This is a genomic window from Brachybacterium sp. NBEC-018, assembly GCF_024860185.1.
Lineage (GTDB): Bacteria > Actinomycetota > Actinomycetes > Actinomycetales > Dermabacteraceae > Brachybacterium > Brachybacterium rhamnosum.
Genome location: NZ_CP100650.1, coordinates 3,548,078 through 3,603,811, shown reverse-complemented (window position 1 = coordinate 3,603,811; position 55,734 = coordinate 3,548,078). Strand labels below are relative to the sequence as shown.

The 55,734-nt window shown below is 73.6% G+C and carries 50 protein-coding genes and 1 tRNA gene (2 of these 51 only partly in view); 21 read left to right on the top strand and 30 right to left on the bottom strand.

The features are described 5' to 3' along the window. On the top strand, positions 1-1,601 hold the 3' portion of the coding sequence (gene groL / locus NLU66_RS16385; protein WP_259360664.1) for a chaperonin GroEL. Its footprint begins 37 nt before the window's first position; 1,601 of the gene's 1,638 nt are visible here — the last part of the coding sequence; the start codon falls outside the window, past its left edge; the stop codon is at positions 1,599-1,601. 96 nt (positions 1,602-1,697) lie between these two features. Here groL and NLU66_RS16380 read toward each other — a convergent pair whose 3' ends face one another. Beyond that, on the bottom strand, positions 1,698-2,219 hold the full coding sequence (locus NLU66_RS16380) for a DUF1990 domain-containing protein (protein ID WP_259360663.1): 522 nt from the start codon (positions 2,217-2,219) through the stop codon (positions 1,698-1,700). Between the two features lie 48 nt (positions 2,220-2,267). Here NLU66_RS16380 and NLU66_RS16375 point away from each other — a divergent pair, with 48 nt between their 5' ends. After that, a complete protein-coding gene (locus NLU66_RS16375) occupies positions 2,268-2,726 on the top strand; it encodes an SRPBCC family protein (protein ID WP_259360662.1) in 459 nt (152 codons plus the stop codon). Between the two features lie 21 nt (positions 2,727-2,747). On the opposite strand, the gene NLU66_RS16370 is transcribed toward NLU66_RS16375, so the two are convergent. The 5 genes from NLU66_RS16370 to NLU66_RS16350 all read right to left on the bottom strand — a co-directional run bounded on the left by NLU66_RS16370 (position 2,748) and on the right by NLU66_RS16350 (position 7,897). Continuing rightward, positions 2,748-3,578 (bottom strand): energy-coupling factor transporter transmembrane component T family protein, encoded by an 831-nt coding sequence (locus NLU66_RS16370; RefSeq protein ID WP_259360661.1) that lies wholly within the window; start codon positions 3,576-3,578, stop codon positions 2,748-2,750. Then, the gene (locus NLU66_RS16365; protein WP_259360660.1) at positions 3,575-5,365 is read right to left on the bottom strand and encodes an ABC transporter ATP-binding protein; all 1,791 of its coding nucleotides are present in this window, start codon (positions 5,363-5,365) and stop codon (positions 3,575-3,577) included. Before NLU66_RS16365 ends, NLU66_RS16370 begins: the two co-directional genes overlap by 4 nt. Continuing rightward, the gene (locus NLU66_RS16360) at positions 5,362-5,925 is read right to left on the bottom strand and encodes an ECF-type riboflavin transporter substrate-binding protein (protein WP_259360659.1); all 564 of its coding nucleotides are present in this window, start codon (positions 5,923-5,925) and stop codon (positions 5,362-5,364) included. Before NLU66_RS16360 ends, NLU66_RS16365 begins: the two co-directional genes overlap by 4 nt. Before the next feature lie 28 nt (positions 5,926-5,953). Further along, the gene (locus NLU66_RS16355; protein ID WP_259360658.1) at positions 5,954-6,793 is read right to left on the bottom strand and encodes an SAM hydrolase/SAM-dependent halogenase family protein; all 840 of its coding nucleotides are present in this window, start codon (positions 6,791-6,793) and stop codon (positions 5,954-5,956) included. Positions 6,794-6,889: 96 nt separating this feature from the next. Continuing rightward, the gene (locus NLU66_RS16350; protein WP_259360657.1) at positions 6,890-7,897 is read right to left on the bottom strand and encodes an LLM class flavin-dependent oxidoreductase; all 1,008 of its coding nucleotides are present in this window, start codon (positions 7,895-7,897) and stop codon (positions 6,890-6,892) included. 117 nt (positions 7,898-8,014) lie between these two features. Here NLU66_RS16350 and NLU66_RS16345 point away from each other — a divergent pair, with 117 nt between their 5' ends. Together NLU66_RS16345 and NLU66_RS16340 are read left to right on the top strand one after the other, a co-directional pair. Continuing rightward, complete coding sequence (locus NLU66_RS16345; protein WP_259360656.1) at positions 8,015-8,983, top strand: MsnO8 family LLM class oxidoreductase; 969 nt, start codon at positions 8,015-8,017, stop codon at positions 8,981-8,983. A gap of 322 nt (positions 8,984-9,305) precedes the next feature. After that, positions 9,306-9,950 (top strand): hypothetical protein, encoded by a 645-nt coding sequence (locus NLU66_RS16340; protein ID WP_259360655.1) that lies wholly within the window; start codon positions 9,306-9,308, stop codon positions 9,948-9,950. On the opposite strand, the gene NLU66_RS16335 is transcribed toward NLU66_RS16340, so the two are convergent. From NLU66_RS16335 to NLU66_RS16305, 7 genes are read right to left on the bottom strand one after another with little or no spacing between them, the layout of a single operon-like run. Further along, positions 9,916-10,422: a GNAT family N-acetyltransferase gene (locus tag NLU66_RS16335; RefSeq protein WP_259360654.1), complete on the bottom strand. Its 507-nt coding sequence runs from the start codon at positions 10,420-10,422 to the stop codon at positions 9,916-9,918. The genes NLU66_RS16340 and NLU66_RS16335 overlap by 35 nt on opposite strands. Beyond that, positions 10,419-12,116 carry a dipeptide ABC transporter ATP-binding protein gene (locus NLU66_RS16330; protein ID WP_259360653.1) on the bottom strand — a complete coding sequence of 566 codons (1,698 nt, stop codon included), beginning with the start codon at positions 12,114-12,116 and terminating at the stop codon, positions 10,419-10,421. The genes NLU66_RS16335 and NLU66_RS16330 overlap by 4 nt, the downstream gene beginning before the upstream one ends. Next, the gene (locus NLU66_RS16325; RefSeq protein WP_259360652.1) at positions 12,113-12,973 is read right to left on the bottom strand and encodes an ABC transporter permease; all 861 of its coding nucleotides are present in this window, start codon (positions 12,971-12,973) and stop codon (positions 12,113-12,115) included. Before NLU66_RS16325 ends, NLU66_RS16330 begins: the two co-directional genes overlap by 4 nt. Then, a complete protein-coding gene (locus NLU66_RS16320; RefSeq protein ID WP_259360651.1) occupies positions 12,970-13,983 on the bottom strand; it encodes an ABC transporter permease in 1,014 nt (337 codons plus the stop codon). The genes NLU66_RS16325 and NLU66_RS16320 overlap by 4 nt, the downstream gene beginning before the upstream one ends. Then, the gene (locus tag NLU66_RS16315) at positions 13,980-15,626 is read right to left on the bottom strand and encodes an ABC transporter substrate-binding protein (protein ID WP_259360650.1); all 1,647 of its coding nucleotides are present in this window, start codon (positions 15,624-15,626) and stop codon (positions 13,980-13,982) included. Before NLU66_RS16315 ends, NLU66_RS16320 begins: the two co-directional genes overlap by 4 nt. After that, positions 15,623-16,879, bottom strand: coding sequence for a PLP-dependent aminotransferase family protein (locus NLU66_RS16310; protein ID WP_259360649.1), 1,257 nt, complete (start codon positions 16,877-16,879; stop codon positions 15,623-15,625). The genes NLU66_RS16315 and NLU66_RS16310 overlap by 4 nt, the downstream gene beginning before the upstream one ends. Then, positions 16,879-18,279, bottom strand: coding sequence for an FAD-binding oxidoreductase (locus NLU66_RS16305; RefSeq protein ID WP_259360648.1), 1,401 nt, complete (start codon positions 18,277-18,279; stop codon positions 16,879-16,881). The genes NLU66_RS16310 and NLU66_RS16305 overlap by 1 nt, the downstream gene beginning before the upstream one ends. An 890-nt stretch (positions 18,280-19,169) precedes the next feature. Here NLU66_RS16305 and NLU66_RS16300 point away from each other — a divergent pair. Then, the gene (locus NLU66_RS16300) at positions 19,170-20,609 is read left to right on the top strand and encodes an HNH endonuclease signature motif containing protein (protein WP_259360647.1); all 1,440 of its coding nucleotides are present in this window, start codon (positions 19,170-19,172) and stop codon (positions 20,607-20,609) included. Positions 20,610-20,641: 32 nt separating this feature from the next. Here the strand turns inward: NLU66_RS16300 and NLU66_RS16295 are convergent, their stop codons facing one another. The 3 genes from NLU66_RS16295 to NLU66_RS16285 all read right to left on the bottom strand — a co-directional run bounded on the left by NLU66_RS16295 (position 20,642) and on the right by NLU66_RS16285 (position 22,603). Next, the gene (locus NLU66_RS16295) at positions 20,642-21,166 is read right to left on the bottom strand and encodes a hypothetical protein (RefSeq protein WP_259360646.1); all 525 of its coding nucleotides are present in this window, start codon (positions 21,164-21,166) and stop codon (positions 20,642-20,644) included. A 73-nt stretch (positions 21,167-21,239) separates the two neighbouring features. Beyond that, positions 21,240-22,211: a cation diffusion facilitator family transporter gene (locus NLU66_RS16290; protein ID WP_259360645.1), complete on the bottom strand. Its 972-nt coding sequence runs from the start codon at positions 22,209-22,211 to the stop codon at positions 21,240-21,242. Next, positions 22,208-22,603: an ArsR/SmtB family transcription factor gene (locus NLU66_RS16285; RefSeq protein WP_416232169.1), complete on the bottom strand. Its 396-nt coding sequence runs from the start codon at positions 22,601-22,603 to the stop codon at positions 22,208-22,210. The genes NLU66_RS16290 and NLU66_RS16285 overlap by 4 nt, the downstream gene beginning before the upstream one ends. Positions 22,604-22,728: 125 nt before the next feature. Here NLU66_RS16285 and NLU66_RS16280 point away from each other — a divergent pair, with 125 nt between their 5' ends. Then, a complete protein-coding gene (locus NLU66_RS16280) occupies positions 22,729-24,300 on the top strand; it encodes a long-chain-fatty-acid--CoA ligase (RefSeq protein ID WP_259360643.1) in 1,572 nt (523 codons plus the stop codon). Between the two features lie 19 nt (positions 24,301-24,319). On the opposite strand, the gene NLU66_RS16275 is transcribed toward NLU66_RS16280, so the two are convergent. Together NLU66_RS16275 and NLU66_RS16270 are read right to left on the bottom strand one after the other, a co-directional pair. Further along, the gene (locus tag NLU66_RS16275; protein WP_259360642.1) at positions 24,320-24,736 is read right to left on the bottom strand and encodes a rhodanese-like domain-containing protein; all 417 of its coding nucleotides are present in this window, start codon (positions 24,734-24,736) and stop codon (positions 24,320-24,322) included. Positions 24,737-24,813: 77 nt separating this feature from the next. Then, on the bottom strand, positions 24,814-26,379 hold the full coding sequence (locus tag NLU66_RS16270) for a DEAD/DEAH box helicase (RefSeq protein ID WP_259360641.1): 1,566 nt from the start codon (positions 26,377-26,379) through the stop codon (positions 24,814-24,816). Positions 26,380-26,640: 261 nt separating this feature from the next. On the opposite strand from NLU66_RS16270, the gene NLU66_RS16265 reads away from it, so the two are divergent. The 5 genes from NLU66_RS16265 to NLU66_RS16245 all read left to right on the top strand — a co-directional run bounded on the left by NLU66_RS16265 (position 26,641) and on the right by NLU66_RS16245 (position 32,156). Beyond that, positions 26,641-27,645: a LacI family DNA-binding transcriptional regulator gene (locus NLU66_RS16265; RefSeq protein ID WP_259360640.1), complete on the top strand. Its 1,005-nt coding sequence runs from the start codon at positions 26,641-26,643 to the stop codon at positions 27,643-27,645. 140 nt (positions 27,646-27,785) lie between these two features. After that, positions 27,786-29,738, top strand: coding sequence for a glycoside hydrolase family 2 protein (locus NLU66_RS16260; protein ID WP_416232168.1), 1,953 nt, complete (start codon positions 27,786-27,788; stop codon positions 29,736-29,738). Positions 29,739-29,824: 86 nt separating this feature from the next. Then, the gene (locus tag NLU66_RS16255; protein WP_259360638.1) at positions 29,825-30,319 is read left to right on the top strand and encodes a hypothetical protein; all 495 of its coding nucleotides are present in this window, start codon (positions 29,825-29,827) and stop codon (positions 30,317-30,319) included. 75 nt (positions 30,320-30,394) lie between these two features. Beyond that, complete coding sequence (locus tag NLU66_RS16250; RefSeq protein WP_259360637.1) at positions 30,395-31,162, top strand: class I SAM-dependent DNA methyltransferase; 768 nt, start codon at positions 30,395-30,397, stop codon at positions 31,160-31,162. A gap of 4 nt (positions 31,163-31,166) precedes the next feature. Further along, positions 31,167-32,156 carry a GNAT family N-acetyltransferase gene (locus NLU66_RS16245; protein WP_259360636.1) on the top strand — a complete coding sequence of 330 codons (990 nt, stop codon included), beginning with the start codon at positions 31,167-31,169 and terminating at the stop codon, positions 32,154-32,156. Between the two features lie 3 nt (positions 32,157-32,159). On the opposite strand, the gene NLU66_RS16240 is transcribed toward NLU66_RS16245, so the two are convergent. Next, complete coding sequence (locus NLU66_RS16240; protein WP_259360635.1) at positions 32,160-32,816, bottom strand: DUF1345 domain-containing protein; 657 nt, start codon at positions 32,814-32,816, stop codon at positions 32,160-32,162. A gap of 37 nt (positions 32,817-32,853) precedes the next feature. Here NLU66_RS16240 and NLU66_RS16235 point away from each other — a divergent pair, with 37 nt between their 5' ends. The 3 genes from NLU66_RS16235 to NLU66_RS16225 are packed head-to-tail and all read left to right on the top strand — an operon-like array spanning position 32,854 to position 35,665. Then, complete coding sequence (locus tag NLU66_RS16235; RefSeq protein ID WP_259360634.1) at positions 32,854-33,855, top strand: ribonuclease HI family protein; 1,002 nt, start codon at positions 32,854-32,856, stop codon at positions 33,853-33,855. Next, a complete protein-coding gene (locus NLU66_RS16230; RefSeq protein ID WP_259360633.1) occupies positions 33,852-35,069 on the top strand; it encodes a DUF418 domain-containing protein in 1,218 nt (405 codons plus the stop codon). Before NLU66_RS16235 ends, NLU66_RS16230 begins: the two co-directional genes overlap by 4 nt. Next, the gene (locus NLU66_RS16225; protein ID WP_259360632.1) at positions 35,066-35,665 is read left to right on the top strand and encodes a DUF4031 domain-containing protein; all 600 of its coding nucleotides are present in this window, start codon (positions 35,066-35,068) and stop codon (positions 35,663-35,665) included. The genes NLU66_RS16230 and NLU66_RS16225 overlap by 4 nt, the downstream gene beginning before the upstream one ends. Here the strand turns inward: NLU66_RS16225 and NLU66_RS16220 are convergent. The 5 genes from NLU66_RS16220 to NLU66_RS16200 all read right to left on the bottom strand — a co-directional run bounded on the left by NLU66_RS16220 (position 35,617) and on the right by NLU66_RS16200 (position 41,085). After that, positions 35,617-37,149 (bottom strand): sensor histidine kinase, encoded by a 1,533-nt coding sequence (locus NLU66_RS16220; protein WP_259360631.1) that lies wholly within the window; start codon positions 37,147-37,149, stop codon positions 35,617-35,619. The genes NLU66_RS16225 and NLU66_RS16220 overlap by 49 nt on opposite strands. 52 nt (positions 37,150-37,201) lie before the next feature. Beyond that, a complete protein-coding gene (locus NLU66_RS16215; RefSeq protein ID WP_137771473.1) occupies positions 37,202-37,918 on the bottom strand; it encodes a response regulator transcription factor in 717 nt (238 codons plus the stop codon). Between the two features lie 54 nt (positions 37,919-37,972). After that, complete coding sequence (locus NLU66_RS16210; protein WP_259360630.1) at positions 37,973-38,440, bottom strand: LapA family protein; 468 nt, start codon at positions 38,438-38,440, stop codon at positions 37,973-37,975. 118 nt (positions 38,441-38,558) lie between these two features. Beyond that, entirely contained in the window at positions 38,559-40,223 is a 1,665-nt protein-coding gene (locus tag NLU66_RS16205; protein ID WP_259360629.1) for a DNA repair helicase XPB, read from the bottom strand. 100 nt (positions 40,224-40,323) lie between these two features. Continuing rightward, positions 40,324-41,085: a hypothetical protein gene (locus NLU66_RS16200; protein WP_259360628.1), complete on the bottom strand. Its 762-nt coding sequence runs from the start codon at positions 41,083-41,085 to the stop codon at positions 40,324-40,326. 255 nt (positions 41,086-41,340) lie between these two features. On the opposite strand from NLU66_RS16200, the gene gndA reads away from it, so the two are divergent. Continuing rightward, a complete protein-coding gene (gene gndA / locus NLU66_RS16195) occupies positions 41,341-42,801 on the top strand; it encodes an NADP-dependent phosphogluconate dehydrogenase (RefSeq protein WP_259360627.1) in 1,461 nt (486 codons plus the stop codon). A gap of 99 nt (positions 42,802-42,900) precedes the next feature. Here the strand turns inward: gndA and NLU66_RS16190 are convergent, their stop codons facing one another. After that, positions 42,901-43,194, bottom strand: a complete 294-nt coding sequence (locus tag NLU66_RS16190; RefSeq protein WP_259360626.1) for a hypothetical protein — start codon at positions 43,192-43,194, stop codon at positions 42,901-42,903. 209 nt (positions 43,195-43,403) lie between these two features. After that, on the bottom strand, positions 43,404-45,569 hold the full coding sequence (locus NLU66_RS16185) for a helicase-associated domain-containing protein (RefSeq protein ID WP_259360625.1): 2,166 nt from the start codon (positions 45,567-45,569) through the stop codon (positions 43,404-43,406). A gap of 27 nt (positions 45,570-45,596) precedes the next feature. On the opposite strand from NLU66_RS16185, the gene NLU66_RS16180 reads away from it, so the two are divergent. Both NLU66_RS16180 and NLU66_RS16175 read left to right on the top strand, forming a co-directional pair. Further along, positions 45,597-45,670, top strand: a tRNA-Leu gene (locus NLU66_RS16180). 44 nt (positions 45,671-45,714) lie between these two features. Continuing rightward, on the top strand, positions 45,715-46,446 hold the full coding sequence (locus tag NLU66_RS16175; protein WP_259360624.1) for a YggS family pyridoxal phosphate-dependent enzyme: 732 nt from the start codon (positions 45,715-45,717) through the stop codon (positions 46,444-46,446). Between the two features lie 27 nt (positions 46,447-46,473). Here NLU66_RS16175 and NLU66_RS16170 read toward each other — a convergent pair whose 3' ends face one another. Beyond that, entirely contained in the window at positions 46,474-47,565 is a 1,092-nt protein-coding gene (locus NLU66_RS16170; RefSeq protein WP_259360623.1) for an ROK family transcriptional regulator, read from the bottom strand. A 152-nt stretch (positions 47,566-47,717) separates the two neighbouring features. Here NLU66_RS16170 and NLU66_RS16165 point away from each other — a divergent pair, with 152 nt between their 5' ends. The 3 genes from NLU66_RS16165 to cls all read left to right on the top strand — a co-directional run bounded on the left by NLU66_RS16165 (position 47,718) and on the right by cls (position 51,716). Continuing rightward, on the top strand, positions 47,718-49,067 hold the full coding sequence (locus tag NLU66_RS16165; protein ID WP_259360622.1) for an MFS transporter: 1,350 nt from the start codon (positions 47,718-47,720) through the stop codon (positions 49,065-49,067). A 156-nt stretch (positions 49,068-49,223) separates the two neighbouring features. Then, the gene (locus NLU66_RS16160) at positions 49,224-50,153 is read left to right on the top strand and encodes a Bax inhibitor-1/YccA family protein (protein ID WP_259360621.1); all 930 of its coding nucleotides are present in this window, start codon (positions 49,224-49,226) and stop codon (positions 50,151-50,153) included. A gap of 75 nt (positions 50,154-50,228) precedes the next feature. Further along, positions 50,229-51,716, top strand: a complete 1,488-nt coding sequence (gene cls / locus NLU66_RS16155) for a cardiolipin synthase (RefSeq protein ID WP_259360620.1) — start codon at positions 50,229-50,231, stop codon at positions 51,714-51,716. Position 51,717: 1 nt separating this feature from the next. Here the strand turns inward: cls and NLU66_RS16150 are convergent, their stop codons facing one another. Both NLU66_RS16150 and NLU66_RS16145 read right to left on the bottom strand, forming a co-directional pair. Beyond that, entirely contained in the window at positions 51,718-52,524 is an 807-nt protein-coding gene (locus NLU66_RS16150; RefSeq protein ID WP_259360619.1) for a hypothetical protein, read from the bottom strand. Between the two features lie 36 nt (positions 52,525-52,560). Next, a complete protein-coding gene (locus NLU66_RS16145; RefSeq protein ID WP_259360618.1) occupies positions 52,561-53,481 on the bottom strand; it encodes a hypothetical protein in 921 nt (306 codons plus the stop codon). A 152-nt stretch (positions 53,482-53,633) separates the two neighbouring features. Between NLU66_RS16145 and thiD the strand changes: the two genes are divergently transcribed. Continuing rightward, positions 53,634-54,512 (top strand): bifunctional hydroxymethylpyrimidine kinase/phosphomethylpyrimidine kinase, encoded by an 879-nt coding sequence (thiD, locus tag NLU66_RS16140; RefSeq protein WP_259360617.1) that lies wholly within the window; start codon positions 53,634-53,636, stop codon positions 54,510-54,512. 23 nt (positions 54,513-54,535) lie between these two features. On the opposite strand, the gene NLU66_RS16135 is transcribed toward thiD, so the two are convergent. Continuing rightward, positions 54,536-55,734 carry the 3' portion of a glycoside hydrolase family 3 N-terminal domain-containing protein gene (locus tag NLU66_RS16135; protein ID WP_259360616.1) on the bottom strand. 34 nt of this gene lie beyond the right edge of the window, so only the last 1,199 of its 1,233 coding nucleotides appear in the window; its start codon lies off the right edge, out of view; it ends in the stop codon at positions 54,536-54,538.

The following is a 55,734-nucleotide window of genomic DNA, read 5'->3' as shown; positions in this document are numbered from 1 at the left end:
GCGGCCTCGAGCGCGGGATGAACCAGCTCGCTGACGCCGTCAAGGTCACCCTCGGCCCCAAGGGCCGCAACGTCGTCCTCGAGAAGTCCTGGGGCGCCCCCACGATCACCAACGACGGCGTCTCCATCGCCAAGGAGATCGAGCTCGACGACCCGTACGAGAAGATCGGCGCGGAGCTCGTCAAGGAGGTCGCCAAGAAGACGGACGACGTCGCGGGCGACGGCACCACCACCGCCACCGTCCTCGCCCAGGCCCTGGTCAAGGAGGGCCTGCGCAACGTCGCCGCCGGCGCCAACCCGATCGCGCTCAAGCGCGGCATCGACAAGGCCGTGGCCGCCGTCTCCGAGACCCTGCTCGCGCAGGCCAAGGAGATCGAGACCAAGGACCAGATCGCGAACACCGCCGCCATCTCCGCGGCCGACCCGGCGATCGGCGAGCTCATCGCCGAGGCGCTCGACAAGGTCGGCAAGGAGGGCGTGATCACGGTCGAGGAGTCCAACACCATGGGCCTCGAGCTGGAGCTCACCGAGGGCATGCGCTTCGACAAGGGCTACATCTCCGCCTACTTCGTCACCGACGCCGACCGCCAGGAGGCCGTGCTCGAGGATCCCTACATCCTCCTGCTCTCCTCCAAGGTCTCCGCCGTCAAGGACCTCCTCCCGCTGCTGGAGAAGGTCATCCAGTCCGGCAAGCCCCTCGCGATCATCGCCGAGGACGTCGAGGCCGAGGCTCTCGCCGTGCTCGTCGTCAACAAGCTCAAGGGCTCCTTCAAGTCCGTGGCCGTCAAGGCCCCCGGCTTCGGCGACCGCCGCAAGGCGATGCTCGAGGACATGGCGATCCTCACCGGCGGCCAGGTCATCTCCGAGGAGGTGGGCCTCAGCCTCGAGACCGCCGGCCTCGAGCTGCTCGGCCAGGCCCGCAAGGTCGTCGTCACCAAGGACGAGACCACTATCGTCGAGGGCTCCGGCGACGCCGAGCGCATCGCCGGCCGTGTGAAGCAGATCCGCACCGAGATCGAGAACTCGGACTCGGACTACGACCGCGAGAAGCTCCAGGAGCGACTCGCGAAGCTGGCCGGCGGCGTGGCCGTCATCAAGGCCGGCGCCGCGACCGAGGTCGAGCTCAAGGAGCGCAAGCACCGCATCGAGGACGCCGTGCGCAACGCGAAGGCGGCCGTCGAGGAGGGCGTCGTCGCCGGTGGCGGCGTGGCCCTGCTGCAGGCCGGCAAGGACACCTTCGACAAGCTCAGCCTCACCGGTGACGAGGCGACCGGCGCCAAGATCGTGAAGATCGCGATCGAGGCCCCGCTCAAGCAGATCGCCGTCAACGGCGGCCTCGAGGGCGGCGTCGTCGCGGAGAAGGTCAAGAGCCTCCCCGTGGGCCAGGGCCTCAACGCCGCGACCGGCGAGTACGAGGACCTCCTCGTCGCCGGCATCATCGACCCCGTCAAGGTCACCCGCTCCGCGCTGCAGAACGCGGCGTCCATCGCGGGCCTGTTCCTCACCACCGAGGCCGTCGTGGCCGACAAGCCGGAGCCCGTCAAGGCTCCCGCCGGTGGCGACGAGATGGGCGGCATGGGGGGCATGGGCGGCATGATGTGATCCAGCCCCACGGCTGATCACCTGCCGCTCGACCCGAGCGCACAGCGGGCCCCGATCCTCTCCGGAGGGTCGGGGCCCGTCTGCATCCGCTGGGGCTCAGCGCAGTGAGCGCAGGTAGCGACGGCGATAGATCTGCTGCAGCACGAGCGCGACCGGGAACAGCGGCCGATACCGGCCGCGGGCGGCCGCCGTGACCGAGCGCAGGGTGAGGACCACGGCGCCGTCGCGCGCCCGGTGCAGGATGAAGGCCTCCTCGCCGCGCACCGGATGCCCCTGGCGGGTCGTGTAGGACAGGGCCACCCGGTCCTCACCGTGCACCACTTCGAGGACCTGCGCCGGTTCCCGCACGCGCAGCGGCCCCAGGCGGGCGATGATCGTCAGCTCCTGGCCCGGCGCGGGCGGCCCGGTGTCGGGCGCGAGCGAGAAGCCGCTGCGTGTCTTCACCGCCCAGCCCAGCAGGTCCGCCGACGCCCGCTTCCAGCACTCCTCCCCGTTCCCGATGACCCGGGATGCCGTGGCCACCCGCCCCGGCATCTCCCGCGGCACGACGGGCCACGTGTCGGAATCGGGGGCGGTGACACCGGGATGGTCCCAGGTGACTTCTCGGGCTCGTGCCATCCCCGGAGCATAGAGCGGCCCTCGTCCCGCCGATGGGACGATGGTCCGATGACCTATGAGATCCAGGAGTCCCTCGTCGTCCCCGTCCCTCCGGCGGAGGTGTACGCCGCGGTCAGCGACGTCACGCGCACGGGGGAGTGGAGCCCGCAGTGCCGGCGGTGCACCTGGGACTCGGACGCCCGCGGCGTCGGCGCCCGCTTCACCGGGGACAATCGCACCCCCGAGCGCGAGTGGAGCACCACCTCCGAGGTGGTCGCCGACGAGCCCGGGGAGCACTTCGCCTGGTCCGTCGGCCCCGGCCGGGTCGTCTGGGGGTTCCGGCTGCGCGCCGTCCCGGAGGGCACCGAGCTCACCGAGTACACGCGCACCACGCCGCAGCTCCTGGAGGTCTTCACGGAGCGCTACGGCGACCGCGCCGAGGAGGAGATCGCGATCCGCCAGGAGGCCGCGCGCGCCGGGATCCCGGCGACCCTCGCGGCGATCCGCGAGGTGCTCACTGCGGGCTGAGCCGCCGGCCCTATTCCCGATTCAGCCGAACGGGTTCCAGTAGCGGCCGCCGTTCACGCCGAGCAGCACGATCGGCACCACGACGAGCAGCACCGCGAGGGCGATGACGAGGAGGTCCGCGGGCCGCAGGGGCGTGCGGACGAACCAGGTGCGGCCCCGCTCCCGGCCGAACCCGCGCAGCTCCATCGCGGCGGAGACCTCCTCGATCCGGTCGAAGGTGCCCAGCAGCAGCGGCATGAGCACCGCGGAGAGGTTCCGGAGCCGTGTGCGCAGCGGCACCGCGCGGGAGGTGTCGATGCCGCGCGCCTGTTGCGCCTGGGAGACGGTGCGCAGGTCCCGCTGGATGTCCGGCACGTAGCGCAGGGCGAGGGAGACGGCGTAGGCGATGCGGGCGGGCACCCCGATCCGGGCGAGCGCGGAGGCGAACTCCGGCGGGCGCGTCGTGGTGACGAACAGCAGCACGGGCGGCAGCACCGCGAGGTACTTCAGGGTGACGGCCGCCTGGTAGAATAGCTGCTCCTGCGTGAGGTCCCAGCGCCACGGACCGTCCAGCAGCACGTGCCGGGTGCCGAACAGCTGCGTCCCGTAGCCGGGGGCGAAGAGGAAGATGCCCAGGTTGTTGAGCACCATGAACACGCCGATCAGCGTGAGCACCACGGCGAGGTCCCGCAGCCGCACCCGGGACAGCGCCCAGGCCACGACGGAGAGCGCGGTGACCGCGAGCAGGTAGCGCACGTCGAAGCCGATCATGGCGCCCACGACGGCGCCGATCACGAGCACGAGCTTCGAGATCCCGGAGAGCCGGTGGAGCACCCCGGGGCGGTCCACGTAGCCCAGCAGCGGCGCGCTCATCGGGGTGCTCCGTCCGACGGCGGCGCGACCGGCACGGCGCGGTCCGCGTCCACGAAGCGGCGCACGAGGGCGTGGGGGTCCGCGAGGCCGCAGCGCTCGGCGAGGTCGTACAGGCCGGTCGTGACGAGGTGGGCGCGCGCGGTGAGCTCGGGGTCCACGAGCACCCGGGCGGGGTCGTCGTCGGCGAGGAGGTGGCCGTCGGACATGACGAGCACCCGGTCGGTGTGCTCGAGCGCGAGGTGCATGTCGTGGGTGATGAGCACGATCGTGGTGCCGCGGCGGTGGAGCTCCCGCAGGAACCCCATGAACTCGCTGTAGTGGGCGTGGTCCTGTCCCGCGGTGGGCTCGTCGAGGATGAGCACCTCCGGCTCGAGCGCGAGCACGGCGGCGATCGTCACGCGCTTGCGCTGCCCGTGGCTGAGCGCGGAGAGCGGCCAGGAGCGGTAGGGCCGCAGGCCGCACACCTCGAGCACGGCGGCGGTGCGCTCGGCGATCTCCTCCTCGCTCGCTCCGCGGGCCCGCAGCCCGAGCGCGATCTCCTCCGTGATGAGCGGGCGGGAGAGCATCTGCCCCGGCTCCTGGAGCACGAAGCCCACGTGCCGGCCGTGCTCGGCGAGGGACCACGAGGCGGCGTCGACGGCGCCGATACGCACGGTCCCGCCGGTGGCGCGCTCGAAGCCGCAGACGACCTTCGCGAGCGTGGACTTCCCGGCGCCGTTGGAGCCGAGCACGCCGATCATCTCGCCGCGGCGCACGCGGGCGGTGACGCCGTCGACCACCAGACGCTCACGGTCGGGGCCGACGGGCAGCGCGCAGGAGACGTCCTCGAGGTCCAGGGCGGTGAGGGCGGCGGGCTCCTGCCGAGGGGCGGCATCGGCCTCTGCCGGCGGTGGGGAGTCCGCGACCCAGCGGCGCACCGCCCCGATCTGCGCCTCGGTCAGCGCCATGTCCCGGGCGCGGGAGGGGCGCTGATCGGCGGTGACGGGAGCGCCGGCGAGAGCGAGCGCGGCGACGTGCAGGGGCGGGCGGATCCCGTGCGCCTCGAGCAGCCCCGAGGCGAGGACCTCCTGCGGGGGCGCGTCGATGACGATGCGACCGTCGGCCATGAGCACGATCCGGTCCACGTCGCGGTGCAGGACGTCCTCGAGGCGGTGCTCGACGACGACGACGGTGCGGCCGTGCTCGCGGTGGAGCTCGTCGAGCAGCTCGACGGTCGCGCGGCCGGTGGCAGGGTCGAGGTTCGCGAGCGGCTCGTCGAGCAGCAGGACCTCGACCTCGTCCACGAGCACGCCGGCGATCGCGACGCGCTGCTTCTGGCCGCCGGAGAGCTCCCGCGGCGAGGCGTCGAGGCGGTCGCCGATGCCGGCGAGCTCTGCGGCGGCCCGCACCCGCTCCGGCATCTGCTCGTGGGGGACACGCTGGTTCTCGAGGCTGAAGGCGATGTCCTCCGCGACGGTGAGCCCCACGAACTGGCTGTTGGAGTCCTGCAGGACGGTGCCGACGGAGGCGGCGGTGCGCACGAGCGGCACCGTCGCCGGATCCGCCCCGGCGACGCGGATGGTGCCGCTCGCCGTGCCGCGATGCCGGTGCGGGATCATCCCGTTGAGGGCGCTGATCAGCGTGGACTTGCCGGAGCCGGAGGCGCCGACGATCGCGATCTTCTCCCCGCGCCGGACCACGAGGTCCACGTCGTGGAGGGTCGGCGCGGATTGCGCACGGTACTGGAAGGAGTACCCGGCCAGCTCGATGAGCACCTCGCCCGCGGTCTCCCCGGGGGCGGCGCTCACTGCTCGCGGCTCAGGGAGCCGGTGCGGGTGCGGGTGCGCGCGTAGACGGCGAGGATGATCGTGCCGAGGATGCACGCGGTCAGGGAGTTGACGATGAAGGAGAGCCCGCCCTGGGTCCACACCTTCGCGGCGGGCTCCCCGTAGATCACCACGTCGCCGAGCGGGGCGACGAGCAGCCAGGAGACGGCGTTGGCGAGGACGATCGCGACGTTCACGCGGATCGCGGTGGTGCGGGTGAACTCGCCGTCCTCGATCGCGTGGCGCAGCAGGGCGAGCCCCACGAGCAGGCCGAACACGCCCGAGGCGAGCTCCCAGGAGATCCAGATGCCGTAGCCGGTGGCGTCGATGAGGACGTGGCCGATGATCCCGGCGAGGGCGCCGACGAGCGGCCCGTAGAGCACCGCGAACACGGCGAGCACCGCGTACTGGATGTTGATCGAGGTGTTCGGCACGGGGGACGGGATCGCGGCGAAGCGGCCCAGCACGAAGAACAGGGCGGCGCCGATGCCGATGGCGACGACCTGGGTGACGGGGGAGTGGGAGCGGGTCAGGGCAGGCATGACGGGGGCCTCCGAGGGGCGGGTCGGTTCAGCGGACGGGGTCGAGGGTCACGTGCCAGGAGGCGCCCGTGCCCAGGGAGAAGGCGCGCGCGTAGTGGCCGCGGTTGATGGCGATCGCCATCCGGTCCAGCGAGTTCACGTACAGCAGCGACTCACCGACCTCGACGGCGGCGAAGCTGCGCGCATAGGTCACCTGCGCGGCGTGGACCACGGTGTCGTGATGGCGCACGCGCACGGTGACCCGGTCGCCGGGGCCGACGCCGAGCTGCGCGAACAGGGTGCGGGGGATCGAGGTCCACAGGGACCCGTAGCGCACGTCGAGCGTGTCGATCGTGCCGGTGACGCGGCCGTCCGCGAGCTCCGGCTCCGTGATCGGCAGCCGCACGAGGGCCGCGGGGTCCAGGGCGGGGCCCATGTCCTCGAAGGAGGCGATCCCGGCGGCGAGCCGGGCCCCGGTGAAGGCGTAGATGTCCCGCCCGTGGAAGGTGTAGGACTCCTCGGAGCCGGGCCGACGGTGGCGGGTCTCGTCGATCTCCCGCAGCTCCGTGATCCCGAAGATCGCGTCGAGATGGGTGAGGGTGCCGTTGTCCGGGGTGACCACGAGGTGGCCGGTCGCCGTGCGGGCGACGACGGAGAGGCGGTCGGAGCCGACGCCCGGGTCCACGACGGAGACGAACACCGTCCCCTCGGGCCAGTAGGAGAGCACCTGGGCGAGGCGGTAGGAGCCCTCCCAGATGTCGTACGGCGGGATGTTGTGGGTGACGTCGTGGATCCTCAGGCCCGGATCGACGCCCACGGCGACGCCGTACATGGCGCTCACCGCGCCGTCGTCGAGCCCGAAGTCGGACTGCAGGACGAGTGCGCTCATGGAGCGATTATGCGCGCGGCGCCCCGGCCGGGACCGGGGCGCCGTCATCTGGCGTCATCCGCCGTCACGGACGGCAGGTGCCGAGAGGGTGCGGGCTCAGAGCCCCCAGGCCTCGGCGAGCAGCTCGATGCCGCGGATCCGGTGCTCGGGGTCGAAGTAGTTCGCGGTGACGATGAGCTCGTCCGCCTCGGTGGCGTCGACGATCGCCTCGAGCTGGGAGACGACGCTCGACGGGGAGCCGACGGCGCGGATCGAGAGGGTCTGCTCGACCTGCTGCATGAGGTGGTCGGGGTAGGCGCCCTCGAGGTCCCGCGGCGGCTGCGTCTTCATCCGCTGCCCGGTGACGACGCCGAGGAACTGCTGCACGTTCGTGGTGAACAGATGCTGCGCCTCCGCGTCCGTCGGCGCGATGACGACGTTGACGCCGACCATCGTGCGCGGCGCGTCGATCTGCGCGGCCTCGCTCTGGGTGGCGCTGAAGCTCTCGCGGTACACGCGCAGCGCGTCGAGGTACTGGAAGGGCGCGAAGTGCGAGGCGACGGAGAACGGCATCCCCAGCTGTGCGGCGAGCCGGGCCCCGTTGGTCGTGGAGCCGAGGATCCACATGGGCACGTCGGTGCCCTCGGCGACGCCGGCGCGGATCGGCAGGCGGCCGCTCGGCTCGGCCTGGGACCAGTCGCGCATCTGCTCGACGGCGGCGACGAAGGCGCCGGGCTCCGCGGAGGTGCGGGCCAGCAGCTGCGCCGTGTACTGGTCGGTGCCGGGCGCGCGGCCCAGGCCCAGGTCGATCCGGTCGCCGTGGAACTGGACGAGCGTGCCGAACTGCTCGATGACGGCGAGCGGGGAGTGGTTGGGGAGCATGATCCCGCCGGAGCCCACCCGGATCCGCTCGGTGAGGGAGGCGGCGCGGTCGATCAGCAGGCTCGTGGCGCTCGAGGCGAGGGACTCCGCGTTGTGGTGCTCGGCGTACCAGTAGCGGGAGTAGCCGGAGCGGTCCGCGGCCTGCGCGGCGCACATCGAGACGGCGATCCCCTCCCGGGCGTCCTGCCCCTCGCTGAGGGGGACCAGATCGAGGATCGACAGGGGGACGTGGGGCGTGCTCATGGCGCGAGCCTAGCCACGTCACGGGCGCCGTGGCGGGGCCCGGAGGAGGGGGATGGATCACCCGCCCGGAGGCCCCGGAACGGGAAGAGACGCGGGGGTCGCGGCGTTGCGGATGCCGTGGAACTGTCCCTCCTCGATCGCACCCGCACGCGCTCCGACCTGCCCGAGCAGGCGGCGCCCGGGCACAGCATCGAGCGGGCCGTGGCCGCGGAGGCGCTCGGCTACCGCCGCTTCTGGGTCGCCGAGCACCATGCCGTGCCGGGCATCGCGAGCCCCGCCCCGGCGGTGCTGCTCGCCGCGATCGGCCAGCGCACGTCGAGGATCCGCCTGGGCTCCGGCGGCGTCATGCTCCCCAACCACCGCCCGCTCGTGGTCGCCGAGCAGTTCCTGCTGCTCGAGGCGCTCACCCCGGGCCGCGTGGACCTGGGGCTGGGGCGCTCGCTCGGCTTCACCGCCCCGGTGCGGGAGGCGCTGGGGCGTGACGCCGCGAGCCCCGAGGGGTTCGCCCGCGAGGTCGAGCAGGTGCGGGACCTCCTCGCCGGGGACGGCCCGATCACCGCCCGCCCGGCCGCCGCCACGACGCCGCCGCTGCACCTGCTCGCGACCGGAGCGGGCCTCACCACGGCGGCGCAGCTGGGCCTCGGCGTCGTCATCGGCGGGCCGATCCTCCACAGCGAGGACCTCGGCGCGCAGGTCGGCGCCTACCGCCGCGGCTTCCGCCCCCACCGGGGGAGCCGTCCCCACGTCATGCTCTCGATGGACCTGCTCGTCGCGAGCACCGACGCCGAGGCCCGCGAGCTCGCCCTCCCGGAGATCTGGGCGATGGTCGCCTCCCGCGTGACCGGCGAGTTCCCGCCGCTCGAGGACCCGGCGACGATCCGCGCCCGTGACCTCACGGGCCGCGAGGCCTCCCGGGTCGAGCAGGGCCTCGCGACCGCCTGGGCGGGATCCGCCGCGACCCTGCGCCCGCGCGTGGAGCGCCTGGTCGAGGCGACCGGGGCCGACGAGGTCCTCGCCTCCGGATCGACCTTCGACCGTGACGCGCTCACCGCCTCCGACGCCGCGGTCGCGGAGCTGCTGGGCTGAGCGCCGGCACACACCCGTCGACGGACCGTACCCGGCGCGGCTAGGGTGCTCGGGATCAGCCGACGGAGGAGGCGCAGGTGCCGACACGCATCACCGGTGACGATCCCTCCCACGATCCCGAGGCCGCCAGGCGCCGTGCCGAGCCGGAGCCAGGAGAGGTCCTGGGAGACCGGCTCTGGTCACGGGACACCGAGGACCTGGAGATGGAGGATCCCGTGCGCAGGAGCGAACCCCCGCGCGAACGAGGGTTCTGACCCGCGCGACCGAGCGGAGTCCGACGGCTCTCAGACAGGGGTGCGGGGACAGCGCATAGCCTCGGCGCATGACTCCCTGGCAGCCGGACCTGCTCGCACGCCTCGCCGAGCGCGTCCCCGGTGACGTCGTCCCCTACGGCTCGGTGACCGCGCCGGAGCTGCTCGACGGGTGGAGCGACCTCGACGTGGCCGTCACCGCGCGGGAGCCCTTCGAGCTCGAGGCCGTGCTCGGTGCGCCGCTGTGGACGGTGCAGGAGGCGGCCGACGGGGACACGCAGGTGCTGCGTGCGGTGCTCGTGGACGGCCGGCGCGTGGACCTCGGCATCCGCGGTGCTCGGGCGCGCGTCCCCGAGGCGGCGGCCGATGCGCCGATCCGCTTCGAGGCGGCGCTCGCCGTGGTGCGCTTCGGCCGCGGCAGCGACCTCATCGGCCTGCACCTCACGCTCGGCATCCTGCGGGAGGCGCTCGTGCAGTCCATGCTCGCGGCGGACGCCGCGACCGGGACCGCGCACCATCGCACCGCGACCGAGCACGACGCGCGCGCCGCCGAGGCGCAGGCCGTGCTCGCCGAGCCCCTCGGGCCCCGCATGGCCATGGACGCCTACGCCCTGTACGGGCGCCGGCGCGCCGAGATCGAGCCGGGCTACGCCGCAGATCCTGCCCCGCTCGAGGCGGTCCTCAGGCGGGGAGCGGCTTCCGGAAGCAGACGCTGATCCCGTCGGCCGGGTCGTAGGGAGCGAACACGGGGACGCGCTCCCAGCCCTGCCGCTCGTAGAGCGCGATCGCCTCGGGCTGGCGGTTCCCGGTCTGCAGGAACAGCTCCGTGGCGCCCTGCTCGCGGGCACCCTCCTCGAGCTGCTCGAGCACGGCGCTCGCGAGACCCAGACGGCGATGGCCGGCGTCGATGAACAGGCGCTTGACCTCCCAGCGGTCCGGGAGCCGGCGCAGGGTGCCCGTCGCGGCGACCTCGCCGTCCACGAGGGCGAGCAGCAGGAAGGCGACGTCCTCCGTGGTGGGCGGCGCCGGGCGGGGGCTGTCCCCGCGCAGGGCCGCGTACCGGGGGCCGATCTCCGCGTCCATCGCGGCGCGCAGGGCCTCGCCGCGCGGATCGTCCCAGGTGGTGCGCTCCCAGGTGAGGGTGCGGCCGTCCCGCAGGAGCGTCCGTCCCTGATCGGTGGCGGTCATGCGGGCACCTCCGTCGTGTCCCGGCGGGCGGGGATCGAGGCGATGAGCTGGCGCGTGTACTCCTCGCGCGGGTCCGTGAGCACGCGGCCGACGGTACCCTCCTCGACGACCTCGCCGCGGCGCAGCACCGTGAGGGTGTCCGCGAACTGGCGCACCACGCCCAGGTCGTGGGAGATGAACAGGTAGGTCAGGCCCAGGTCCCGCTGCAGGGTGAGGAGCACCTCGAGGATCCCCGCCTGCACACTCACGTCGAGGGCGCTCGTCGGCTCGTCGAGCACGAGGACGTCCGGCCGCAGGGCGAGGGCCCGGGCGATCGCGACGCGCTGGCGCTGCCCGCCGGAGAGCGTGCCGGGGCGCCGCGAGCGCAGCGCCTCGGGCAGGCGCACCGCCTCGAGCGCCCAGGCGGCGCGCTCCTCCCGCTCGGCGCGGTCGCCCACCCGGTACAGGTCCAGCGGCTCGCGGACGATCCGTTCCACGGTGAAGCGCGGGTCCAGGGAGGTGAAGGGGTTCTGGTGGACGATCTGCAGGTGGCGGCGCACCTCGCGCAGCGCCCGACGGTCCGTCGGATCGACCGCGCGGCCGCCCACGGTGAGGCTCCCCGCGTCGACGGTCTCGAGGCCCAGCAGCGCGCGGGCCGCCGTGGACTTCCCCGAGCCGGACTCGCCCACGAGGGCGTGGTTGCGGCCGCGGGGGATCGCGAAGGAGACGCCGTCCAGCGCCCGCACCTCGCGGTCACGGCTGCGGAAGGTGCGGGAGACGTCGGAGACCAGCACCTGCGGCGCATCGGTGCGGCAGGCGTCGCCCGTGAGCGGGTGCCGTTCGTCCCGCTCCGCGCGCAGCCCCGCGAAGCGGTCCGGGTTCAGGCCGGGGACGTCCGCCTGCAGGGCCCGCGTGTACGCCGAGCGGGGCGCGGTGAACACCTGCGCCGTCGGCCCCGCCTCCTGGACCGCGCCGTCCTGCAGCACGACGACCTCCTCCGCGCGGGCGGCGGCGATCGCGAGGTCGTGCGTGATCAGCAGGACCCCGATCCCGAGCTCGCGGCACAGGTCGTCGAGCAGGTCGAGGATCTGCTTCTGCACGGTGACGTCGAGGGCGGAGGTGGGTTCGTCGGCCACGAGCAGCCGCGGCCCGGGCAGGATCGCGAGCGCGATGAGCACCCGCTGCAGCTGCCCGCCGGAGAGCTGATGGGGGAAGGAGTCGATGATCCGCTGCGGGTCCGGCAGCCCCACCCGCTCGAGCGCTCCGCGCACGAGCGCCTCGCGGTCCGCGCGGCGGCGCGCCCCGGGCACGAGCGCCGCCGCCTCGAGCGCCTGCGCGCCGATCGAGCGCACCGGGTTCAGCGAGGAGCCCGGATCCTGCGGGACGAAGCCCAGCACGCGGCCGCGCAGCGGCAGGAACTCCGCCTCGCGCAGGCCCGTGAGCTCACGGCCCTGCACGGCGATCGAGCCGTCGACGCGGGCGCGGCGGGAGCCGAGCAGCCGCAGCACGGCCCGCGCGATCGTCGACTTCCCCGAGCCGGACTCGCCGATCAGCGCGAGCGCCGAGCCCTCGGCCACGGAGAACGAGACGTCGTGCACGACCTCGGTGTCCCCGTAGGCGACGCTCAGACCGCTCACCTGCAGCAGCGGGGCGGGCGGCGCGGGCTCCGGGACCGTTCCGTCGGTGCTGCTCTGTGTGTGCTCGAGAATGCTCATCGGTTCCTCCCCTGATCCAGCCAGCGGCTGATGCGGCTCACGGACAGCACGACGACGGCGATGACAAGACCCGGGGCGATCACGAGCCACGGGGCGTGCAGGAGATGCTCGCGGCCGTCGGAGACGAGCAGACCCCAGTCGGAGGCCGGGGGCGGATCCCCGTAGCCGAGGAACGCGAGCCCGGCGATCACGAGGATCGCGACGCCGAACTGCAGGATCGCGAGGGACACGACGGGCCGCAGCGCATTGGGCAGCACGTGCCGCAGCAGCACGTACGCGGAGGAGCCGCCGTTCACGCGCGCCGCCTCGATGAACACGCTCGTACGCACCCGCAGCACCTCCGCCCGCATGAGCCGGGCGAACACGGCGACCGCGGAGACGCCCGTCGCGATCGCGGCGTTGCGGGTGTCGTAGCCGAGCGCCGTCACGACGACCACGGCGAGCAGGAAGCCGGGGATCGCGAGCAGCACCTCGACCACGCGGCCCACGACCGCGTCCACCCAGCCGCCGAGGTAGCCCGAGAGCAGGCCCAGCACGCCGCCCACGACCACACCGATCGCGACCGCGATCAATGCGCTCGTCATCGAGGAGGCCGAGCCGTGGATGATCCGCGTGAGCAGGTCCCGCCCCAGGTGGTCGGTGCCCAGCCAGTACTGCCCGCCGGGTGCGGTGAACTTGTCGTCCGGCACGCCGAGCGCCGGATCGTGGCGGGTGAACAGGCCCGGCACGAGCGACCAGGCGAGGACCAGCAGGATCACCGCGAGGGACAGGATCACCGTCACGGGCGGTCGTCGGCGGGCGAGGGCGCGCGGGCGGGCCGCGGCGAGCGGCCCGGAGGTGAGCGCGGTGGCGGTCATCGGGTTCCCTCCGTCCCGCGCAGCCGCGGGTCCAGCAGCGGGTACAGCAGGTCGATCACGAGGTTCACGACGACGAACACGGCGGCGGAGAGCACCACGGCGACGAGCAGCACGGGCACGTCCTGTGCGGCGACCGCCTTCTGCACGACCGTCCCGACGCCCGTGCGGCCGAAGATCGTCTCGGTGATGAGCGAGCCGCCCAGCACCTCGCCGAGCACGAGGCCGACGACGGTCACGGTGGGCAGCAGGGACGGGCGCAGCAGGTGCCGCAGCACCACCTGCGCGGGCGGCAGGCCGCGCGAGACGGCGACCTCCGCGTAGTCCTGGCCGGCGGAGTCGTCGAGCGCGGTGATGAGCACCTGCGCGATCTGCGCGGAGACGGGGATCGCGAGGGTGAGCGCCGCGGCGAGCGTGGAGCCCGCGCTGTCCGGGTCCACGAGGCTGAAGAGCCCCAGGTTCACGGCGAGCACCTGGATCAGCACGAGGCCGATGAGGAAGTTCGGGGTCGAGAGGAACACCGTGGGCAGGGCGCGCACGACGCCGTTCAGCGGCCCCTCCGGCAGCAGCCGCGAGAGCAGGCCCAGCACGGCCGCGATGAGCACCGCGAGCACGAGCGCCGTGACGGCGAGGGCCAGCGTCGAGGGGATCGCGGCGCCGAGCACCGCGGTGACCGGCTGCGAGGTGGACAGCGACAGCCCCAGGTCCCCGCGCACCGCATTGCCGAGCGAGAGCAGCAGCTGCACGAGGACGGGCTTGTCGAGGCCGTGGAAGGAGCGGATCTGCGCCTTCTCCGCGTCGGTGTACCCGGCCTGCGGGCTGTCCAGCTGCGCGGAGATCGGGTCGCCCGGGATCGCGGCGAGCACGAGGAACACGAGCACGTACGCGAGGACGACGACGATCAGCGCCTGGCCGGTCCGGCGCGCGGCGAAGGAGGCGTAGCGGCGGGCGGAGGCGGCGGCGGCGGCCGACGGCGCCGCGGCCCGGCGGGGGAGGGTGGCCGCGGTGCTCATGAGGGCTCCTTCGTGGCGGCGTGGTACGAGGGGATCGCGACGGCGTTGAAGCTGATGCCGCTCAGCCCCGGGGTCTGCACGTAGATGCGCTGCACGTTCTGCTCGAGGGGGATGAAGTACGCCTGCTCGAGCACGTGCCGGGACAGCTCGTCGACCACGCCGGCGCGCTCCTCGCGGGAGACGGCGCCGGCGACCTCGTCCCGGAGCCGCACGAGCTCCGCGTCGGAGGAGCCGACGGCGAACCAGTCCTCGCCCTCGTCGGTCACGACCCCGGCGACCGTGCCGACGTCCACGAAGCTGCGGGTCACCTCGGCGACGCCCTGCGTCGGGTCGTTGGTGACGCGCTCGCCCCAGGTGGGGATGTCGAGCTTCTGCGTGCGCACATGGATCCCGAGCCGGCCCAGGTGCTGGCCGATCAGCTCCGCCTCGGGGACGGAGCCGGTGAGGTACGGGGTGGGGTAGATCGTGAAGCCGAGCTGCACGCCGTCCTTCGTGCGGAAGCCGTCGGCGTCGCGCTGCGTCCACCCGGCCTCGTCGAGCAGGGACGCCGCGAGCTCCGGGTCGTAGTCGAAGAGGTCCGTGAGGTCCGTGGCCTCGGGGACGCCGGACTGCAGCCAGCTCGTCGCCGGCTCCCAGGCGTCGGTGAAGACGGTCCGCAGGATCTCCGCACGGTCGATGCCGCGCGTGAACGCCTGCCGCACGCGCACGTCGTCGAAGGGCGCGACGTCGGTGCGGAGGTTGTAGCCGTGCACGAAGCCGAGGTAGCGGGGCACCTCGATGTGGAAGCCGGCCTCCGTGAAGGAGTCCAGCACCTGCGGGTTCACGTTGTAGGACACGTCGGTCTGGTGAGCGCGCGCGGCGGAGGCGCGCAGCGTGTCGTCCGGGAGCACCGTGAAGGTGATCGCGGCGAGGCTCGCCGGTCCGCTCGCGCCGAGCACCTCGGGCGCCCAGTCGTAGTCCTCGCGGCGCACGAGGCGCACATGGTCACCGGCGGCCCAGGAGTCCAGCACGAAGGGGCCCGAGCCGATCTGGAAGGCGAGGTCGGACTGCTGCTCGAGGCTGCCGGCGAGGCTCGACGGGGCCATGAGCTGGCAGCCGTGGTAGCCGAGGGTCGGCAGGAAGGAGAGGGTCGGCGCGGTGAAGGAGACCCGCACGGTCCGCGCGTCCACGGCCTCCGCGGCCTCGAAGGTGCTGCCCGGGAACAGGCCCACCCGGGCGAGCCCCTCCTCGGGCCGGCCGACGGCCCAGGCCTGGATGTTCGCGACGACGGCCTCCGCGTCCAGCGGCGTGCCGTCGGAGAAGGTGACGCCGTCCCGGAGGTGGAGCACGTACGCGGTCGCGTCCTCGTCCTGCTCCCAGGACTCCGCGATCCACGGGGACACCTTCCCCTCGGGGTCGGTGTGCACGAGCTTGTCCGTGAGCTGCTGCCACACGTTCGCCTCGTAGCTCGAGATGGCGCTCTTGGAGGGCACCCAGCCGCCGTCGAGGTTGGAGATGAGGAAGCTGAGCTCCTGGTCCTGCGCGTCGGCGCCGCCGTCGGCCTGCGCGGCGTCGACCGCGCAGCCGGCGAGGGGGAGCGCGGCGAGGCCCAGGGCCCCGGCCCCGAGGCCCTGCAGGAGGTGGCGCCGGGAGGTCGGGGTCATCGCCGCGCCTCGGGGGAGGTGAGGGCGCCGACGAGCCGCTCGACCCCGGTGCGCAGGCCGTCCTCGGGCAGGTGGCTGATGCCGATCCGCAGCCGGCCGCGATCCTCCGTGCCCTCCTCGAGGAAGAAGAAGCGGCCGAGCACGGCATCGGTCCCGAAGCGGGTGCGGGCCAGCTGCTGCGCGGCGGCGAGGTCCACGCCCTCGTCCTCCACGCGCGCCCACAGGAAGATCCCGCCGCTGCGATGGTCCACCGTGACCCCGCCGGGGAGGGCCGCGTCGAGCAGCCCCGCGACCAGGTCGAAGCGGTCGGCGTAGGCGGCGCGGGCGCGGTCCGCGATGCCGTCGAGGCCGCCGTCCAGCGGGGCATGGTCGCCCGCGCCGACGATCCGCTCGACGACGGACTGCACGAGCACCGAGGAGTGCTGGTCCTGGTTCGCGCGCAGCCGCGTCACGGGGCCGACGAGCCAGGTGGGCAGCACGAGGTAGCCGAGCCGCAGCCCCGGGCCGAGGACCTTCGAGAAGGTCCTCACGTGCACCACGAGCTCGGAGCCGAGGTCGTAGTCCGCGGGCACCTCGACGCCGGGGAAGCCGAGGCCCGCGTACGCGTTGTCGGAGACGATGACGAAGCCGAACCGCTCGGCGAGCTCCGTGAGGCGCTCGCGCTGCGCGGCCGGCGTGACGAAGCCCGTCGGGTTGTGGAAGTCGGGGACCGTGTACAGCAGCTTCGGGCGCGCGCCCGCCTCGAGCCGGGCCTCGAGGGCGTCGATGTCGAAGCCGTCCTCGCCGAGCGCGAGCGGGAGCACCTCGACCTCGTGGTGCTGGAGGTCGCGGAAGATCAGCGGGTACGTGGGGTCCTCGACGACGATCCGGTCGCCGCGGTCCAGCAGCGCGTCGAACACGAGGGACAGGCCGTGGAAGGCGCCGTTGGTGATGAGCACGCGGCTCGCGTCCACGCCCTCGCGCTCCGCGATCCACTCGCGCAGCGGGGTGATCCCCGGCGTCACGTTGTACTGCAGCGCGGCGACGAGGGCCTGCGGGTCCTCGGTGAGCGCGGCGGTGGCCCGTCGGATCGCGTCGAGGGGGAGGGCGTCCGCGCTCGGGGCGCCGCCCAGCAGCGGCACCGCACCCGGCAGCGCTCCGGTCGCCTTGCCGAAGCCGCGCGAGCGGTCCTCCCGGGCGCCGAGCGCGGAGAGGAGGCCGCCGGCGAGGTGCTCGGGGGAGAGGCGGGCAGGGGCGGTCGAGGTCGTGGTCATCACAGGGCCTTCCCGGGGTTCAGCAAGTGGCGGGGATCGAAGGCGTCCTTCAGGCGGCGCTGCAGGTCGCGGGAGGGGGTGGGGAGCTCGAGGTCGAGCCAGCCGCGCTTGGCGGTGCCGATGCCGTGCTCGCCGCTGATCGTGCCGCCCAGGTCGATCGCGGCCCGGACGAGGTCGTCCGCGGCGGCGAGGATCGCGGGCGGGAGCTGCCCGGGCACGTCCTCCGGGGCGGAGGGCAGGGCCAGGCTCGGGTGGAGGTTGCCGTCTCCCGCATGGGCGACGGCGGAGGTCTGCACGCCGTGGCGGGCGCCGATCTCCGCGAGCTCCGCGAAGACGGCGCCCAGCCGGGACTTCGGCACGGCGACGTCCTCGCCGAGGCGGTGCCCGCCGGCGCCCGATCCGCGGCCCGAGCGGCGCAGCTCCCACAGGTGCTCCGCCTCCGCCTCGTCCTCGATCACGCGCAGTGCGGCTCCGGCGACGGTGAGCGCCGCGGTGAGGTCCGTGGTCTGCTCCTCGACGCCGTAGCCGTCGAGCTCGATGAGCAGGATCGTCGTGTCGCCCTCGGCGATCCGGGATCCCGCGTTCGCGTCGATGTCGTGGAGCGTCGCCGCGTCCAGCAGCTCCGTCGCGGCGGGCCGCACGGGGCTCAGCGAGATCGCGTTGACCCCGGCCGCGGCGGCGGTCGTCGACGGGAAGCGGGCGAGCAGGGTGCGGCGCGCGACGGGCAGCGGGCGGATCCGCACCGTCGCGGCGGTGACCACGGCGAGCGTGCCCTCGGAGCCGATGAGCAGCTGCGTGAGGTCCAGGCCCGTGACGCCCTTGATCGAGCGGTGGCCGGTGCGCAGGAGCGTGCCGTCGGCCAGGACCGCCTCGAGGGCGAGCACCGACTCGCGGGTCACGCCGTACTTCGCGCAGTGCAGCCCTCCCGCGTTGGTGGCGATGTTGCCGCCGATGCTCGAGAGTCGCGCGCTCGCCGGGTCCGGAGCGTAGAAGAAGCCGTGCGGGGCCAGCGCGGCGGAGAGGTCCGCGGTGATGACGCCCGCCTCGACCACGGCGACCTCGTCGAGCGGGTCGATCTCGCGGATCGCGGTGAGCCGCTCGAGGCCCAGCACGATCGCGCCGTGCGAGGGGACGGCGCCGCCGGAGAGGCCGGAGCCGGAGCCGCGCGGCACGACGACGGTGCTCGTCTCGTGCGCGGCGCGCAGGGTCGCCTGGACCCCCGCGGTGTCGCGGGGAAGGACGAGCAGGAACTCGGTGCCGGCCTCGGCGCGGACGGCCGTGTCCCCCGCGTAGCGCTCCTCGGGCTCCGTGACCACGGCGTCCTCGCCGATCTCGGCGCGCAGCCGGGCGGCGAGGTCGGTGAGATGCGGGTTCAGCCCGGTGGTCGCGGTGGTCGTCACGCTGGCTCCTGGAGGTCGGAAGTGATCGTCGTCCATGGTGGGGGCGGTGGAGGCATAAGAGCAAACGATGACCAACATAAGCGTTCATGTCGCGTCATCGAGGGGCGGGGGTCGGCGGGCCGACGCGCAGGCGTGGCGGGCGCGACCCGCGGATCGACGGGGTCGGGGTGGCGCCGAGGGGGAGGGGTCGGCGGTGATGGCGAGACCGGCGGGTCGATGTCGACGTGGCTCGGCGATGGGGTCGGCGGCGGGGTCGGCGGCGAGGTCGCCGGTGGAGTCGCCGGGGGCGTCATCGGGGGCGCCGCGGGAATGCCTCGAACGCCCAGGGGGGGGAGGTCATATGTCACCGGGAGCCGATGAGAGCCTTTCCTCAACAATGGCCAATTATCCACATTAACGGCATGTGCATTGAACGGTGGAGGTGAGGGGTGTAGGGGGGGTGCTGGGGCGGGCCGGGGCGCGATGGTGCTGCGGTGGAGGACGGGAGTCGTCACCGTCGCTGCCGGTCACACGACGATCTGCGTAGCGCGGCCGGCCTCGATGCTGCTGTCGTCGACGGCCCCGGGGGCACTGTCGCACTCGGTGCCGCCCGCCGACGTCGCGGATCGTTCCTCCCCCGAGGGTGGTTGTCCACATTCTCGAGTTCGTGATCGAGAATGCTGGCCATCGGCGAACAGGTGTTCTAAAATGAGGGGAGTGGGGGCGAGGTGAGTTTCCTCGTTCTCGCTGATTCCGTGCAGTGCGCGAGAGCGCCGGGCAGATGCTTCTGGGAGGGGTGGTGGGTGATGACGGTGACGCGACCGCACGGCACGGCGCCGTCCGATGGCGAGCGGCCCGATCGCGCCGCGCTCTCCCACCGGTTCCGTCGGCCGCCCCGTGGGCGCAGTCACGTGACCGCCGAGAACCTCGCGGCGAAGGGGGATCTCGAGGAGGACTCCGCGGAGGCCGTCGTCCTGCGACGCGTCCTCGAGCGGCGCCGCACCGTGCACGCCCACCTCTACATCGAGGAGCTCCGTGACCTCGCCTCCCTGTGGGACGGCGCCTCCGGGGACGACGGCGGCAACGGGATCGCCGCCGGGCTGGTGCTGCGGTCCCGGATCGGCCGCGCCACCCGTCGGCTCCACTACGCCTACATCGGGGTCACCGATCTGCCCGCGTGCCTCGCCCGGGTCGAGTCGGGGGACCTTCCCACGGAATGGTTCGACCAGCTCGTCCGCGCCGTGCGCGACCTTCCGGGAGCCGAGCGCCGTCAGGTCGACGAGACCGTCGCGGGGTGGCGGGTCGAGTCGCTGTCCCCGGATCGTTTCCGGACCCTCGTGAAGCACCTCGTGACCTGGCTCGACCCTGAGGTCGGCGCCGGAGGGGACCCCGCATCGAGGCGGGACGTCTTCCTCGAGCACGCGCCGGCACCGGACGGGACCGCGTTCCTCACCATCGTCGGCCCGATCCCGGAGATCCTCGACCTCAGCACGCGCCTGGACCAGGCCGCCCGCTCGGTGCAGGATGCGCAGCGGCACGCCCTCGAGCGGATCGCCGCCGGTGGCCAGGACCGGCAGATCCCCTGGGACCGGGACGGGGAGGTCGCCGCGAGCGGGCGGCCGATGTCGCTGCGGGCACTCCGCTACGTGCTGCTCACGCGCAGCCCGATCGCGACCGACGGGGTCGAGGTCCCGTCGATGCCGCTGCGGATGAACCTCACCGTCCCCGTCCTCTCCCTGCTCGGCATGTCGGACGCCCCCGCGACGCTCGAGGGCGTGCATCCGATCCCGATCGACATGGCCCGCACGCTCTGTGCGCGGGCGACGGTGTGGCATCGCGTCCTGACCCACCCGGTCACCGGGGAGTTCCTGCCGGTCGCGGCCCGGCAGTATCGGCCCAGCGCGGCGATGATCGAGCACCTGAGGCTGATCGACCCCCTGTGCGCGGTGCCGGGCTGCGATCGCACCGTGCTCCACGTGGGGGAGTGGGACCACATCGAGGAGTTCGACCATCTCGATCCCGCCGCGGGCGGGCCCACCTCGCCGGAGAACCTCCACGGGCTCTGTCGGAGCCACCACCGGATGAAGACGGACGGAGCGCTGGACCCCCAGCGCTCCCCGGACGGCGCCTCCACGCGGTGGGCTGCCGGCGGCATCGACTGGGTGGACGTCCAGAAGAACTCCGACCTCGTCACCAGCGTCCTCGCCGCGACGTACCAACGGGTCTGGGACCGGTTCCAGGAGAGGATCCGCGTCGCCGAGGCGATCACCGCGGGCCGGAACGGTCCACCGGGCGATGCCTTCCCCGGCGATGAACCTCCACCATCATCGGAACCCGACCCGCCGTTCTGAGTCGCTGCCCCGCGCCCCGGGGGCAGTGCGGCTCAGTACCCCGGCGGGCGGTAGCCGGCCGCGGCGTACTGCGCCGCCAGCCGCTCGTTGTGCCGCGAGGCGGCCATGCATCCCCAGATCATGCTCGTGATCCACGCCGCGACCCCGATGAGCGGGACGAAGGCGAAGAGTGCGGCGCCGAAACCCAGTGTCAGCACCGAGAGGATGCCGATCACGACGACCGCGAGCACGATCGCGCCGAGCGTCACGCCCAGCAGGATCAGCGCGCCCGAGGTCGTCGCGTAGAACATGCCCAGAACCCCGAAGAAGAAGGTGAGCACGAAGGTCACGACCACGCTCTTCGGCGCCGGCATCATCATCACCGGGGGAGGGCCGTAGGCGGCCGGCGCGGCATAGGGCTGGACCTGTCCCGGGTGCAGCGGCGCGTGCTGAGGATGGCCGGCCTGCTGCTGCGGCATGCCGTAGGGCTGTGCGACCGGCACGAGCTCGCCCTGCACGACGGGTCCCTGCGGCCGGTGCTCGCGCCGCGGATCAGGCGCGATGGGTGAGGTGGTCATGGAATCCCCCTGATGCTCGTCGCTCGGCCGAGATCCCCGCTCGGCGTCCCGGTCATCGTAGGGGACGCGACCGTCACGCCTGCGGGGGCCGCAGCGCCGTCTCGTCGTCCCCGTGGATCGGGACGTGCGCCTCGGGGATGTCCTCGTAGCTCGCGGGATCGGAGATCGGCTCGAGGTGCGTGAGCACGCGCAGCGACGGCAGAGCCGTCATGAGCTCCGTCTCGAGCTCCTCGATGTAGTCGTGGCCCTGCTTGACCGTCCACTCGTCCGGCACGAGCACGTGCACGTTCATGTAGCGCTCCTGGCCCGCCTCGCGGGTCTGCAGGCCGTGGAAGGTGACCGTGCCGTCGGTGCGACGTCGGAGGATCTCGGTGATGACCTCGTTCTCCTCCTCCGGCAGCGCCTTGTCGAGGAGCCCCGAGACGGACTCCGAGATCAGGCCGACGCCGGTGACGATGATGTTCACGCCCACGAGGAACGCGACGACCGGGTCCAGCCGGTCCCAGCCGGTGATCACCACGAGCGCGACGCCCACGAGCACGCCCGCGCTGGTGACGACGTCGGTCATGAGGTGCTTGCCGTCCGCCCGCAGGGTGATCGAGCGGTGCGTGCGGCCCGCGCGCAGCAGCACCAGGGCGACGCCTCCGTTGACGAGGCTCGCGACGACGCTGATCGCGAGGCCCCAGCCGACGTTCTCGATCGGCCGCGGGTGGATGAAGCGCTCGACGGAGCTCACGAGGATCACGGCCGCCGCCACGAAGATCATGACCCCTTCGACCGCGGCCGAGAAGTACTCGGCCTTCGCGCGGCCGTAGAGGAAGCGCTCCGTCGCCGGACGGATCGCGACCCGCAGGGCGATCAGCGCGACGACGGCGGCGACGAGGTTGACGACCGACTCGGCGGCGTCGGAGAGCAGGCCGACGGAGCCCGTCATGACCCAGGCGCCGGCCTTGAGGGAGATCGTGAGGATCGCGGCGGCGATCGACAGCCACGCGAACCTCGTGAGGTCCACGCGCTCCGGGGCGGGACGGGTGGTGGCGGTCATCGGCGCTCCTTGCGCGGGGGATCGGGGGCGAGCGAGCCGTCGGGGGCGATGTGCTCGAAGATCTGCTCCACGAGCTCCACCACGTGCGGATCGTCCACCGTGTAGTAGCTGTGCCGGCCCTCGCGGGTCGCGGAGACGATGCCGGTGAGCCGGAGCTTGCGCAGGTGCTGGCTCGTGGTGGGCAGGCTCAGGCCCACCTTCTCGGCGAGCTCGCCCACGTCGTAGCGGCCCGTGCTCATGAGCTGCACGAGATGCAGCCGAGCCGGGCTCGCGAGCATCGAGAAGGTGTCCGCGGCGGCGGCGAGCTGCGGCTCGGTGGGAGCGCCCGTGGAGCCGCCCGTCGGGGCGGCCGCGCTCGGTGCGGGGCGGGGCGGTGTCGGCACGTCGACCATCCTCCCCGACGTTTCGTCACTCGCGCAACTGACGAATCGTCGGCTGTGGCGGAGCCGACCTCGACCCACCCCCGGTCCCGCTATCGTGTGGCCACCGTGACACCGTCGTCCGTGGAGGAGAACCCGTGTACAACCTCGCCGTCGCCCTCGAGGACAGCGCCCGCACCGTCCCCGACCACCCCGCCCTCGTGCTCGGGGAGACCTCGCTGACCTACGCCCAGGTCGACGCCGCCGCGAACCGGGTCGCCCACCTGCTGGTCTCCCTCGGCGTGACCCCCGGGGACCGCGTGGTGCTCAGCTGCCCCAACCTCCCGCAGTTCCCGATCGCCTACTTCGGCATCCTCAAGGCCGGCGCCGTCGTCGTCCCCATCAACGTGCTGAGCAAGCCGCGCGAGATCACCTACTTCCTCGACGACGCCGAGGCCGTCGCCGCCCTCTGCTTCGAGGGCACCGAGGAGCTGCCCATCGGCCGCTTCATGGTCGAGGGCGCCCGCGAGGCGGCCCGGCCGCCGCAGGTCGTGCTCATGACAGCGGATCCCGCGGCCCCCAGCCCCTACGAGGGCGTGCCCACCCTCGCCGCGGCCGTCGCCGAGCTCCCCACACGCTTCGAGACCGTCCAGCGCCGCGAGACGGACACCGCCGTCGTGCTCTACACCTCCGGCACCACCGGCCGGCCCAAGGGCGCCGAGCTCAGCCACTCCAACCAGCTGATGAACGCGCTCACCTGCAACCGGCTGTTCAGGTCGCAGCCGGGGGAGGACACCCACCTCGTCGCGCTGCCCCTGTTCCACACCTTCGGCGCGACGGTGAACCTCACCTCCGGCTTCTCGCTCGGGGCGACCCTCGTGCTGCTCCCGCGCTTCGACCCGCAGCGGGCGCTCGACCTCCTGCTCGCGCACCGGGTGACCGTCTTCGCCGGCGTCCCCACCATGTGGTGGGCGCTGCTGCGGCAGCTCTCCGTCTCAGCGGGGGCCGACGGCGAGGGGATCGCCGAGCGCCTCACCGAGCACCTTCGTCTCGGCGTCTCGGGCGGTGCGCCGCTGCCCGTGGAGATCCTGCGCGAGGTGCGCGAGCGCCTCGGCATCTCGATCATGGAGGGCTACGGCCTCTCCGAGACCTCCCCGGTGGCGAGCTTCTCCCTCGCGGACCGCCCCCGCCCCGGCTCGATCGGGCTGCCGGTGTGGGGCGTGGAGATGGACCTCATCGACCCGACGGACCCCGACTGGGGCCGGGTCGAGGGGGCCGACGCGATCGGCGAGATCATCGTGCGCGGTCACAACGTCATGACCGGCTACCTCCGCCGCCCCGAGGAGACAGAGGCCGTGCTCCGCGACGGCTGGTTCCGCACCGGTGACCTGGGCCGGCGCGACGAGGAGGGCTTCTACTACGTCGTGGACCGCTCGAAGGACATGATCGTGCGCGGCGGCTACAACGTGTACCCGCGGGAGGTGGAGGAGGTGCTCATGGGCCACGAGCAGGTCTCCCTCGCCGCCGTGGTGGGCGTCCCCCACGACCGGCTCGGCGAGGAGGTCCGGGCCCACGTGATCCTCGTCGACGGCGCGAGCATCGGCGTCGAGGAGCTGACGGCATGGGCCAAGGAGCAGATGGCGGACTACAAGTACCCGCGCGAGATCGTGCTCGAGACGCAGCTGCCGATGACGGCGACCGGCAAGATCCTCAAGCGCGAGCTGCGCTGAGCGCCGGCCGGGCGGGAGGTCAGTCCACGTACCGGTCCGGCTCGGTGGCCACCGGAAGTCCGGCCGCCGCATAGGCGCGGAAGCCGCCGCGCAGGTCCGTCGCCCGGTGGAAGCCGAGCGCCCGCAGGTCCCGCGCCGCGAGCGAGGAGTGGTAGCCCTCGTTGCACACGACGACCACCTCGTCGTCGTAGCCCGGACCGCCCGGCATCCGCCACGCGCCCTGCGGGTCCAGGCGCCACTCGAGGACGAGCCGCTCCACGACCACCGCCCCCGGGATGTGACCCTCCGGCTCCCGGGTCACGGCCGAGCGCACGTCGATCACATGGGCGCCGCGCGCGATCGCCGCGGGCAGCGCCTCCGGCTCGACGGGGCTCGTGCCGGCGCGGGCCTCGGCGAGGACCTGGTCGATCGAGCGGGGCGGAGTCGGCTGCGGCATGTCGCCCACCGTAGAGGAACGGCCCCGGGCCGGTGGCGGCGCCACCGGCCTGGGGCCGTTGTCCGTGCGAGGTCGGGTCAGCGACCGCGACCGGAGGAGAAGGCCGCGAGGCCGCCGCTCGGCCGCTCGCCGCTCGTGGTCGAGTAGACGCCGGAGGAGCCGCCCTGGCGACCGCCCGAGCGTCCCTGACCGCCGGAACGGCCCTGGCCGCCGGAGCGTCCGCGACCGCCGGAGCGACCGCCCTGCTCGCCGTCGCCGCGACCGCCCTGACCACGGCCGCCCTGGCCGCGACCACCCTGCTCACGATCGCCGCCCTGGCCGCGCCCGCCGCGACCGCGACCGCCGCCCTGACCGCGACCGCCCTGTCCACGGCCGCCGCCCTGACCGCGGCCGCCGCGACCGCCCTGGCCGCCGCCGGAGGAGGCCTGCTGGGGCTGCTCGCCGGAGGGCGCCTCGACGGGGGAGTCGGAGATGATGCGCTCGCCCGGGGCGAGATCGCGCAGCACGTCGCTGCTCACGCGGACGCCCTGGTGGTGCGTCGGGCGGATGTTCGCCTTCCGCATGAGGTCGTGGACGTCCTTCTTCTGGTCCGGCGTCTGCACCGTGATGACGGTGCCGCTCTCGCCGGCGCGGGCCGTGCGGCCCGAGCGGTGCAGGTACGCCTTGTGCTCGACCGGCGGATCGGCGTGGACCACGAGGCCCACCTCGTCCACGTGGATGCCGCGCGCGGCGATGTCGGTGCACACGAGCGTCGAGGCGGTGCCGTCGCTGAAGGCCTCGAGGTTGCGGGTGCGGGCGCCCTGGGAGAGGTTGCCGTGGAGCTCCACGGCGCCCACGCCCTGGGCGCGCAGCTTGCGGGCCATGTTCTTCGCCCCGTACTTGGTGCGGGTGAACATGATGGTGCGGCCGGGGGCGGCGGCGAGATCGCGCAGCACGTCGAAGCGGTCGTTCGCGCCCACCTCGAGCACGTGGTGCTCCATGGTGCCCACGGGGCTCGTCGCCGGATCCGCGGAGTGGGTGACGGGCTCGTGCAGGAACTCCTTGACGAGCTTGTTCACGCCGGAGTCGAGGGTCGCCGAGAACAGCATCCGCTGGCCCTGCTTCGGGGTCGCGGCGAGGATGCGGCGCACCATCGGCAGGAAGCCCATGTCGGCCATGTGGTCGGCCTCGTCGATGACGGTGATCTCGACGCCGCCGAGGTCCGCGTGGCCCTGGCCCATGAGGTCCAGAAGGCGGCCCGGGCAGGCGATGAGCACGTCGACGCCGCCGGCGAGCGCCTGCACCTGCGGGTTCTGACCCACGCCGCCGAACACGACGGTGCTGCGGAGGCCCACGGCCTTCTCGAGCGGTCGCAGCGACTCGGCGATCTGGGAGGCCAGCTCGCGGGTGGGGGCGAGGATCAGGGAGCGGGGACGGCGCGCGGCGCGGCGACGCGGGTCGGCGAGCAGTCGCGCGACGAGCGGCAGCAGGAAGGCGTAGGTCTTGCCGGAGCCGGTGCGGCCACGGCCCAGCAGGTCGCGGCCGGCGAGGGAGTCCGGCAGCGTGGAGGACTGGATGGGGGTGGGGGTCGTGATGCCCTGCGGGGCGAGGGCGGCGACGAGGTCGGCGGGGACGCCGAGCTGGGCGAAGTCGGGGGAGGTCAACGGGTATCCGTTCTGGAGGTTCGTTCCGCCCGGCGCGCAGCGGCCCGGCGCGTCCGGGAAGCGATCTCCTGGACGCGGCCTCCGGCCGGCGCTGTCACCACCGCGTGCGGGTGGGACCTGTGCCGCGGCGGGAGGACGGCACGCTCCTTCGACTCTAGGCCCTGCGACGTCCCAGGTCACCGGAGCGGCCCCCGCATGTGACATATCCGTGCGGCCTACCGCTCGTGGGATGATTCCGGCAGCACGAACGAGGAGGCCGACGTGGCGCGCAGGGTGAGCATCAAGGACGTGGCGCAGCGCGCCGGGGTGTCCTGGAAGACCGTCTCGAACGTCGTCAACGAGCGACCGGTGGTGCGGGCGGAGACCCGTGACCGGGTGCTCGCGGCGATCGACGAGCTGGGCTACGTGCCCAACGCCCTGGGCCGTGACCTGCGCGGCGGGCCCACCCGCACGCTCTCGCTCGTCGTGCCGGAGCTGCAGAACCCGTACTTCGCCCGCCTCGCCGAGCGCATGCAGTCCGCCGCCCGTGAGCGCGGCTGGACGGTGAGCGTCGAGGTGTCCCTGCACAGCCCGGAGACGGAGCTCGCCCATGTGCGCGGCCTCGTGCGCCGGCCCGTGGACGCCGTCGTCATCTCGCCCTCGGCGCTGGATCCCTCGGTGCTCCCGCACCGCGAGGGCGGGCCGCGCCTCGTGCTGCTGGGGGAGCTGCTGCCCGCCTCCCGCGACGTCACCCACGTGGTGATCGACAACGCGGCCTCCGCGGCCGACGTCGTCCGTCATCTCGTCGCCGAGGGCCGCTCGCGGCTGCTGTTCCTCGGCGCCGAGTCCGCGGTGCGGTCGACGGCGACGGATCGTGTGGCGGGCTTCCGGGCGGCGGTGCGCTTCGCGGACCTCGACCCCGACCGGCAGCTGCAGCGGGAGGCCCCGGGCTGGACCCGCGAGGCGGGGCGGGACTCGCTGCTCGCCGCGCTCGAGGAGGGCCTGCGCTTCGACGCCGTGATCGGCGGCAACGACCTGCTCGCGCTCGGCGCGCTGCATGCGCTGCAGGAGCGCGGGCTGCGGGTGCCGGAGGACGTGGCCGTCGTGGGCTGGGACGACATCGCGGAGTCCGCCTGGTCGCGGCCGGGGCTGACGACGATCGCCCCGGATCTCGACGCGCTCGTCGACGCGGCCCTCGATGCCGCCCTCGCGGAGGACGGCGCGGGCACCGAGCGGATCGTCGCGCACCGACTCGTGGTGCGCGGCTCGAGCAGCCCCGGTGCCTGAGCGGGCGCCCTCGCCGGCGACGCGGCCGGCGGCCGCGGTCCACGCCAGGATTCCCACGTTGCAATCCGTCGGCGGATGCGATGGAATGGTCACCGGCGTCACCCGCACGCCCCCGATCACCGCCGATCCCAGGAGTCCTCGTGACCACCACCCCCGCCCTGCCCGAGCAGCTGGCCGATCTCTTCGCCCGGGCGGACGCCCTCGCCTCCGCGCTCGACGCCCCGCTCTCCGAGGCGGCCGACGTCCCCCGCCCCGAGCACCCGCGCCCCCAGTTCCACCGGGCCGCCTGGCTGAACCTCAACGGCACCTGGCAGTTCGAGATCGACCGCGGCGACACCGGCCGCGAGCGCGGCCTGATCGAGCGCGAGCTCGAGCGCACCATCACCGTCCCCTTCGCCCCGGAGACCGCCGCCTCCGGGATCGGCGAGCGGGACTTCCTCGAGGCCGTCTGGTACCGCCGCACGATCACGGTCCCCGCCGCCTGGGAGGGGCTGCGCCCCGTCCTCCACCTCGGCGCCGTCGACCACGACGCGACGATCTGGGCGAACGGCCAGGAGGTCGCCCGCCACCGCGGCGGCTTCACCTCCTTCAGCGTCGACCTCTCCACCGTCCCCGGCGTGGGCCCCGGCGCCGAGGTCACCCTCGTGATCCGCGCCCGCGACCCGCACGACGCCGCCCAGGCCCGCGGCAAGCAGTCCACCTGGTTCCGCCCCACGCACGCCAACTACCACCGCACCACCGGGATCTGGCAGACGGTCTGGCTCGAGGGCGTCCCCGCGCACGAGATCCGCACCGTGCGCATCACCCCGTCGCTCGCCTCGCACTCCTTCGCGCTCGACGTGCCCCTGAACCGCGCCGTCCCCGGCACGAGCATCGAGGTCGTCGCGAGCGAGCCCGGCGGCGGCGAGGTCGCCCGCACGAGCGTCCGCGCCGACCTCGACCTCGCGCCCCACCTCGAGCTCACGATCCCCGAGGACGCCGTGCGCGTCTGGGGGCCCGGCGCCCCCGAGCTGTACGCGCTGGCCCTCACGCTGCGCGGGGCCGACGGCGCCGTGCTCGACGAGGTCTCCTCCTACGCGGGTCTGCGCTCCACCACGCTGAGCGGCCACGAGTACCGCATCAACGGCGAGAAGGTCTTCCAGCGCCTGGTCCTCGACCAGGGCTACTGGGAGGAGACCTTCATGACCACCCCGGAGGACGCCGCCTTCACGACCGACATCCGCCTCGCCCTCGAGGCCGGGTTCAACGGCGCCCGCCTGCACCAGAAGGTCTTCGAGGAGCGCATGCACTTCTGGGCGGACCTCCACGGCTACCTCACCTGGGGCGAGTTCGGCGACTGGGGCGTCTCCGGCCGCGGGCCCGACGGCGACAACCAGCAGCCCACCGCCTCCTTCATCGGGCAGTGGGTCGAGGCCGTCTCCCGCGACCGCAACCACCCCTCGATCATCGGCTGGTGCCCGTTGAACGAGACCCACCAGCTGCTGCACGACCGCCTCACCCAGCTCGACGACGTCACCCAGGCGATGTACGACGCGACCAAGCTCGCCGACCCCACCCGCCCCGTGCTCGACGCCTCCGGCTACTCCCACCGCGTGCGCGGAGCGGACGTCTACGACTCCCACTCCTACGAGCAGGACCCGGAGCGCTTCCGCGTCGAGCAGGCGGGCCTCGCCGAGGGGAAGCCCTTCGTGAACCGCCGCGACCTGGGCCCGGACGACTACCCCTACGCCGACGGCGGCTTCTCCCTGCCCTATGCCGGCCAGCCCTACTTCGTCTCCGAGTACGGCGGCATCTGGTGGAACGAGGAGGAGGCCCGCCGTGCCGCGGAGGCGGAGCGCGCGGGGAACAATGCCGCCGAGTCCTGGGGCTACGGCCAGCGCATCGCCTCCGAGGAGGAGCTCTACGAGCGCTTCGAGGGCCTCACCCGCGTGCTGCTCGAGGACCCGCGCATGTTCGCCTACTGCTACACGCAGATGACGGACGTCTTCCAGGAGAAGAACGGCATCGTCGACTTCGCGCGCGGCCGCAAGCTCGACCTCGCCCGGCTCCGCGCCGTGCAGGAGAAGGCCGCCGCGTACGAGCAGGAGGGCTGAGCCCGGGGGCGGGTGCGCCGTCGGCCGTCCACAGGCGAGGGGGGATCCCGCCCGTGGACGGCCGTGCCCGCACTACCCTCGCCGCCATGACGTCCTCCCAGCGACCGCTCGCAGCGGCGACGGTCGCCCTCGCGGTGCTCGCGCTCTCGGCGGGCTGCGACCTGCTCCCTGCACAGCCCGTGGACGCCTCCGCGGCGCAGACCCGGTACGCCGGTCTCCCCGGGGCGCTGCGTGACCAGCTCGAGGCGGAGTTCGGTGCGCTCCCGGCGGAGGACGCCGAGGCGATCGCCTACAGCGGCTCCGCCGAGGACTGCTCCTGGTCCCCGGGCGGCGTCACCGTCCCGGACGATCAGGGGGACACGCTCCTCGACGACGTGGCCGATGCCGCCCAGCCCGTGCTCACCGACCACGGCTTCGGCGAGCTCCGCCCGGCCGAGAAGGACGGCGTCGAGCCGTACCTGGTCGCCACGGGCGAGCGCGGTGCGGAGGTCACCGTGACCCGGTTCGGCGACGTGCACGTCGCCATCGAGATCCCCGTGGACACCGGGGGAGAGGCCTGCGACCCCGCGACCCTGCCCTGACCGAGGGCGCGGTCCGCGGGATCCGCGCCCGCATATTCCCGTGACACCGCTCGCGGGCGGGAGAAGCATGGGGGCATGGTCGATCAGTCGCGCCTCTGGGACGCCCACGCCGCCGCCACCTACGACACGCCCGGTGAGGGCATGTTCGCGCCCGAGGTGCTGGGCCCCACCGTCGAGCGCCTCCATGAGCTCGCCGACCGCGGCCCGGCGCTCGAGCTCGCGATCGGCACCGGTCGCGTCGCGATCCCGCTGCGGGAGCGGGGCACCGCGGTGAGCGGGATCGAGCTCTCCGCGCCGATGCTCGCGCGGCTGCGGGAGAAGGCCACGGAGGAGGAGATCCCCGTCGTGCACGGGGACATGACCACCGCCCGTGCGGGGGAGGGATTCTCCCTCGTCTACCTCGTCTTCAACACGATCTCGAACCTGCTCACCCAGGAGCAGCAGGTGGCCTGCTTCCGCAACGCCGCCTCGCAGCTCGCCCCCGGCGGGTGCTTCGTGATCGAGCTGTGGGTGCCGCAGCTGCGCTCCCTCGCCCCGGGCCACGGCGGCACCGTCGAGGTCTCCGAGCCGGGGTACCTGCTCGTGGACACCTACGACACCCTCGCCCAGCAGGTCGTCTCCCACCACGTGCGCTTCGAGGCCGCGGTGGACGGCGCGCGCGGCGCGAGGATCGGCCGTACCCCGCACCGCTACGTCTGGCCGTCGGAGCTCGACCTCATGGCGCAGCTCGCCGGGCTTCAGCGGGAGTCGCGCTGGGCGGACTGGGACCGCTCCGCCTTCACCGCGGACTCCCGCAGCCATGTGAGCGTCTACAGGAAGCCGGCGACGGGCTCCCTAGACTGAGCCGGTGAACGCCGCCGATGCCCCCGTGACCTGGTCCGCCCTGAGCGCCGCGGACGTGCCCGCGCTGACCGCCCTGCTCAACGAGATCGACCGCCACGACGAGCTCGGCGACCCCGTCGAGGAGCCGAGCATGCACGAGTGGCTCCGCACCCCGCGGCTCGACCTCGAGCACGACACGGTCGCCGTGCGCGCGGGCGAGGAGCTGATCGGCTTCGGGCTCGTCACCGTCTCCGCCGCGCCCGACCGCGACGGCCGTGCCCGCGTCCAGCTGAGCGGCGGCGTGCACCCCGCGCATCGGCGCCTCGGCCACGGCACCGGGATCCTCGAGCGGATCGAGACCCGCGGCGCGGCGATCGCCGCCGAGCGCCACCCGGGCGTCCCCGCCGTGCTGCGCACCGGTGGGGGCCGGGACCCCCGTTCCGACGGCGAGGCGGGCCGCGGCGGGGCCGACGTCCGCCCCGTGCTCGAGCGTCGCGGCTACCGCCGGGTGCGCTCCTGGCTCGAGATGGAGCGCGAGCTCCCCGGCACCGCCCTCGCGGTCCCTGACCTGGAGGGTGTGGAGCTCGTGAGCCCGTCCGCGGAGCGCAGCGAGGCCGTGCGCCTCGCCCACGTCGCCGCCTTCGCCGACCACTGGGGCTTCGCGCCGATCGACGCCGAGACCTGGCAGCTGTGGACCACCTCGCACACCGCGCGCCCGCAGCACAGCACGATCGCCGTGGACGCCGACGGCACCGTCCTCGCCTACGCGATCACCTCCGAGGACCGTCCCGGCGTGCTGCACGTCGCCCTCGTCGGCACCCGGCCCGAGGCCCGCGGGAGAGGACTCGCCCGCGCCGTCCTCGCCCGCACCCTCGCCTCCGGCGCGGAGGCCGGCTTCACGGGCGCGCAGCTCGAGGTGGACGCCGAGTCCCTCACCGGCGCCACCCGGCTGTACGACGCCGTCGGTTTCCACCGCGCCCACGTCTACGCGACCTACGTGCGTCCCGTCTGCTGAGGCTCAGCCCGCCGGGCTGAAGAAGCCCGCCACGAGGTTCACCGCCGCGGCCAGCAGGATCGTGCCGAAGGCGAAGGAGATCACCGCGTGGCGCCACACGATCATGCGGATCGCACGGTCGGAGACGTCGTTGTCGGTGACGCCGTAGGTCATGCCGATCGCGTAGCTGAAGTACAGGAAGTCGCCGAAGGTCGGGCCGTCTGCGTCATTGTCCTGATGGAAGTCGATGCCCGACTCCTCGAGGTAGTACCGGTAGGCGTAGTGCAGGGCGTAGGTCTGCTGGATGCAGGCCCAGGCACCGAACACCCCCACGAGCGTGATCACCGAGCCGATCGTGCTCACCGCCGCGCCGCCCGCCCCGAGGTGCAGGGTCACCATCGTGATGACGGCGAGCACGCACAGCGCCGCGACGAGCGCCTCGTCGGCGACCGGCTGCAGGTCCTCGCGGCGGGCGTTCGCGCGCGTGGTCGCGGCGTCCATCGGCAGGACCGCCGCGAGCGAGGACACGAGGAACACGACCTCCGCCACCGTCACCCCGGTCATCGCGGCGAGCGCAGGACCGGCGAGCAGTCCCGTCAGGATCGCGGCGACGGCGCCGATCAGGGCGCTGCCGAGCAGGCGGCGGCGCGGGGAATGCCACAGCGACGACAGCGTGCTCACGGCGGGTGTCCCTCCTGGCTGTGGAACGATGGCGGCCATGACGATCACCGCTGCGGCCGACGGCTCCGCCCTCGGCAACCCCGGTCCCGCCGGCTGGGCCTGGTACATCGACGAGGGTACGTGGCGTGCGGGCGGCTGGCCCCACGGCACGAACAACATGGGCGAGCTCAAGGCCGTCCTCGACCTCCTCGAGGCGACGGCGGTGGACGCCGATCAGCACCTGCACGTGCTGTGCGACAGCCAGTACGTCATCAACTCCGTGACGAAGTGGATGCCGGGCTGGAAGCGCAAGGGCTGGCGCAAGAAGGACGGCAAGCCCGTCATGAACGTCGAGCTGCTGCAGGCGATCGACCGCGCCCTCGTGGGCCGGAGCGTCGAGTTCGAATGGGTCAAGGGCCACGCCGGCCATGCGATGAACGAGGCGGCGGACCGCCGCGCGAACGCCGCCGCGACCGCCTACTCCAAGAAGCAGGACCCGAAGGTCGGCCCCGGCTACCGGGGTGCGGGCGGAGGGCCGACGGCGGCTCGCGTCGGCTCCACGTCCGCTTCCGCAGCCCCGGCGTCCGCCCCCGCAGCGCCCGCTGCGGCCGCGGTGGACGACCTCTTCAGCCTCTTCGACGAGGCAGGACCCGGCGACGCCCCCGCCCCGCCCGCCCGCTGCGGCGCCCCCGAGGGCACGGGACCGGACCCGACCCTCGGCACCGCCCTCGAGCAGGTCACCGCCCACGAGCTCGCCCTGCTCGACGACCGCCTGCGCTCCGACCCGCCGAGCGCCGCCGCTCTCCTGCACCCCCGGTTCTCGGAGATCGGCGCGAGCGGCCGCAGCTGGACCCGCGAGGAGATCCTCGAGGAGATCGGCCCGCTCCCGGGCGTCGAGGCGGAGGACCTCGTGGCCGACGAGATCGCCCCCGGCGTGGTCCTGCTGACCTTCACGACCCGCGGCGCCGACGGCGCACGGGTGCTGCGCAGCTCGCTCTGGCTGCGTGAGGGGGACCGCTGGCTGCTGCGCCACCACCAGGGCACCCCCGCCGCCCGGTGAGCGTCGGCTCGGTCCCGCTTGCGCAGCGCGCGGCCGGGCCGGACCTCGCGCGCGGCGCGGCGCTCCTGGGCATCGGCCTCGCGAACACCGTCGGCTGGCTCCACGGCGACCGCTGGACCGTGCTGCTGAAGCAGACCCACACCTCCGCCGCGGACCGCACGGTGGACGTGCTCGTCGCCCTGCTCGCGGACAACCGCGGCTTCCCCCTGTTCGCGCTGCTCTTCGGCTACGGGATCGGCATCATGCACCGTCGGTCCCTCGCGGCGGGGGAGCGGCCCGGGCGCTTCGCCCTGCGCATGCTGCGCCGCTTCACGGTGCTCGGCGCGATCGGCATGCTCCACGCGGTCCTGCTGTTCAGCGGGGACATCCTCGTCTCCTACGCGGTGATCGGCACCGCCTGCGCCCTGCTCGCGACCCGGGGCCGCCTCGCCCTCCTGCTCGCGGCCATGGTCTGCCTCGCCCCGCTCGGGCTCTGGGGCTGGGTCGACGCGACCATCGCCCTCGGCGGCGGGGACGGCTACGCGAGCGCCGCGGCCGGCAGCTGGGGCGAGGGCGTCTCGCTGCGCGCGCACGAGGCGCTGCGCTCCCTCGCCTTCGCCCCCGTCGAGCAGATCGGGCTGCTCGCGCCGATGGCGCTCGGCGCGGCGGCCGCCTCGCTCCGGATGCTCGAGCTGCCCCGCGAGAACGCGGACCTGCTGCGGCCGCTCGCCCGCTGGGGGCTGCTCGTGGGCCTCGTGGGCGCCGTCCCGCTCACCGCCGTGCTCGTCCTCGACCCGGGGCAGGAGGTGCTGGGCGACGAGGTGGTGCTCGGCACTCTCGGGGTGCTGCACCAGGTCAGCGGGCTCGCCGGGGCGGTCGGCGCCGCGGCGCTGTACGCACTGCTCGCTGATCGGTGGGGGAGGGGCGGGAGGAGTCGAGCGCTCACCGCGCTCACCGCCCTCGGGGCGACGGCGCTCAGCGCCTACGTCGCCCAGTCGCTCGCCGCCTCCCTGCTCTTCCCGCCGTACACGCTCGACCTCGGTGCTCGGCTCGGCTCCGCCGGCGCCTCCGCGATCATGGCGCTCACGTGGCTCGTGACCCTGCTGGCCGCCGCGGCCTGGCGTCGCACGGGCCGCCGCGGACCGCTCGAGGCGGTGCTGCGCCGCCTCGCCGGATCCGCCGCGCCCGCCGGGGCCCGTCGGAGCGCCGAGGCGAGTAGCGTCGGCCCACGATGACCGTCCTCGCCGACACCCCGCGCTGGCCCCGCCACGGCATGCTCTGGGGGCACCTGATCTCCGATGCCTCCCTCGAGGAGCTGCACGCGGCGGCGGCACGCTGCGGCCTCACCCCACGCGCCTTCGACCTCGACCACTACGACTGGCCCGAGTCCGCCCGCGGCGACCTCGAGGCGGCGGGCGTGCGCTTCGTGAGCGCCGGGGAGCTCACCCGGGCGCTGCTGCGCTCGGGACTGCGCGTGCCGCTGCGGGACCGCGCCGCCGCCCGCACCCGGCGCACCGCCGAGCACGCCGCGGCCCTCGGCCTCGAGGCGGTGCCCACGGACCTCGTGCTCGGCCCGATCGGCCACGCCGACCCGCTGCCCCCGGCAGGTCAGGCACCGGCCGGCGCGTTCCGGCTCTCGCAGGAGGCGCCGGGCGGCGCGCCCCGCATCGAGGCGCACGACGCCGCCGGCCGGCTGGCCGCGCAGGAGATGCTCGCGCTGCTCGACGCGCGTGCCCGGGACCGGGGCGCGCCGGGCTTCACCGGGCAGGTGCTGAGCCTGTCTCAGGACTCGGGGTCGGCGGACGGGGAGTCGGTGAGCGGGCGCACCTGATCCGGGGTCGAGAGATGCTCCTCGTCCACGGTCGCCGCCTGCAGCTCCACCCAGAAGGTCGCACCGCCCCCGGCGGTCTCCATGACGCCGATCGTGCCGCCGTGCTGCTGCACGATCGTCGCCGCGATCGACAGCCCCAGCCCCGCGCCGCCGCCCTGTGAGGCGATGCGCACCCGCGAGGAGTCGGTGCGGTAGAAGCGCTCGAAGACCTTCTCCCGCTGGTCCGCCTCGATGCCGTCGCCGTGGTCGCGCAGCTCGAGCCGCACGGTGCCGCGGGTGGTGGTCCCCGCCGCGATCTCCACCGGGGAGCCCTTGGGCGTGTGCCGGTTCGCGTTGCCCACGAGGTTGAGGATCACCTGGCGCAGGGACGCCTCGTCGCCGAGCACGCCGACGCTCTGGTGCGGGGAGACCGGCAGCGGCACCCCGGCGAGGTTCACGACCATGACCTGGCGGCTCGGATCCAGCGCCCGGAGGTCCTGGGCGGCGTCGAAGAGCGCGTCGGAGAGGTCCACGGGGGCGAGGTCCAGCGTCGGGTTCTCGTCGAGCCGGGCCAGGCGCAGCAGGTTCTCCACGAGGGAGCCCATGCGGCGGGCCTCGTCCTCGATGCGGCGCATCGCCTGCGCGACGTCCTCGTCCGAGCGCAGGGCGCCCATCCGGTACAGCTCGCCGAAGCCGCGGATCGCCGCGAGCGGGGTGCGCAGCTCGTGGGAGGCGTCCCCCACGAAGCGGCGCATCTTCGCCTCGTTGCGCGTCGCGTGCTCCTCCGAGTCCGACTGCGCGGCGAAGGCCTGCTCGATGCGCACGAGCATCTCGTTCAGGGAGATCGCGAGGGCGTGCACCTCGAGGCTCGTGTCGGTGACGGGCACACGGCGGGAGAGGTCGCCGCCCGCGATCTGGGAGGCGGTCGCCTCGACGTCCTGCAGCGGCTCGAGGGAGCGGTGCGCCATGTAGCCGCCGAGGCCCATGCCCGCGAGCACCACGAGGGTCCCCACGAGCACGATGATCAGGGCCATCTCGTGCATGGTGCGGTCCACGCCCGTGAGCGGCAGCGCCACGTAGACGGTGCCGCCGTCGGGCCCGGTGTTGACCATCGCCGCGACCCGCCAGCGGTTCTCGGCGGAGTCCAGGACGGTGAACGGCTTCCCGCCGCGGTCCAGGATCTGCTGGTCCGTGAGCTGCGGGAAGGTGACCGTGACGTCGTCGTTGTTGTAGAGGAAGACGTCGTTGACGATCGACTCGCCCTGCTCGTTGCGGATCTCCACCGCGTACTCGACGGGGATGTACCCGGAGCGCGCGGAGGGATCGTCCTCGGAGATCTCGTGCTGGGCGAGGGAGAGCATCTCGCCCATGCCGGAGTGCAGGTTCGAGTCGACCGACTGGATGAGGGTCCGGTTCAGGAGGAACAGCGAGAGGCTGCCCGTGATGACCGTGCCCGCCACGAGCAGCAGGGAGATGAGCGCGACGATCCGCGTCCAGAGGGACACGGGTCGCTGCGCTCGGAGGGTCGGGAGGGCCACGGGAGCTGCGGGGAGCGGGTCAGCGGGACTCGGCCGCGCGGAGCACGTAGCCGATGCCGCGCTTGGTGTGGATCATCGGGTCGCCCACCACGTCGACCTTGCGCCGCAGGTAGGAGATGTAGGACTCGACGATGCCGACCTCGCCGGACCAGTCGTAGTCCCACACGTGGTCGAGGATCTGGGTCTTGGAGACCACGCGCCCGGCGTTGAGCATGAGGTAGCGCAGGAGCTTGAACTCGGTGGGGGAGAGGTCGATCGCGACGTCGCCGCGGTAGACCTCGTGGGAGTCCTCGTCCAGGCGCAGGTCGCCCACCACGAGCGCGCTCTCGACCGCGCCCTCCGCGGCGCCGTGGGTGCGGCGCAGCACCGCCCGGATGCGGGCGACGACCTCCTCGAGGCTGAAGGGTTTGGTGACGTAGTCGTCGCCGCCGACGGTGAGGCCGTTGACCTTGTCCTGCGTCTCGTCGCGCGCGGTGAGGAAGAGGATCGGGTACTCCTCGCCGCGGTCGCGCAGGCGGCGGGTGACGGTGAAGCCGTCCATGTCCGGGAGCATCACGTCGAGCACCACGAGATCCGGCTGGTGCTCGGTGGCCTCGCGGATCGCCTCGTTGCCGGTGGACGCCGTGAACACCTCGAAGCCCGCGAAGCGCAGCGACGTGGCGAGCAGGTCGCGGATGTTGGGCTCGTCGTCGACGACGAGCAGTCGGGCCTCGTACTCCTGGTCAGCGGTGTTCATGGCGCCCACCGTCCTCCCTCAGCCTGGGAATCGGTTGGACGTCCGCTGGACGGATCAGCGGACGGCGTTCTGGATCTTGGCCTGGGTCTTGCGGAGCTTGCGGATGGTCCAGCTCAGCTGGAAGATCCGCACGGAGCCCACGAGCGCCATGACCAGCGCGCCTGCGATCGCGGCGAGCAGCATCGCCACGCCGAGCGGGAGATCGAACTGCGCGCCGAAGTACTCGAAGGTCGCCTTGACGTTGTTCTGGATCACGAAGATGAGCAGCAGGATCAGGACCACGGCGCCGAGGATCAGCGCGATCCAGATGCCGGCGGTCTTGCCGCCACCGGCCTTGACGTCCTCGATCTCCGGGGTGCGGGGCTGCTCGGCGGTCTCCGCGCGGCGGCGCGGCGCGGGCGCCGGCTCGACGGGCTGCTCCGCAGGACGGCCGACGGGCTCGGTGCCCGCGGTCGGGGTGGGGTCGATCGGCTGGGGATCACGCGCGACGGGACGGTCGGTGCTCTCGGGTCCGGTGCTCATGGCTCGCTCCTGGGGGATGGGTGCGGGGAAGGGATGCGATCTGGCGCCACTGTATCCCCAGCCCCCGGTCGCGGGCGGGCAGGTGGGCCGCGGGAAGGACGTGCGAGGCGGGTCGGCGTCAGCCGGCGTCGGCCGCGCGCTCGGGGGCGGCGAGGTCCTCGCCGTCCACGATCGTGTAGGCGTAGCCCTGCTCGGCGAGGAAGCGCTGACGGTGCGCGGCGAAGTCCTGGTCCTGCGTGTCCCGCATGACCACGGTGTAGAAGTGCGCCGTGCGGCCGTCGCCCTTGGGACGCAGCAGGCGCCCCAGCCGCTGGGCCTCCTCCTGCCGCGAGCCGAACGCCCCGCTCACCTGGATCGCGACCGAGGCCTCCGGGAGGTCCACGGAGAAGTTCGCGACCTTCGAGACGACCAGGCGGTCGATCTCACCGCTGCGGAACGCGGCGAACAGCTCCTGGCGCCGGCGCACGCTCGTCTGCCCCGTGATGAGCTCCGAGCCCAGGTGCGCGGCGATCTCCTCGAGCTGGTCGAGGTACTGGCCGATCACGAGCAGCGGCTCCCCGGGGTGCCGGGCGGCGAGCCGCTCGACGACCGGGATCTTCGCGGGGTGCGCGGCGCCCAGACGGGGACGGTCCTCGGGCTCCGCCATCGCGTAGGCCATGCGGTCCTCCGCGGGCATCGCGACCCGCACCTCGGTGCAGTCCGCGGGGGCGATGTAGCCCTGCGCCTCGATGTCCTTCCACGGGGCGTCGTAGCGCTTGGGGCCGATCAGCGAGAACACCTCGCCCTCGCGGCCGTCCTCCCGCACGAGGGTCGCGGTGAGCCCCAGCCGGCGCCGGGCCTGGAGGTCCGCGGTCATGCGGAACACGGGCGCGGGGAGCAGGTGCACCTCGTCGTACAGGATCAGGCCCCAGTCGCGGGCGCTCATGAGCTCGAGGTGCGGGTGCACGCCCTTCCGCTTCATCGTGAGCACCTGGTAGGTGGCGATCGTGACGGGGCGGATCTCCTTGCTCGCGCCGGAGTACTCGCCGATCTCCTCCTCCGTGAGGGAGGTGCGGCGCAGCAGCTCGTCGCGCCACTGGCGGGCGGAGACGGTGTTCGTCACGAGGATCAGGGTGGTGCGGCCCATCGCGGCCATCGCCCCCGCGCCCACGATCGTCTTGCCCGCGCCGCAGGGCAGCACGACCACGCCGCTGCCGCCGTGGCGGAAGCCGTCCACGGCCTCCTGCTGGTAGGGGCGCAGCGACCAGCCGTCCTCCGCGAGGGCGATCGGGTGCGCCTCGCCGTCGACGTAGCCGGCGTGGTCCTCCGCGGGCCAGCCGAGCTTCAGCAGCGCCTGCTTCAGGGCGCCCCGCTCGGAGGGGTGCACGGCGGAGGTGTCCTCGTCGATCCGGGCGCCGACCATGCCCTGCACCCGCTTGGAGCGCAGCACCTCCTCGAGCACGGGGCGGTCCGTGGTGCGCAGCACGAGCCCGTGGTGCGGATCGGCCTCGAGGCGGAGGCGGCCGTAGCGGTCCATGGTGTCCGCGACGTCGAGCAGCAGCGCATGCGGCACCGGGTAGCGGGAGTGGTCCACGAGCGCGGCGACGACGGACTCGGCGTCGTACCCGGCGGCGCGCGCGTTCCACAGGCCCAGATCGGTGATCCGGTAGGTGTGCACGTGCTCGGGGGCGCGCTCGAGCTCCGCGAACGGGGCGATCGCCGCGCGCGCCGCGGCCGCGCGCTCGTGGGCGACCTCGAGCAGCAGGGACTTGTCGCTCTGGACGATGAGGGGGCCGTCGGTCATCCCGCCAGGCTACGCCGGGCAGGAGGCCGACGGCCCCCGCACGTGGCGCCCCTCTCGGGACGCCACGGGATCGGCCGACGGGATCGGCCGGGGTGAGTCCTCAGGCGCTGCGCAGGTCCGGGAGCTCCCGGCCGTTGAGACGCTCGAACATCCCCAGCTGGAAGAGGATCGTGAAGGGGACGAGCGCGATGACCGTGATGATCAGCGACCCGGCGACGGAGCCGATCACGGACAGCACGAGCCACGCGACGATCGTGGTGCCGAGGTTCGCGCGGACCAGCCGCGCGCTCTGCTTGAGCGCCTCGACAGGGGAGGCGCCGCGGGCGGCGGCCGGGATCGCGTAGAAGAAGGCGATCGAGGCGACGAGGCCCGGCAGGTAGAACAGGAACGTGCCGATCGTGACGATCACGCCCATGAGCAGCGCGGTGAGCATGATCCGGCCCGGGCCCACGAGGGCCTGGCCGATGCTCGGCCGGCCGCCCTCGAGGATCAGCTCGCCGGCGCGGCCGGTGCCGGACTCCCACAGCAGCATGATCGGCACGAGCAGCAGCAGGATCCCGAACATGATCGCGTAGGCGGCGACGAACATCCCGAGCTCGGGCTCCGCGTACGGATCCGAGGGCATCGCGTTGACCATGTAGACGGCGAGCCCGGCGACCGAGGCGCCCACCACGATCAGGGTCAGCAGGCCGTAGACGGCGCCCGCGACGAGGAACGCGGCGGGGTTGCGCAGCAGGGAGCGGCCCGCGAAGGAGAGGGCGGCGCCGAGATCCGTGCCGAGGTCCGTCCCCGGGCGGGGCCCGGGGGCCTGCGGGACGGGCTGCTGCTGCGGCGCGCCGGGAGGCGGCGGGACGGTGGACATGGTGGGTCTCCCCTCGGAGGGCGTCGGATTGTGAGCGGCGACACCGGCGGACCCCCGGCCACGGCCGGTTCCCCACGCCGTCGGCGCAGGAAGAGCCTAGGTCACGGCCCCGCGCACGGCGCAAGCGGTGACCCGCTCCGACACCGGACCGCCGAGGTCCCTAGAATGGTCTGCGATGCCCCGGGGCGGGGCGCGCGACGCACCGCGGACGCGGCGACCCTCCCCGGTTCACACCCACCGATCCGAGGAGATCCCATGGCAAGCTTCGCTCCGTCCCCCGCCGATGTCGCCGACATCGGTGTCACCGGAATGGCGGTGATGGGCTCCAACCTGGCCCGCAACTTCGCCCGCAACGGCTTCAAGGTCGCGATCCACAACCGCTCCGTCGGCAAGACCGAGAAGGTCATCGACGCCTACGGCACCGAGGGCGAGTTCTACCCCTCGGAGACCGCCGCCGAGTTCGTCGCCTCCCTGCAGAAGCCGCGCGTCGCGATCATCATGGTCAAGGCCGGCGGCCCGACGGACGCCGTCATCGACGAGCTCGCCGAGCTCATGGACGAGGGCGACATCATCGTGGACGCGGGCAACGCCCTGTACACCGACACGATCCGCCGCGAGGCCGCCCTGCGCGAGAAGGGCCTGCACTTCGTGGGCTCCGGCGTCTCCGGCGGCGAGGAGGGCGCGCTCAACGGCCCCTCGATCATGCCCGGCGGCACCAAGGAGTCCTACGACCGCCTCGGCCCGATGTTCGAGAAGATCTCCGCGCACGTCGACGGCGCCCCCTGCTGCACCCACGTGGGCGCGGACGGCGCGGGCCACTTCGTGAAGATGGTCCACAACGGCATCGAGTACGCCGACATGCAGGTCATCTCCGAGGCCTACGACCTCATGTCCAAGGCGCTCGGCAAGGGCGCCTCCGAGATCGGTGACGTCTTCGCCGAGTGGAACAAGGGCGACCTCGAGTCCTTCCTCATCGAGATCACCGCCGAGGTGCTCCACCACCAGGACGCCACCTCCGGCAAGCCGTTCGTGGACGTCATCCTCGACCAGGCCGCCCAGAAGGGCACCGGCGCCTGGACCGTGCAGACCGCGCTCACCCTGGGCGTGCCGGTCACCGGCATCGCCGAGGCCACCTTCGCGCGCTCCACCTCCGGCGGCACCGCGCAGCGCGAGGCCGCCCGCGCGGTCCTCCCGGCGGAGACCCAGCAGCTCGAGATCGCCGACGAGGCGCAGTTCATCGACGACCTCCAGAAGGCGCTCTACGCCGCGAAGCTGGTCTCCTACTCGCAGGGCTTCGACGAGATCGCGGCCGGCGCCAAGGAGTTCGGCTGGGACATCAACCTGGGCGACATGGCGAAGATCTGGCGCGGCGGCTGCATCATCCGCGCGAAGTTCCTCAACCGCATCACCGAGGCGTACGACCGCAACCCGGAGCTCGCGCTCCTGCTCGCGGACGAGTACTTCACCGCCGAGATCGCCAAGTGCGTCCCGGCCTGGCGCCGTGTGGTGGCCTACGCCGCCGCCTCCGGCTTCCCGGTCCCGGTGTTCTCCTCGACCCTGTCCTACTACGACGCGGTCCGCGCGGAGCGCCTCCCGGCCGCCCTGGTCCAGGCGCAGCGCGACTACTTCGGCGCGCACACCTACCAGCGCGTCGACACCGAGGGCACCTTCCACGTGGAGTGGTCCGAGGATCGTCGCGAGTCCAAGCAGGACTGAACCTGACGCAGGGCTGAGGCCCTGCTGACGACGGAAGGCCCGGACCGTGAGGTCCGGGCCTTCCGTGCGTCCGGGCCGCTGTGCCCGGTGCGGGGGTGCTCAGTACGTCTCGTAGTTGCCGCTGTTGACGGCGGCGACGACGAGCACGACGTAGCCGATGATGACGATCAGCCACAGCGCGAGGCAGATCGCGTAGGCGATCCAGCCCCACTTGTAGTACTTGTTCGCGGTCTCGAGATCGGTGTCGGCCTTGGTCAGGCCCAGGATCGCGAGGATCAGGGTGATGATGTTGCCGAACACGACCGTGCCGACGATCAGCTGGACGATCCACTTCGTCTTCGAGACGGGGGCGCCGCCGGTGGTCGAGGCGGCGGGGGCGGTGTAGTCGGTCATGGTGACTCCTTCGGATGATCGAGCACCGGGCGCGTCGCGCCCGGCCCCAGGTCCTCCGATCGAGGGTGACGACCGGTCCTGGCGCGAGCGATCGTAACCTGGGAAACCCCGGGGAGCGCCATGGGGAGGAGTCCCCATGGCGTGTCGCTGGCCAGGGAGGACGTGGATCCTCCGACTACCGGACGGTCACCGGAGCCGGAGCCGGAGCCTCAGCCGAGCGTCACCCGGTGCACGAGCACGGTGAACTCCTCGGGCTTGCCCGGTTCCCGCGCCCGCAGCCGCCCGCCGTCGAGGGAGACCGGCAGCGCCCGGCGCACCACGACCCCGCCGCGGCCGTCGACGATGCCGAGGTCCAGCTCGGTGCCCTGCGCGATCGCCTCGAGCAGCCGGTCCGTGACGGAGAGGTCGCCCTCGCCGTCCTCCGCCGCGCGCAGCCGGGCCACGGCCTCCGCGGGGGCGAGGCGCAGCTCGGGGCCGTCCACCGTGACGAGGTCGGTGTCCACCCCGCCGCCGGTCAGCGCATGGGTCAGCTCGGGCCCGCCGGCGCGGCCGTCGGGGCCGACGGCCGCGGGGGAGAGGCCCGCCTTCCGGGCGACCTGCAGGGCGAAGCCCGCGTCGGAGAGCGTCACGGCGACCGTCGGCGCGATCCGGTGCAGGGTCAGGGCCGCCGCCTCCGGGGCGGCCTGCAGGAGGTCCAGCACCTCCGCGGGAGCGGTGAGCACGGTCGAGGCGCGCGAGACGCACACCCGCCCGTGGCGACGCTGCTCGTCCCGCACGAGGTACTCGAGCGCCTGCGGCACCGGGGTGCGGGAGGTCGCCGTCAGCAGGGCGAGGAGGTCCTCGGGGTCCCGGCCCGCGGCGAGGGCGCGGCGCAGCGAGGCCGCCTCGAAGCGGAGCGTGAGCGCGCCGCCGCGGGAGACGGGCGTCGCCCAGTCCAGCAGCGGCAGCAGGCGCTCGGAGGGCCGGCCGGGGATGACGGCGGTGAGGTCCGCGTCGAGCAGGATCTCGTCGACCGGGGGAGGGGAGGCCTCGTGGAGGGCGGCGGCGAGGCGGGCGTCGGCCGCGGTGACGTCGTCGTCGAGGGCGAGCGCGAGGGCGTCGCCGAGCACGGTGAGCGCGCCGTCGTCGATCACGCCGAGCACCTCGCCCTCGGCGAGCACCGCCTCGGCCTCCTCCTGGAGGACCGCGGCGGGGACCAGCGGGAACGCCCAGGCGAGGTTCGCGGCGAGGGACTCGGCGGTCGCGGCGACCCCGGGGGCGGCCCGCAGGGCGCGCAGGGCGCTCCCGCGACGCGTGCGGGCACCGTCGCGGCGCGTGAGGTCGGAGAGCAGGGAACGGGTCGCCCCGGAGGGATCGGGGGTGCCGACGATCGTGGCGAGGTGGCGGCCGTGCGCCCAGGCGAGCACGAGCTCCGCCCAGCGCTGCTCGGCGCTCCGCTCGCGGTAGGCGTCCCAGTCCCGGGTCGCCTGCCACTCCTGGCCGTCGTGGCCCAGCAGTCCCGCCTGCCAGCCGCTCTGCAGCACGGTCGCATAGGCGAGCACGGTGGTGCCCGCGCGCTCGGCGAGCCGGCGCAGGTCCCGCTGCGGGATCCCGCCGCGGCGCAGCACCCCCGGCGGGTCCTCGTCGAAGCCGCGCACGGTGCCCAGCAGCCGCAGCGCCTCGAAGGCCCGCTCGACGGCCTGCGCGGCCCGGCTGCCGGGGATCCGCTCGGTGACCTCGGGACCCTCCGGCGCCGGACGCAGCGGGGAGAAGGCGCGGCGCACCCGGCCGCCCCGCAGGGCGAGATGCACCGGCCGCGGGATGACGAGACCGGACTCCTCGCGGCGCAGGAAGCCGGAGGCCTCGAGGGTGCGGGCGAGCGCGCCGTCCCCGGTGACCTCGGCGGGTCCCCAGGCGAGCGCGTCGAGCACCGGTGCGGGCACGCCGTCGGCCCGGGCGCGGTCCAGCAGCGCCTGCGCCTGCTCGGCATCCGGGTCCGACGGATCCGTGGGCGCGAGACCGGCGGGGGAGCGCAGGCCCTCGCGCAGCGGGCGCACGAGGTGCAGGGCGTCCTCTCCCCACAGCAGGGCGAGGGTCGTGAGGCGCTCGAGGGCGGGGCCGACGGCGGCCGGCTCGGCGGAGACGGCGGCCGCGAGCGCGCCGGGGGAGGCGCCGTCCTCGAGCACGGCGAGCGCCTCGACGAGGTGCAGCTCGGGGAGCGTGAGCGCCTGGAGCGCGCGGCGGGCGGAGGTGGGTCCCGCGGCACGGGCGGCGAGCGGGCCGATCCCGTGGGGCACCGGCGAGGCGAGGTCCGGCCGGGCGACGAGCAGGGCCTCGAGGCGGTCGTCGCCGAACCTTCGCAGGGAGTCCGCGAGGGACCGGATCGCAGCGGTCATGATCACCCCAGCATAGGCTGGAGCCTCGCCCCCATAGCCCAACCGGCAGAGGCAGCCGCCTTAAAAGCGGCGCAGTGCGGGTTCGAACCCCGCTGGGGGCACCTCGTACCCTGGTGCGGTCCTGCACCTCGTCCCGGACGGAGCCATGAGCACCTCCTCGCCTGCCCCCTCTCTCGCCGAGCGCCTCGACGCGGTGCTCGGGCGGATCGACGCCGCCGCGGAGCGCAGCGGGCGGGACGCGTCGGCGATCACGCTGCTGCTCGCGACGAAGACCCGCACCCCGGCAGAGGTCGCCGAGGCGGTCGCGCTCGTCCGCGAGCGGGGCCGTCGCCTCGCCGTGGGGGAGAACCGCGCCCAGGAGATCGCGAAGCACGCGGATCCGCTGCTCGCGGGCAACGGCGTGCCGCGGCACTTCATCGGCCGCCTGCAGACGAACAAGGCGCGGGACGTCATCGCCTTCGCCGAGCTGGTCCACAGCGCGGACCGCGACGACATCGTCGACGCCCTCGAGCGGCGTGCGGAGCTCGCCGGCACCCCGCGGGACGTGCTCGTGCAGGTCAACACCTCCGGCGAGGAGTCCAAGGGCGGTTACGCCCCGAGCCTCGAGGCGCTCGCCCCGGTCGTGGACCGGCTCGGGTCGAGCGACTGGCTGCACCCCGTGGGGCTCATGACGATCGGCGCGAACACGAGCGAGGAGTCGCAGGTGCGGGCCTCGCTGCGGTCGCTGCGGGAGCTGCGCGACGCCCTCGCCGCCCGCCCCGGCGCCCCGGCGCTGCCGGAGCTGTCCATGGGGATGAGCGGGGACCTCGAGATCGCCGTCGAGGAGGGTGCGACGATCGTCCGCGTCGGCTCGGCGATCTTCGGCGCCCGCGCCTGAGCGCCCCGCGTCGCGACGGCGCGGGGATCAGCCGGCGCCGACGAGCGCCTGCGGGATCCCGTACTCGTGCTCGAGCACCTCGCACGCGGCGCCCACCGCGATGAGGTCGGTGCCCCGCGTGGAGAGCATGACCTCCACGTGCTGCCAGGGCTCCCCGTGCAGGCCCGCCTCGAGCACCTCGCGGATCGCGTCCATCGTGCGGCCGTGATGCGCGTGGACGGTGCGGCCGCCGAGGACGATCCGGTCCACGTCCACGAGCCGCACGAGGTCCAGCACGATGCTCGCGATGATCCGGGCGGCGAGCTCGTCGTCGCCCGCGGCGAGCGCGGCCTGGTGCTCGGCCTGTGCGCAGCCGCGGCGCCCGCAGGTGCACGGCGCGCCGTCCAGGCGCACGACCGTGTGGCCCACCTCCCCGGCGTGGGAGTGGGCTCCGCGCACGATCCGCCCGTCGAGGCAGAGCGCCGCGCCGAGGCCGTCCTCGACGAGCAGCAGGGCGGCGTCGCGCAGCAGCCCGGGCTGGGACCAGGTCTCGCCCACGAGGGCGGCGCGCGAGTCGTGGTCCAGCAGCACGGGGAGGTCGAGCTCGGCGGCGAGCAGCGCCCGCAGCGGGGCGCCGCGCCAGGGATCGGGCCAGGAGGTGCCGCGGTAGACGCCGTCGGCCGCGTCGACCGGACCGGGCATGCCGAGGCCCACGCCCACGAGCTCCCCGTCGCCGTGCCCGGCGAGCTCGCGCGCCTGGGCGGCGAGGGTCGCGACGAGCTCGGGCACGGGCTGCAGGCGGCCGATCTCGAGCTCGCGGCGGGCGATGATCTCGCCGGAGAGGTCGGCGACGACACCGTGCAGGCGGGAGCGGGTCAGGTGCAGGCCGATCGCGCGGCGCGAGCCGGGTTCCATGCGGTACAGGGTCGTGGGCTTGCCGGGGCCGGCGATCACGGTGCCGGCCTCCGCGACCAGGCCGCGGCCCATGAGGCGGCCCAGGATCTTGGAGATGGCCTGGGGCGTCACCTGCAGCGCGGCGGCGAGCTCGGCGCGGGAGACGGGTTCGCCGCGGCGTGCGACGGCGAGCACGGCGGCATCGTGCGCGCCCGCCACGCGGTCGAGAGCGCCCGGGGATCCCATCGCGCCATCGTCGCACGGGACGTGATCTGGGTCAGGTCCGTCCGGGAGTTCGGCCCCGACCCCTTGACGTATCGCAACAGCGTTTGCTTATTCTGGTGCCGGGTCGATGGAGCCCGTCCCTGCACGCACTCCCCGCAAAGGTCGAACGCCTCATGACCACCATCGACGACCAGACCGGCACCGCCGTCACCCGGCCCGCCGAGCCCACCACCCGGACCGGCGTCCACGCCGCCCTCACCCCCGCCCGCCGCCGCCTCGCGCTCCTCGCGATCGCCCTCGGCGGCTTCGGGATCGGCGGCTCCGAGTTCGTCTCCATGGGCCTGCTGCCCGGGATCGCGGACTCCCTCCTCCCCGGCCTCATGGCCACCGACCCCGAGCGCGGCATCGCCCACGCCGGCGTCGCCATCTCCGCCTACGCCCTCGGCGTCGTCGTCGGCGCCCCCGTGCTGGCGCTGCTCTCCGTGCGGTGGAGCCGCACCTCGATGATCGTCGCCATGGCGGGGGCCCTCGCCGTGGGCACCCTGCTCTCCGGCGTCATGCCGACCTTCGAGCTCACCGTCGCCGCGCGCTTCCTCGCCGGCATCCCGCACGGCGCCTACTTCGGCGTCGCCTCCCTGCTCGCCGCCTCCCTCATGGGCCCCGGCAACCAGGGCAAGGGCGTCGCCTTCGCGCTCTCCGGCCTCACCGTCGCGAACCTCGCGGGCGTCCCCGTGCTCACCGCCGTCGGCCAGGCCCTCGGCTGGCGCGCCGTGTACCTGCTGCTCACCCTCGTCTTCGTGCTCACCGTCGTCGCGCTCCTGCGCACCGTCCCGCGCGAGACCAAGGTCGAGGGCCGACGCATGGTCGACGAGCTCGCCGCCCTGCGCCGCCTCCAGCTCTGGATCATCATCGGCATCGCCGCGATCGGCTTCGCGGGCGCCTTCGCCGTCTTCAGCTACATCGCGGACATCACCACGCGCGTCACCGGCGCCCCCGCGGCCGCCGTGCCGTGGGTGCTCGTCGCCGCGGGCCTCGGCATGACCATCGGCAACCTCGTGGGCGGCGCCGGCACGGACCGCTCCCTCGAGAAGACCCTGCTCATCGGCTTCCCGCTGTACATCGCCTCGCTCGTGGGCCTGTTCCTCGTCGCGCACACCTCGCTCACCGCGCTGATCGTGGGCTTCTTCCTCGTGAACCTCACGAACTCCGTGCTGAACCCCGCGATGCAGACCTGGCTGATCCGCGTGGCCCGCCGCTCCGAGGTGCTCGGCGCCTCCCTGAACCACGCCGCGTTCAACGTCGCCAACGCCCTCGGCGCCGCGCTCGGCGGCGCGGTCATCGCGGCGGGCTTCGGCTACCAGGCGCCGATGGTGGTCTCGATCGTGCTCTCCGTGCTCGGCTTCGTCATGGTCTCCGGGACGCTCGTCGCGCTGCGGGTGCGCGCCCGCAGCACCCTCCGGACCCTCCGCGAGAACGAGCTGCCCGTCACCGGCTCGATCCCCGCGGTCACCGTCGACGCCTGAGACCCCTCGGGGGTTCGCGCTGAGCGGAGCCCGCACCCAGCCACGATGCGGGAATGCCCGATACAGTGAACGGGTCGGCATTGTCGGGACGCTGGAGAACGGCACCTCGCGACCGGCACCGGCCCGCCACGACGTCCATCTGAGGAGCCCTCGCCCATGGCACGCCACAACATCATCCTCGGCCAGGACAAGGCCGTGCGGAACGCGTCCCCCGCGCCGCAGTTCGGCCAGTCCTCGCAGCAGAGCGCCTACGCCCAGCCCGACTCCCGCACCCAGTGGTCCTCCGGCTTCGGCCCGCAGGCCTCCCAGGCCCCGCAGTTCGGCGGCCAGCAGCAGGAGGACCTCGAGGCGATCTACGCCCGTCCCTCCGCGACCGGCCACGACACCGGCCGGATGACCATGCGGGACGCCCTGAACGCGATCACCGCGACCCTCGGCGTCATCGTCGTCATCGGCTTCGTCATCGCGGTCACCCCCGCGGTGCTGAGCTCGGTGGGCGGCAGCGCCGGTGCGCAGACGGGCCTCCTCATCGCGGGCGGCGCGACCGCGATCGGTGCGATCGGCGGCCTCGTGCTCGGCCTCGTCAACGCCTTCAAGCGCGAGCCCTCCGCGATCCTCGTGCTGCTCTACGCCGTGGCGGAGGGCCTCCTGCTGGGCGGCATCTCCGGCACGATGGAGTACCGCTTCCCGGGCATCGCGCTGCAGGCCGTCGTCGGCACCCTCGCCGTCGCCGTCACCGTGCTCGTGCTCTTCCGCGCCGGGATCCTGCGCACCTCGCCCACGCTCACGAAGATCTTCGCGGTCGCGATGATCGCGTACCTGCTCTTCGGCCTCGTGAACATCGGCTACCTGCTCTTCACCGGGCAGAGCCTCCGCGACGGCCTGCTGGGTCTCGTGATCGGCGGCCTCGCCGTCTGCATGGCCTCCTACTCGCTCGTCATGGACTTCGAGGACGTCCAGCGCGCCGCCAACGCGGGCGTCGCCCGCACGTACGCCTGGCGCTGCGCCTTCGGCCTCGCCGCGACCCTCGTGTGGCTCTACATCGAGATCCTGCGCATCCTCGCGATCCTGCGCGGCAACGACTGACCCCGCGCATTCCGTAGGCTGAGCGGCGGGTCCCCGGTTCCGGGGGCCCGCCGCTCCGTCGTGAAGGGAGTGCCCGTGCAGGGTCTCTGGCAGTGGATCACCGAGCACGGCGTCGTCGTGGGCACCTACGCCCTGCTCGTCGTCGACATCGTCCTGCGGATCGTCTCCCTCGCGGTGGTGCCCCGGAATCGGCGCCCCGGCTCCGCGCTCGCCTGGCTGCTCGCGATCATGGTCCTGCCGATCGTGGGCTTCCCGCTGTACCTCCTGCTCGGCAAGGCCCAGCTGCCCCGCGCACGCCGCGAGAAGCAGCAGCAGGTCAACCGCCTCATGCGGGTGCGGGCCCAGGGCATCCCGGACAGCGAGCTCGACGAGGACAGCCCCAGCTGGCTGCAGTCCGCCGTGCGCCTGAACCGCGAGCTCGGCGCGTTCCCGCTCGTCGGCAACAACGACGTGGAGCTCGAGATCGACTACGAGACCTCCCTCGCCCGCATGGCCGCGGACATCCGCACCGCCCGTGAGGACGTCAACGTGCTCTTCTATACGATGGGGCTCGACGAGGTCACCGCCGACTTCTTCGGTGCGCTCGGCGAGGTCGCCGACCGCGGCGTCACCGTGCGCGTGCTCTACGACCACTGGGGGTCGGTGAGCCACCGCCGCGAGTACAAGGCCATGCGCCGCTTCCTCGACGCCCACGGCATCGCCCACTTCCCGATGATGCCCATGCGCCCCTTCCGCGACGGCGCCTTCCAGCGGCCGGACCTGCGCAACCACCGCAAGCTGCTCGTCGTCGACGGCGAGCGGGGCTGGATGGGCAGCCAGAACCTCATCGCCTCCCACTACGACAAGCCCGCGAACATCCGCCGCGGCCTGCACTGGCAGGAGACCATGGCCCGGCTGCGCGGGCCGATCGTCTCGGAGCTCAACCTGCTCTTCGCGACGGACTGGTACTTCGAGTCCGACGAGGTGCTCGAGGACGAGGACCTCGTGCGCCGGGCACCGGACACCTCGGGCACCTACGAGTGCCAGCTCGTGCCGAGCGGTCCGGGCTTCGTGCTCGAGAACAACCTGCTGCTGTTCAACCAGCTCTTCTACTCCGCGCGCCACCGCATCTGCGCCGTGAGCCCGTACTTCGTCCCGGACGAGTCGATGCTCGCCGCCCTCACGACGGCAGCGAAGCGCGGCGTCGAGGTCGAGCTGTTCGTCTCCGAGATCGGGGACCAGTTCCTCGTCTTCCACGCCCAGCGCTCGTACTACACGGCGCTGCTCGAGGCGGGGGTGCGGATCCACCTCTACCGGGCGCCCACGATCCTCCACGCCAAGCACGTGACGATCGACGACTCGGTGAGCGTGATCGGCTCCTCCAACATGGACATCCGCTCGTTCCTGCTGGACATGGAGAGCTCGATGATGGTGGGCGGCTCCGACTTCATGGAGCGCATGCGCGAGGTGGAGGACGTCTACCGCTCCCGCAGCCGGGAGCTGACCCTCGAGGAGTGGAAGGAGCGGCCGGCACCCATGATGCTGCTGGACAACCTGTGCCGGCTCGCCTCCTCGGTGGTCTGAATCAGCCGGAGAGGCCGGTGAGGGAGTCGTACGCGGTGTTCTGCGCCTCCTCGTGCTCCGTGACGCCGACGGCGACGTCGGAGACGAAGGCGGAGGGACCCTCGGGCGTGCTGATGACGGCGACCATGATCCGCGTGCCGTCGGTCTTCTCGAGCGTGTCCTGGCCGAAGTGCAGCACCCCGGTGGTGCGGTAGCCGGACATGCCCGCCACGGTCACCGGCTCGGTCACCTGGTCCTGCACGGAGCGTCCCGAGGTGCCGTCCCAGATGGCGCTGTTGGAGACGAGGCACGCGAAGATGCGCTCCGCGGCGTCGCGGTCCCCGGGGTACTCGACCCCCGGCTGCCACTCGACCTTGCCGACCGCGACGGTGGAGTACCAGGTGCCCTCGACCTTCGCCGCTGCCCGGGACGCGTCGGTCACGAAGTTCGCCTGGGTGGTGTCGGTGCGGTCGTCGAAGCCCTTCGGGGGGATCATCTCGAGGCCGCCGCCGCGCAGCTTGCCCGAGGGGTTCTTCGAGCTGCGGGCCTGGTCGGGGGACCAGCACCGCTCCTCCTCCGCGGCGCTGGTCGCCTCCGTGGTCTGCTCGGTGCTCGCGCTCGCCGACTCCGTGGTCGCCGTCGCGCTCGCCGTCGGGTCGCCGCCGCCGGAGCCGGGACGCAGCACGAGATAGCCGACGGTCGCCCCGACGATCAGCAGGAACACGACCGCGAAGGCGAGGCCGCCGATGAGCAGCGGCATGCCGCGGCCGCCGCCGGGTCGCTGGGGCCCGGTGCCGGGGCTCGTCGTGGTGCTCGGTCCGGTGTGCATCGATGCTCCTGAAGGGCGGTCCGGTGGGGCGGGGCGTCAGTCGACGACCTCGAGGCTCGCGATGATGTCCTCGAGGTTCTGGACGTGGTCGGGGTGGTCGGCGGCGACGTCGGAGGCGAGGGCGCTGGGACCGTCCGGGGTCTCCACCACGATCGAGGTGACGATCGAGGCGCTCGTGCTGCTGAACTGGTCCTGGTCCTCGAAGTGGTAGGTGGCCTGCACGATCCACGCCGGCTGGCCGTCCACCGTCGTCGGCTCGGAGCGGTGGTCGGTGACCTCGGGGTTCTCCCCGAAGCCCACGAGCACGCCGGAGGTCGTCGCGTAGCACTGGAAGATCGTCACGGCGGCCTGCTCGAGGCCGGGGTAGCCGCCCTCGTCCTCGGTGAACTCGACCTTGCCGAGGTTGACGACGCTGTACCAGGAGCCCTCGACGTTGCGGCCCTGGGAGCCGACCTCGGACATGTAGGGCAGCGAGCTCTCGCTCCACGGGTAGTCCCAGCCGTCGGGGGACGTGTACTGGAGGTTCCCCCCGCGCACCGTCCCCGGATCGGCGGCGGCGGCCGGCGCGTACTCCGGCATCGTGCAGTCCGTGGTGGGCGCCTGCGTGAAGATCGGGGGCGGCGGGGCGAGGGACGGGTCCTCCTCGTTGGGGACGTACTCCTCGTGGCCCTCGGCGCTGCGCGACGCGGTCGAGGAGGCGACGGTGCGCTCCTCGTCGTCGAGGCCGCGGAACACGGTCTGGGACAGCACGAGCGCCCCCACGGCGAGCAGCACGAGCGCGGAGCCGATCACGGAGAGCACGAGCACGAGGGTGCGGCGCCGCGCGCCCTCGGTGGGGCCGACGGGATCGTCGCCGCCGTGCTCGTAGTCGGGGAGCCCGTCGGGGCCCGACCCGACGAAGTCGGGCAGACCGGAGGCGGAGCCCATGCCGGTGCCCTGATCCTGCGTCGGCGACATCCCGCCTCCCCTCACCCCTGGTCCGGCGGTCCCGATCGTGCCGCCCGGGGGCGATTCTCGCACGGGCGCGCGCGGTGCACGGCGAGCGCACGCCCATCGAGTCACCAGGACCCGCCGCTAGACTCCCCGCCAGCGAACGAACGGAGAACCCCATGCGCCCGCCCCTCGTCCTCACCGTCGCCGGGTCCGACGCCGCCGGCGCCGCCGGCGTCCAGGCGGACCTCAAGACCTTCACCGCCCTCGGCGTCTACGGGGCCAGCGCGATCACGCTCGTCACCTCCGTGGCCGGACACGGACCGCGCGGCACGCACCCGCTGCCGCCGGACGTCGTGCGCACCCAGATCGACGAGGTCGTCCGCGACCTCCACGTGGACGTCCTGAAGATCGGCGCGCTCGGCACCGCCGCGATCGTCCACACCGTCGCGGACGCCGTGCGCACGCACCGCGACCGGTTCGGGCCGATCGTGCTGGACCCGGTGATGATCGCCTCCGACGGCGCCCCGCTGATCTCCGCCGAGGGGGCCGACGCGCTCCGCTCGGAGCTCGTGCCGCTCGCGACCGTGCTCACCCCGAACCTCGCCGAGGCGGCGCAGCTGCTGGGCCGCCCGCAGGCGACGACGATCGAGGAGATGCGCGAGCAGGCCCTCGCCCTGCAGGCGCTCGGCCCGCAGGCCGTCGTCATGAGCGGCGGGCTGCTGCCCCCGGAGGACGACGCCGTCGACGTCGTGGTCCATCCCGGCGGCACGGACCTGCTGCGCGCCGAGCGCGAGGCGGGCCGGCACGTCGCCGGCGCGGGGGCGACCTACTCCGCCGCGATCGCCGCGCAGCTCGCGCGGATCGCGGACTTCGACCGGGCCGGGGAGCTCGAGGAGATCGGCGAGGAGGGCGAGGACGACGACCTCGCGACCATCATCGCGACCGCCCGCGAGTTCGTCGCGAGCGCGACCGCGCACGCCGCGGACTGGGAGATCACCCGCTCCGCGCAGGTGCGTCGGCCGCTGAACCACCTCATCACCCTCGACAAGAGCTGACCGCCCCCGGGCGGCGCGGGCGGTCAGGAGCCCAGCAGGCCCCGCTTCTCCTTGAGCGCGAGCATCCGGCCCGCGGACTCCCGCACCCGGGCCGCCTGCTCGGGCGACTCCTGCGCCCAGGCGGCGATCGCCTCCGCGAGCTCGGCGGCGATCGACGGGTCCGCGGTGAGGACGACGTCGCCGCCCGCGGCCAGCAGGCGGGTCGCGCGCTCCGCGACGGGGACGTCCGCGACGGCCTTCGCGGCGCCGATGTCGTCGGTGACCACGAGGCCGTCGAAGCCGAGGCTCCCGCGCAGCAGGTCCGTCACCACGGCGGAGGAGAACATCGCGGCGTTGTCCGGGTCGATCCGCGGGTAGACGGCGGAGGCGAGCATGACGGCGTCCGCACCGGCCGCGATCCCCTCCGCGAAGGAGTCCAGGAACGGGTCCTCCGCGCTCGTGGTGGCGTCCTCGATCCCCTCCGCGGAGAAGTCGGTGTTCTCCCGCACCCGGCCCAGGCCCGGGAAGTGCTTGAGGGAGGCGCCCACCCCCTGCGCGTCGAGCGCCTCGACGGCCGCGCGCACGCACGCGCCCACCTGCTCAGGGTCCGTGCCGAAGCCGCGGTCCAGCGCGCCGACGGGCCCGTTGTCCTCGTCGAGCTCGGGGTCGACGACGTCCGCGACGGGGGAGAGCGCCAGCGGGATGCGGCGCGCGGCGAGGTCCTCGCCGATGCTCGTGTAGGCCTCCGTGACCGCCTCCGCGCCCTCCTCGCCGAGCCGGGCGGCCGAGGAGGTGCGGCGGGCGGCGCTCCCGCGCAGCATGCGCACCTGCCCGCCCTCCTGGTCCACGGCGAGCAGCGGGGGGAGGTCCTCGCGGCCGCCGTCGAGGGCGGCGTCGACGACCTCGTCCACGGCGTCGGCGGACTCCCACACGCCGAGCAGGAAGAAGCCGCCCACGGGATGCTCCTCGAGCAGCTCCGGGTCGATCGAGGTGCCCGTGCGCACGCCCACCATGACGAGCTGGGCGGCGAGGTCGTCCTCGGAGAGGTCCTCGAGCAGCAGCTCCGCGGCGCTCGGCGGGGCGGGGGTCGTGGGCTCCGCGGTGGCCGCGCCGTCCGAGGCGCCGCCGCCGTCGGAGGAGGCCCCGCCGGAGGCGCCCCCGTCGGACGTCCCGCCGTCGGCGGAGCCGTCGGAGCCGCCGCCCGCGGTGCACGCGGCGAGGGCGGGCGGCAGGGAGAGCGCGA

Bases quoted from the DNA above. Each gene is read 5' to 3' on its own strand.
- NLU66_RS16330 (WP_259360653.1), bottom strand. From the start codon at position 12,116: ATGAGCATTCTCGAGCACACACAGAGCAGCACCGACGGAACGGTCCCG.
- NLU66_RS16145 (WP_259360618.1), bottom strand. From the start codon at position 53,481: ATGTCGCCGACGCAGGATCAGGGCACCGGCATGGGCTCCGCCTCCGGT.
- NLU66_RS16190 (WP_259360626.1), bottom strand. From the start codon at position 43,194: ATGACCGACTACACCGCCCCCGCCGCCTCGACCACCGGCGGCGCCCCC.
- NLU66_RS16185 (WP_259360625.1), bottom strand. From the start codon at position 45,569: ATGACCGCTGCGATCCGGTCCCTCGCGGACTCCCTGCGAAGGTTCGGC.
- NLU66_RS16160 (WP_259360621.1), top strand. From the start codon at position 49,224: ATGGCACGCCACAACATCATCCTCGGCCAGGACAAGGCCGTGCGGAAC.
- NLU66_RS16380 (WP_259360663.1), bottom strand. From the start codon at position 2,219: ATGGCACGAGCCCGAGAAGTCACCTGGGACCATCCCGGTGTCACCGCC.
- NLU66_RS16210 (WP_259360630.1), bottom strand. From the start codon at position 38,440: ATGAGCACCGGACCCGAGAGCACCGACCGTCCCGTCGCGCGTGATCCC.
- gndA (WP_259360627.1), top strand. From the start codon at position 41,341: ATGGCAAGCTTCGCTCCGTCCCCCGCCGATGTCGCCGACATCGGTGTC.
- NLU66_RS16250 (WP_259360637.1), top strand. From the start codon at position 30,395: ATGGTCGATCAGTCGCGCCTCTGGGACGCCCACGCCGCCGCCACCTAC.
- NLU66_RS16165 (WP_259360622.1), top strand. From the start codon at position 47,718: ATGACCACCATCGACGACCAGACCGGCACCGCCGTCACCCGGCCCGCC.
- NLU66_RS16310 (WP_259360649.1), bottom strand. From the start codon at position 16,879: ATGACCACGACCTCGACCGCCCCTGCCCGCCTCTCCCCCGAGCACCTC.
- NLU66_RS16235 (WP_259360634.1), top strand. From the start codon at position 32,854: ATGACGATCACCGCTGCGGCCGACGGCTCCGCCCTCGGCAACCCCGGT.
- NLU66_RS16200 (WP_259360628.1), bottom strand. From the start codon at position 41,085: ATGTCCACCGTCCCGCCGCCTCCCGGCGCGCCGCAGCAGCAGCCCGTC.
- NLU66_RS16315 (WP_259360650.1), bottom strand. From the start codon at position 15,626: ATGACCCCGACCTCCCGGCGCCACCTCCTGCAGGGCCTCGGGGCCGGG.
- NLU66_RS16290 (WP_259360645.1), bottom strand. From the start codon at position 22,211: ATGACCGCCACCACCCGTCCCGCCCCGGAGCGCGTGGACCTCACGAGG.
- NLU66_RS16335 (WP_259360654.1), bottom strand. From the start codon at position 10,422: ATGACCGCCACCGATCAGGGACGGACGCTCCTGCGGGACGGCCGCACC.
- NLU66_RS16370 (WP_259360661.1), bottom strand. From the start codon at position 3,578: ATGAGCGCGCCGCTGCTGGGCTACGTGGACCGCCCCGGGGTGCTCCAC.
- NLU66_RS16295 (WP_259360646.1), bottom strand. From the start codon at position 21,166: ATGACCACCTCACCCATCGCGCCTGATCCGCGGCGCGAGCACCGGCCG.
- NLU66_RS16355 (WP_259360658.1), bottom strand. From the start codon at position 6,793: ATGAGCGCACTCGTCCTGCAGTCCGACTTCGGGCTCGACGACGGCGCG.
- NLU66_RS16275 (WP_259360642.1), bottom strand. From the start codon at position 24,736: ATGCCGCAGCCGACTCCGCCCCGCTCGATCGACCAGGTCCTCGCCGAG.
- NLU66_RS16255 (WP_259360638.1), top strand. From the start codon at position 29,825: ATGACGTCCTCCCAGCGACCGCTCGCAGCGGCGACGGTCGCCCTCGCG.
- NLU66_RS16285 (WP_416232169.1), bottom strand. From the start codon at position 22,603: ATGGTCGACGTGCCGACACCGCCCCGCCCCGCACCGAGCGCGGCCGCC.
- NLU66_RS16340 (WP_259360655.1), top strand. From the start codon at position 9,306: ATGACTCCCTGGCAGCCGGACCTGCTCGCACGCCTCGCCGAGCGCGTC.
- NLU66_RS16150 (WP_259360619.1), bottom strand. From the start codon at position 52,524: ATGCACACCGGACCGAGCACCACGACGAGCCCCGGCACCGGGCCCCAG.
- NLU66_RS16375 (WP_259360662.1), top strand. From the start codon at position 2,268: ATGACCTATGAGATCCAGGAGTCCCTCGTCGTCCCCGTCCCTCCGGCG.
- NLU66_RS16170 (WP_259360623.1), bottom strand. From the start codon at position 47,565: ATGGGATCCCCGGGCGCTCTCGACCGCGTGGCGGGCGCGCACGATGCC.
- NLU66_RS16215 (WP_137771473.1), bottom strand. From the start codon at position 37,918: ATGAACACCGCTGACCAGGAGTACGAGGCCCGACTGCTCGTCGTCGAC.
- thiD (WP_259360617.1), top strand. From the start codon at position 53,634: ATGCGCCCGCCCCTCGTCCTCACCGTCGCCGGGTCCGACGCCGCCGGC.
- NLU66_RS16350 (WP_259360657.1), bottom strand. From the start codon at position 7,897: ATGAGCACGCCCCACGTCCCCCTGTCGATCCTCGATCTGGTCCCCCTC.
- NLU66_RS16325 (WP_259360652.1), bottom strand. From the start codon at position 12,973: ATGACCGCCACCGCGCTCACCTCCGGGCCGCTCGCCGCGGCCCGCCCG.
- NLU66_RS16175 (WP_259360624.1), top strand. From the start codon at position 45,715: ATGAGCACCTCCTCGCCTGCCCCCTCTCTCGCCGAGCGCCTCGACGCG.
- NLU66_RS16225 (WP_259360632.1), top strand. From the start codon at position 35,066: ATGACCGTCCTCGCCGACACCCCGCGCTGGCCCCGCCACGGCATGCTC.
- NLU66_RS16205 (WP_259360629.1), bottom strand. From the start codon at position 40,223: ATGACCGACGGCCCCCTCATCGTCCAGAGCGACAAGTCCCTGCTGCTC.
- NLU66_RS16360 (WP_259360659.1), bottom strand. From the start codon at position 5,925: ATGCCTGCCCTGACCCGCTCCCACTCCCCCGTCACCCAGGTCGTCGCC.
- NLU66_RS16320 (WP_259360651.1), bottom strand. From the start codon at position 13,983: ATGAGCACCGCGGCCACCCTCCCCCGCCGGGCCGCGGCGCCGTCGGCC.